General features: G+C 58.6%; 36 protein-coding genes and 2 tRNA genes (1 of these 38 running past the window's edge). 29 read left to right on the top strand and 9 right to left on the bottom strand.

What is annotated here, in order from left to right:
• The 9 genes in view from RCI20_RS00250 to RCI20_RS00210 are tightly spaced (at most 36 nt apart) and all read left to right on the top strand, a layout consistent with a single transcriptional unit that may run on beyond the window.
• Positions 1-3976: the 3' portion of an SDR family NAD(P)-dependent oxidoreductase gene (locus RCI20_RS00250; RefSeq protein WP_306602434.1), read on the top strand. 17276 nt of this gene lie to the left of the window's left edge; the window shows 3976 of its 21252 coding nt (coding positions 17277-21252); the start codon falls outside the window, past its left edge; the stop codon is at positions 3974-3976.
• 5 nt (positions 3977-3981) lie between these two features.
• Positions 3982-5295, top strand: coding sequence for an NAD(P)/FAD-dependent oxidoreductase (locus RCI20_RS00245; RefSeq protein ID WP_306602432.1), 1314 nt, complete (start codon positions 3982-3984; stop codon positions 5293-5295).
• 27 nt (positions 5296-5322) lie between these two features.
• Positions 5323-25353: a non-ribosomal peptide synthetase gene (locus tag RCI20_RS00240; RefSeq protein ID WP_306602431.1), complete on the top strand. Its 20031-nt coding sequence runs from the start codon at positions 5323-5325 to the stop codon at positions 25351-25353.
• A 36-nt stretch (positions 25354-25389) separates the two neighbouring features.
• Positions 25390-26199 carry an FkbM family methyltransferase gene (locus RCI20_RS00235; RefSeq protein ID WP_306602430.1) on the top strand — a complete coding sequence of 270 codons (810 nt, stop codon included), beginning with the start codon at positions 25390-25392 and terminating at the stop codon, positions 26197-26199.
• Between the two features lie 10 nt (positions 26200-26209).
• Positions 26210-27451 carry a cytochrome P450 gene (locus RCI20_RS00230; protein ID WP_306602429.1) on the top strand — a complete coding sequence of 414 codons (1242 nt, stop codon included), beginning with the start codon at positions 26210-26212 and terminating at the stop codon, positions 27449-27451.
• Positions 27448-28704, top strand: coding sequence for a hydroxymethylglutaryl-CoA synthase family protein (locus RCI20_RS00225; protein ID WP_306602428.1), 1257 nt, complete (start codon positions 27448-27450; stop codon positions 28702-28704). The genes RCI20_RS00230 and RCI20_RS00225 overlap by 4 nt, the downstream gene beginning before the upstream one ends.
• A 22-nt stretch (positions 28705-28726) precedes the next feature.
• Complete coding sequence (locus tag RCI20_RS00220; protein WP_306602427.1) at positions 28727-28972, top strand: phosphopantetheine-binding protein; 246 nt, start codon at positions 28727-28729, stop codon at positions 28970-28972.
• A complete protein-coding gene (locus tag RCI20_RS00215; RefSeq protein WP_306602426.1) occupies positions 28953-30164 on the top strand; it encodes a beta-ketoacyl synthase N-terminal-like domain-containing protein in 1212 nt (403 codons plus the stop codon). Before RCI20_RS00220 ends, RCI20_RS00215 begins: the two co-directional genes overlap by 20 nt.
• A gap of 4 nt (positions 30165-30168) precedes the next feature.
• Positions 30169-30933: an enoyl-CoA hydratase/isomerase gene (locus RCI20_RS00210; RefSeq protein ID WP_306602425.1), complete on the top strand. Its 765-nt coding sequence runs from the start codon at positions 30169-30171 to the stop codon at positions 30931-30933.
• Here RCI20_RS00210 and asnB read toward each other — a convergent pair whose 3' ends face one another.
• From asnB to RCI20_RS00195, 3 genes are all read right to left on the bottom strand, one after another.
• The gene (gene asnB / locus RCI20_RS00205; RefSeq protein WP_306602424.1) at positions 30934-32895 is read right to left on the bottom strand and encodes an asparagine synthase (glutamine-hydrolyzing); all 1962 of its coding nucleotides are present in this window, start codon (positions 32893-32895) and stop codon (positions 30934-30936) included.
• 14 nt (positions 32896-32909) lie between these two features.
• Positions 32910-33176, bottom strand: coding sequence for a hypothetical protein (locus RCI20_RS00200; protein ID WP_306602423.1), 267 nt, complete (start codon positions 33174-33176; stop codon positions 32910-32912).
• Positions 33177-33260: 84 nt separating this feature from the next.
• Positions 33261-33800 (bottom strand): YcjF family protein, encoded by a 540-nt coding sequence (locus RCI20_RS00195; RefSeq protein ID WP_306602422.1) that lies wholly within the window; start codon positions 33798-33800, stop codon positions 33261-33263.
• A gap of 118 nt (positions 33801-33918) precedes the next feature.
• Between RCI20_RS00195 and RCI20_RS00190 the strand changes: the two genes are divergently transcribed.
• The 3 genes from RCI20_RS00190 to RCI20_RS00180 are packed head-to-tail and all read left to right on the top strand — an operon-like array spanning position 33919 to position 37944.
• Entirely contained in the window at positions 33919-36336 is a 2418-nt protein-coding gene (locus tag RCI20_RS00190; protein ID WP_306602421.1) for an MFS transporter, read from the top strand.
• The gene (locus RCI20_RS00185) at positions 36333-37340 is read left to right on the top strand and encodes an ABC transporter substrate-binding protein (protein ID WP_306602420.1); all 1008 of its coding nucleotides are present in this window, start codon (positions 36333-36335) and stop codon (positions 37338-37340) included. The genes RCI20_RS00190 and RCI20_RS00185 overlap by 4 nt, the downstream gene beginning before the upstream one ends.
• Before the next feature lie 4 nt (positions 37341-37344).
• The gene (locus RCI20_RS00180; RefSeq protein ID WP_306602419.1) at positions 37345-37944 is read left to right on the top strand and encodes a histidine phosphatase family protein; all 600 of its coding nucleotides are present in this window, start codon (positions 37345-37347) and stop codon (positions 37942-37944) included.
• 11 nt (positions 37945-37955) lie between these two features.
• Here the strand turns inward: RCI20_RS00180 and RCI20_RS00175 are convergent, their stop codons facing one another.
• Entirely contained in the window at positions 37956-38960 is a 1005-nt protein-coding gene (locus tag RCI20_RS00175; protein ID WP_306602418.1) for an alpha/beta fold hydrolase, read from the bottom strand.
• Positions 38961-39141: 181 nt separating this feature from the next.
• Positions 39142-39342: a SlyX family protein gene (locus RCI20_RS00170; protein WP_306602417.1), complete on the bottom strand. Its 201-nt coding sequence runs from the start codon at positions 39340-39342 to the stop codon at positions 39142-39144.
• A 240-nt stretch (positions 39343-39582) separates the two neighbouring features.
• Between RCI20_RS00170 and RCI20_RS00165 the strand changes: the two genes are divergently transcribed.
• From RCI20_RS00165 to rpoS, 15 genes are all read left to right on the top strand, one after another.
• Positions 39583-39659 (top strand) — tRNA-Val (locus RCI20_RS00165).
• Between the two features lie 132 nt (positions 39660-39791).
• Entirely contained in the window at positions 39792-41708 is a 1917-nt protein-coding gene (gene thrS / locus RCI20_RS00160) for a threonine--tRNA ligase (RefSeq protein WP_306602416.1), read from the top strand.
• A 25-nt stretch (positions 41709-41733) separates the two neighbouring features.
• Positions 41734-42261, top strand: coding sequence for a translation initiation factor IF-3 (gene infC, locus RCI20_RS00155; RefSeq protein ID WP_306602686.1), 528 nt, complete (start codon positions 41734-41736; stop codon positions 42259-42261).
• A gap of 99 nt (positions 42262-42360) precedes the next feature.
• On the top strand, positions 42361-42558 hold the full coding sequence (gene rpmI, locus RCI20_RS00150) for a 50S ribosomal protein L35 (protein WP_306602415.1): 198 nt from the start codon (positions 42361-42363) through the stop codon (positions 42556-42558).
• A gap of 11 nt (positions 42559-42569) precedes the next feature.
• Positions 42570-42929, top strand: coding sequence for a 50S ribosomal protein L20 (rplT, locus tag RCI20_RS00145; protein WP_306602414.1), 360 nt, complete (start codon positions 42570-42572; stop codon positions 42927-42929).
• A 94-nt stretch (positions 42930-43023) separates the two neighbouring features.
• Complete coding sequence (gene pheS, locus RCI20_RS00140) at positions 43024-44070, top strand: phenylalanine--tRNA ligase subunit alpha (RefSeq protein ID WP_306602413.1); 1047 nt, start codon at positions 43024-43026, stop codon at positions 44068-44070.
• On the top strand, positions 44067-46451 hold the full coding sequence (gene pheT / locus RCI20_RS00135) for a phenylalanine--tRNA ligase subunit beta (RefSeq protein WP_306602412.1): 2385 nt from the start codon (positions 44067-44069) through the stop codon (positions 46449-46451). Before pheS ends, pheT begins: the two co-directional genes overlap by 4 nt.
• A gap of 16 nt (positions 46452-46467) precedes the next feature.
• Positions 46468-46770 (top strand): integration host factor subunit alpha, encoded by a 303-nt coding sequence (locus RCI20_RS00130; protein ID WP_306602411.1) that lies wholly within the window; start codon positions 46468-46470, stop codon positions 46768-46770.
• Entirely contained in the window at positions 46754-47131 is a 378-nt protein-coding gene (locus RCI20_RS00125; protein WP_306602685.1) for a MerR family transcriptional regulator, read from the top strand. Before RCI20_RS00130 ends, RCI20_RS00125 begins: the two co-directional genes overlap by 17 nt.
• A 35-nt stretch (positions 47132-47166) precedes the next feature.
• Positions 47167-47243 (top strand) — tRNA-Pro (locus RCI20_RS00120).
• Positions 47244-47348: 105 nt separating this feature from the next.
• A complete protein-coding gene (locus RCI20_RS00115) occupies positions 47349-47666 on the top strand; it encodes an H-NS histone family protein (protein WP_306602410.1) in 318 nt (105 codons plus the stop codon).
• A 3-nt stretch (positions 47667-47669) separates the two neighbouring features.
• Positions 47670-48410, top strand: a complete 741-nt coding sequence (surE, locus tag RCI20_RS00110) for a 5'/3'-nucleotidase SurE (RefSeq protein WP_306602409.1) — start codon at positions 47670-47672, stop codon at positions 48408-48410.
• On the top strand, positions 48407-49069 hold the full coding sequence (locus tag RCI20_RS00105) for a protein-L-isoaspartate(D-aspartate) O-methyltransferase (RefSeq protein WP_306602408.1): 663 nt from the start codon (positions 48407-48409) through the stop codon (positions 49067-49069). Before surE ends, RCI20_RS00105 begins: the two co-directional genes overlap by 4 nt.
• Positions 49066-49983 (top strand): peptidoglycan DD-metalloendopeptidase family protein, encoded by a 918-nt coding sequence (locus RCI20_RS00100; RefSeq protein WP_306602407.1) that lies wholly within the window; start codon positions 49066-49068, stop codon positions 49981-49983. Before RCI20_RS00105 ends, RCI20_RS00100 begins: the two co-directional genes overlap by 4 nt.
• A gap of 30 nt (positions 49984-50013) precedes the next feature.
• On the top strand, positions 50014-50940 hold the full coding sequence (gene rpoS, locus RCI20_RS00095; RefSeq protein ID WP_373691447.1) for an RNA polymerase sigma factor RpoS: 927 nt from the start codon (positions 50014-50016) through the stop codon (positions 50938-50940).
• Between the two features lie 9 nt (positions 50941-50949).
• Here rpoS and mltB read toward each other — a convergent pair whose 3' ends face one another.
• Genes mltB through RCI20_RS00075 form a run of 4 tightly spaced genes read right to left on the bottom strand, consistent with a single transcriptional unit; the run spans position 50950 to position 55773 of the window.
• Positions 50950-51972 (bottom strand): lytic murein transglycosylase B, encoded by a 1023-nt coding sequence (mltB, locus tag RCI20_RS00090; protein WP_306602405.1) that lies wholly within the window; start codon positions 51970-51972, stop codon positions 50950-50952.
• Positions 51969-53915: a DUF3488 and transglutaminase-like domain-containing protein gene (locus tag RCI20_RS00085; RefSeq protein WP_306602404.1), complete on the bottom strand. Its 1947-nt coding sequence runs from the start codon at positions 53913-53915 to the stop codon at positions 51969-51971. The genes mltB and RCI20_RS00085 overlap by 4 nt, the downstream gene beginning before the upstream one ends.
• Positions 53912-54865, bottom strand: a complete 954-nt coding sequence (locus tag RCI20_RS00080) for a DUF58 domain-containing protein (RefSeq protein ID WP_306602403.1) — start codon at positions 54863-54865, stop codon at positions 53912-53914. The genes RCI20_RS00085 and RCI20_RS00080 overlap by 4 nt, the downstream gene beginning before the upstream one ends.
• Positions 54866-54873: 8 nt before the next feature.
• Positions 54874-55773, bottom strand: coding sequence for a MoxR family ATPase (locus RCI20_RS00075; protein ID WP_306602402.1), 900 nt, complete (start codon positions 55771-55773; stop codon positions 54874-54876).
• Between the two features lie 173 nt (positions 55774-55946).
• Here RCI20_RS00075 and RCI20_RS00070 point away from each other — a divergent pair, with 173 nt between their 5' ends.
• Both RCI20_RS00070 and RCI20_RS00065 read left to right on the top strand, forming a co-directional pair.
• Complete coding sequence (locus tag RCI20_RS00070) at positions 55947-56873, top strand: histone deacetylase family protein (RefSeq protein WP_306602401.1); 927 nt, start codon at positions 55947-55949, stop codon at positions 56871-56873.
• Positions 56874-56958: 85 nt separating this feature from the next.
• Positions 56959-57671: aspartate kinase (locus RCI20_RS00065; RefSeq protein ID WP_306602400.1), on the top strand; the 713-nt coding region annotated here is incomplete at its 3' end.

Raw genomic sequence — 57671 nt, 5'->3', positions numbered from 1 at the left:
GGTGCTGGTGCTGACCGGCCACGATGCCTACTTTGCCTGTGGTGGGACGCGCGAAGGGCTGGAAAGCCTGCAGCGCGGCGACACGCGCTTCACCGATCAGCGGATTTACAGCCTGCCGCTGGATTTCCCGCTACCGGTCATTGCCGCCATGCAGGGGCATGCCATCGGGGCCGGTTGGTCGCTCGGCATGTTCTGCGATCTGGCCTTGTTTGCCGCCGACAGTGTTTATCACAGCAATTACCTGCGTTTCGGTTTCACGCCCGGTGCCGGTGCGACCCTGGTTTTTCCACATCGCCTGGGTGATGACCTGGGGCGTGAGGTTCTGTTCTCGGCCCGCGAATTCAAGGGCAGGGAACTCGCCCGGCGTGGCATGCCCTTGCCGGTTTTCCCGGCGGGTGAAGTCCTGCCACGCGCGCTGGCCGTGGCCCATCGTCTGGCCAGCCAGACACCGCAACAATTACAGGCGGCCAAGGCGGCGGCAAGCGCCGTCCTGCATGGCGAGATCGAGGCCGTGCTGGTCAAGGAAGTGGCGATGCACGAAAAAACCTTCATCGGCAATCCGTTGGTCATGGAGCGCATCGCCAGCAGTTTTGCCGCCACCCAGCCAGCATCTGGCAAATTGCCGGACCTCTCGGGGGGGCAGCAGGCAGGGCAGCGGGCAGCGTTGCGGCAGCAACTGGTCGAGACGCTGGCCGAGGAATTGTTGCTGGCGCCGACGGAGATTGCCGACAGCGACGGTTTCCTGGCACTTGGTCTGGATTCCATCCTGGCGGTAACCTGGGTTCGCAAGCTGAATGCCCGGCTGGGCATCGCCTTGCCCGCCACCTGTGTCTATGCCCAGCCAACGGTTGGCGCACTGCTCGGTGAAGTGGCTCGCCTGCTTGGTTCAGCCCACCCGGTGGTCAGTGTTGAAGCTGCAGCCCCCGTGTTAATCGCCAATCCACCCGCGACGTCGAACGGCCCGGACCGGCAGGCACTACGCCGTGCCGTGGTCGATACGCTGGCCGAAGAGTTGCTGATGGCGGCAGAAGATATCGACGATAGTGCCGGTTTCCTCGAACTCGGCCTGGATTCCATCCTGGCGGTGACCTGGATTCGCAAGCTGAACGCCCGTTTGGACATCACCTTGCCGGCGACCTGCGTTTATGCCCAGCCCACGGTAGGGGCCTTGTTGCAGGAAGTGCTGCGTTTGCTACCCACTGCTCCGGCAGCGCTCACCGGGCCAACTGCTGCGCCGGAGGTTCGGCCACCGGTGACGCACGAGCCTGTGTTGCCGGTCTTGCCTCGCTCATCTCCGCCATCGCTCTGCGCTGTTCGGAGCATGGCTGAATCCAGGGGTGAATCCGGGGCCGAATTCAGCACTAAATCCGGCACCAGGTCCGCGGCAATCGAGCCGATTGCCATCATCGGTGCCGCTGGCCGTTTTCCCAAGGCCGCCGATCTTGCTGCCTTCTGGAGCAATATTCGTGATGGCCGCGACTGTATCGACGAGGTTCCTCTCAGTCGTTGGGATGTTGCGGCCTATTACGACCCCGATCCCCAAGTGCCGGGCAAGTCGTACAGCAAGTGGATGGGGGTCATTGACGATATCGATCTGTTTGACGCGCCATTCTTCAATATCACCGCCCGCGAGGCGGAATTGATGGATCCCCAGCAACGCCTCTTTCTGCAACACGCATGGCAGGCCATCGAAGATGCGGCGATTGATCCGGCCGACCTTGCTGGCAGTCGCTGCGGGGTTTTCGTCGGTAGCGGCAATAGCGGTTATGGCGAGTTGATCCATGAGACCAACGCTTACAGCCTGATCGGTAGTGCGGGCTCCATTCTCGCCGCACGCATTGCTTATCTGCTTGATCTGCGCGGCCCCTGCGTGGCGCTCGATACGGCCTGCTCGACTTCCCTGGTCGCTATCGCTCAGGCCTGCGACAGTTTGCTCCTCGGCAATACCGATCTGGCGCTGGCTGGTGGGGCGTGTGTCCTGCTCGGGCCGCGCATGCACATCGATACCAGCAAGGTTGGCATGCTCTCGCCGGATGGCCGTTGCTACAGTTTCGATCAGCGCGCCAACGGCTTTGTGCCGGGCGAAGGGGTCGGGGTCGTGCTGCTCAAACGCCTGGCCGATGCCGAGCGCGATGGCGACCCGATCCGGGCCGTTATCCGGGGTTGGGGCAGCAATCAGGATGGTCACACCAACGGCATTACTGCGCCCAATCCACTGGCCCAGGGGGCACTGCTCAGCCAGGTCTATCGCCGTTTCGCGATTGCGCCGGCCAGCATTGGCCTGATCGAAACCCACGGTACCGGCACCCCATTGGGTGATCCGATCGAAATCGAGGGGCTGCGTGCCGGTTTCGGCCCGTTCGACGCGGGAATGTCGGTGGCCATCGGCTCGGTGAAGAGCAATGTCGGCCACTTGCTGGCGGCGGCCGGCGTGGCCGGGGCGATCAAGGCCATGCTGGCACTTGAACATGGCGAATTGCCGCCGAGCATTCATTTCGAACGCCAGAACGAACATCTGGCCTTGGCCGGGTCACCGTTCCACGTTCAGACCGTGCGCGCGCCCTGGCCAGCAATGGCTGGCGTGCCACGGCGGGCGGCGGTCAGTGCGTTTGGCTTCAGCGGCACCAATGCCCACCTCGTTCTGGAGGAGTACCGGCCGGTAGCGCCAGCGACGAGCGGGGCGGCAGCGCCCGGACCGTTGCTTTGTCTTCTTTCTGCCCGCAGCCGCGCCCAACTGGCCGCTTTGGCTGCTGGGTTGCTCGGTGCTCTCGAAGCGCAACCCGAATTGAATCTGGCCGACCTGTGCTGGACCTTGCAACGTGGCCGTCGGGCGTTCGAGTGCCGGGCCGCCAGCCTGTTCTCCAGCCGTGCTGAGCTACTCGGCCAGTTGCGCGCACTGGCTGCCGGTCAGTCAGTTGCAGGCCTGTTGACGAGTGGCAACAGCCAAGGCGCACGCCTGCTTTTCGACGACGATGGCGATGTCCAGGCGTTGCTTGGGAAATGGCTGGCTGCCGGTCGTCTTGAACGCCTGGCCGAGGTTTGGTTACAGGGGGCTGTCATTGACTGGCGACAACTGGCCGGTACAGTCGGGCGTCGTCGTTTACGCCTGCCGGGCTATCCGTTTGCCGCGGAACGACACTGGCTTAAACCGCTTGATGCGGCACCCGACAGTAGTCGGGCAACGAAGCCTTCTCTTGTCGTGCGCGGCGCAGCCGGCGATGTCTATTTCCGGTGCACCCTGCGTGGCGACGAAGCCTGCTTGAGCCTGCAGCGCGTTGGCGGTGACAAGCTGCTGTCGGGCTTGTTCTATCCCGAACTGGCGCGGGCTGCTGGCGAACTGGCAGATAAGCGGACGGTGCGCGGTTTGCGTCATCTGGTTTGGGGGCGGCCGCTGTCGATCGCGGCCAGGCCATACGAATTGGCGGTGACCGTTCAACTGACGGAGGCGGTGGCGAATTACCGCATTGCTGTTGAGGGCGATGAAAACCTGGCCTGTCAGGTTGGTGAGTTGCTCTGGGCTGACGATATGGCTGATACCTGGCCGACGCTGCCGGCTGACGCGCCGTTATTGGATGCGTTGGCCGATTTCCGCCTGGCACGGCCGGCGGCGCGCGGTATTCTCGCCGTGGCTCGGTCAGGCGAGGGGTTGCAGGCAGAGTGGAGCCGGCCGCCTGGCGATGCCACGATGGCATTTGATCCCTTGGCGCTCGATGCGGTGTGGCAGCTCATTGCCTTCTTCGAGCAACAAGCCGGTCTGCCGGGGCCGCGTTTCCCGCTGGCCGTGGCGTCCCTGCGCTTTGATGGCGGTGTGCCGGATGAGGGAACGATCCGGGTCTGGCAACCGGTGGCACATAGCCCGGCACTGACCGTGCTGTTGATCGATCAGGCAGGCAAACCTTGCCTGTGCCTGGAAGGGGTGGTGAGCGAGCAACTTGACGCGCTGGCCGAATTGCATTTCGAAGGGGAGGCAGGATAATGACAATGGATTCAAATGCAGGTTTCAAGGTCGCCATCATCGGCGGCGGCCCAACGGGTATTGGCATCGCCCGGGAACTGGCCGATGGCGGCATCGATTTTGATCTCTACGAAGCCGCCGACGATTTTGGCGGTGTCTGGCACGGGACGGCCGCCTGTGGCCGAACCTATCCTTCGTTGCACCTGATATCGCCCAAGTTCAATACACAGGTCCAGGACTTCCCGATGCCCGAGGACTTCCCGGTCTATCCCAATCATCGGCAAATGCTGGATTACATCCGCAACTATGCCCGGACCTTCGGCGTCTACGAGCATGCCCGTTTCAATACCCGGATTGATCGCCTGGTGCCTGATGGCGACGGCTGGCGCTTGCATTGGCGCAGTGAAGGAGGCAACAGCAGCGCCCACTACCCCCTGGTGGTAGTTTGCAATGGCCTGCAGAACAAACCGCATTATCCGGAGCAGCCCTACGGCGGGCAGTTTGCCGGGGAAGTCCTGCACGCGGTCGATTACAAGTCGCCGGATCAATTGCGCGGCAAGCGGGTGCTGGTGATCGGGGGGGGCAATACGGGTTGCGACCTGGCCGTCGATGCGGTGCATCACGCCAGCGCGGTTTGTCACAGTACCCGGCGGGGCTACTACTATCAGCCAAAATTCATCGCCGGCAAGGCGACGCCCCAGTGGATGATGGAACTGGGTAGTCGTTTCGGCAGCAAGGAAGATACGCTGGCTTACATCGAGCAGGTCTTCAAGCTGGCCGGCTACGACGGTACCGACTACGGCTTGCCGCAGCCTGACTATCCGCTGGATGGGGCGCATCCGGTGATGAATTCCCAATTGCTGTATTACATCGGCCACGGCGATATCGTACCCAAGGGGGATGTCAGTCGTTTTGCCGGTCAGCAGGTGATCTTCCAGGATGGCAGTTCAGCCGAGTTCGATCTGGTGCTCTACGCGACCGGTTACGAGCGTGATTTGTCCTTCCTCGACCCGGCGTTGCTCGATTGGCGTTCGGGCATTCCGGATCTGTTTCTGCACGCGGTGCCGCGCAATCACGATAACTTGCTGTTCATGGGCTTCATCAATGCAGCTGGCGGGCTGGGCGATGGTCTGAAGACCCAGGGCGCTTTCGTGCGCAGTTATGCGCGCGCATTGGCCGGACGCACCGTTGGGTTACAGGCATTTCTCGAAGCCAAGTGCCACGATCAGCCGGATCTTGGCCAGGCGTATTTCGTTAAATCCTATCGCCACCAGTGGGAAGCAGATCTCTGGAAGTTGCTGGCCGAGATGCGCAAATATCGAAACATGTTGGAACAGTAGTCGTTTGTATAAAGGCGGGGTACGGTGATGGGTGCTGATAACAAGGCGGGAGAGGCTTCAGGCTTGCGCGATGGCATGCGCAATCTGCTTGAGCAGGAGTTGCTCGGTTTGGCCCGGGTTCAGCGGTCGACCGCCAAAAATGCGGCAAATCCACCGCCAACCGAGGCGCCCGGCGCCGCGTCGCTGGATCGTCGTCTGGAAGATGACGTCACGCGCCTTGCCTTGCGTGCCTTGGGCGTGCCAGCCGAGCGTTTTGATACCGGGGAAAATCTGGCCAACTACGGTGCCGACTCGATTGCCATCACAGAGCTGATGGCCCAGATCTCGCGCTTTCTTGGCGTTTCCATTGCCCCCACGACGTTTTTCGAAGCCAAGCATCTGGATGAGCTGTGCACCATCCTGCGCACTCGGCATGGTGCCGCCATCGCCCGGCATTACGCCGGGTCGGCGGAGCCCGTTAAGCCCGTCGCCGCCCCACGTACCGCGGCGCAGGCCAGCCTTGCTGTGGCGAAGGCAGCTAGCCAGGCGCCGGCGATTGACGGCTGGCTGGCCGGATACGGTGTCCGCCGGGTCAAGCCGGCGGCTGCGGCCTTGAGCCCAACGGCCCCGGTGGCTTCAGCGCCACCCCTGCCGGGGCCGGCCGAGCCGGTAGCCATCATCGGCATGGCCGGGAAATTTCCCGGTAGTCCTGACCTCGAAGCCTTTCGCCGCCATCTGCAACAGGGCGATGACTGCATCGTTGAAATTCCGCCGGAACGCTGGGACTGGCGGTCCATTTGGGGCGATCCGAACAAGGGGGCTTTCTGCAATGTGAAATACGGCGGCTTTGTCGACGGTCATGACCAGTTTGATGCAGGCTTCTTCAATATTTCGCCGAAGGAAGCCGAGTTGATGGACCCTCAGCATCGGCTGTTCATCGAGTGCGTCTGGCAGCTTGTCGAAAGTGCCGGTTATGCACCGACTGCGCTGGCAGGTCGAAAGCTTGGCATCTTCCTGGGAATCAACCTGCTCGACTACGTCGGACTGGCCAATGCCCAAGGGCTGATGGAAGCCATGCAGATGACCGGGCTGGGCCATGTTTTCTGCCCCAATCGACTGTCCTTCCTGCTTGATGTTCAGGGACCAAGCGAGGTCATCGATACGGCCTGTTCCAGTTCGCTGGTTGCCGTACACCGGGCGATCATGAGTATCCGCCACGAAGGCTGCGAGATGGCCATCGCCGGTGGTGCCAACCTGATGCTTTCGCCGACCCAGCATTTGATGTTCGCCAAGGTCGGCATGCTCAGTCCGGATGGCCGTTGCAAGACCTTTTCTGCCGCTGCCAATGGTTATGCTCGGAGTGAGGGCGTGGGGGCTGTCCTGCTCAAACGTCTGGATCTGGCCGAACGCGATGGCGATCAGATCCTGGCAGTGATCCGGGGATCGGCCGAAAATCACGGCGGCGCAGCCAGTTCGCTGACCGCACCGAATCCCGCCGCGCAGGCCCGACTGATCGTCGAAGCGCATCGTCAGGCCGCAATCGATCCGCGCAGCGTGACCCAGATCGAATGTCATGGCACCGGCACCCGGCTCGGCGACCCGATCGAACTGGCGGGGCTGAAAACCGCTTTTGCCGAACTCTATCGGGAGCGTGGCTTGCCGCCCCCCGGTGCGCCGCATTGCGTGCTCGGTTCGGTGAAATCCAACATCGGCCATACCGAAACGGCCGCCGGGGTGGCCGGGTTGATCAAGCTCGTCCTGGCCATGCAAGATGGCCTTTGCTACCGCAGCCTGCATTGTGCCGATCCCAATCCCTTGCTCGAACTGGCGGGTAGTCCGTTTCAACTGGCCAGTACCGGACAAGCCTGGCAGCGTCCGGTGATTGATGGCTGCGAACAGCCTCGGCGGGCGGCCATCAGTTCCTTCGGTGCGGGTGGGGCCAACGCCCATCTGGTGCTTGAGGAATACCAGACTCCGGCGCGTCCGGCACCACGGCTTGCCGGTGCCGTCGTGCTGCCGCTGTCGGCCCGGAGCGAGACTGCGCTGCGTGCGGCTGCCGAGGCGTTGCACGCCTGGCTGACCGCCCGGCCACCCTTGTCGGCTGAACTGTTTGCCGGTCTGGCGTATACCCTGCAGATCGGGCGCGATGCCATGCGCTACCGCCTGGCCTGCACAGCCGGTGACGGTGCCGGGTTGGCTGATGGCCTGGCCGCGTTTTTGCGCGGGGAGGCGGGGGCCTGGTGTGTTGGCCAGGTGCCCCGGGACAATGTCGCCGGTCGCGAACTGATCGTCCCAGCCAAGCTGCCAGTCAATGAACTGGCGGCACGCTGGGTGAGTGGTGCCCAAGTCGATTGGGCGGCGGCCTGGGGAAGTGAGACACCACGCCGTCTTGCCCTGCCAACCTATCCCTTCCAGCGTCAGCGCTACTGGTTGCCGGCTGCTGAACCGCTCATCCGGCAGAGCGGCTTGACGCCGCGCGCGCGGGACGACGGCGGTTTCAGCCTGGATTTGACAGGGCAGGAGTTTTTCCTGGCTGATCATCGTGTGCATGGCGTGCCGGTCCTGCCTGGTGTGGCCTACCTTGAAATCGTCCAGCGTGTGGCCGAGGCCCGTGGATTGAAAAATTTCTGCATTCGCCAGTTGATCTGGCAACAGCCTCTACGGGTGACGGCGCCGTTGACCCTGGATATCGGACTGAGCGTCGATGCCAGCGGTTGGCCACGGGTCGAAATTGCCAGTCGCGATGCCGCCGGGCAGCGGCAAGTCCATGCCCAGGCCCGCTTGGCCGCCCGCGAGTCTGTTTCGGCGTCGACGGCCGAATCAGAAGCGATGGACAAGGCGCCAGCGCTCAGCTTGGCGGATTTGCGCGCCGCTCATCCGCAAGTGCTGGGGCAGGATGAGGTTTATCGTGCCTTCGCCGCCATCGGTATCGATTACGGCCCGGCCCACCGGGCGCTACATTCACTGGCCTTGGGCCGTGATGCTCAAGGGCGGCCGCAGGTGCTGGGTGAGTTGTCGTTGCCGGATGGCTTGCTGGCCGACTTGCCGGCATTCGTCCTGCACCCAAGTCTGCTTGATGCGGCCTTCCAGGCCACCATCGGCATGGCGCTGGGAGACAAGGAAAAGGCAGGGGATAGCCAGAAAACAGCCCTGCCGTTTGCCCTTGACCGGGTTGAAATCCATGCTCCCTGTACTTCCCGGATGTGGGTTCGCGTTCGCGCTGGTGAGGCAGCGGAAAGCAGCACTGTGCGCACGCTTGATCTTGACCTGCTCGATGCGTCGGGGAATCTGCGGGTCAGCCTGAGTGGTTTTTGTACCCGCCTGCTGGCGCCGTCTGATGCTGCGCCGGCCGCCGCTAATCTGCTGTTTGCCGCGACCTGGACGCCAATTGCCCAGCCGAGTGTCAGGCCTGGTGTCGCAGAAAACCTCACCGTGCCGTCCTTTGCTCGTCGTCTGGTACTTCTGGCCGGTGCTTCGGCACAGCGGCTGAATGCCCTGGTGGCAGCTTTGCCGGGCCATGAGTGCGTGATTCTCGATGGCGTGACGAGTGGTTCGGCCGATGATTTTTCCCTGGCTGCCGGACTAATGTTGCACCACGTGCAGGCTTTGCTTGGCGAGGCTGTGCGACCAGCGCTTCCGGTCTTTTTGCAACTTGTTCTGGACGGGCCTGCCGCGGCGTCTTTAGTCGGCTTGTCCGGACTCCTGAAAACCGCCCGGCTCGAATATCCCCGGTTGTGCGGCCAGGTCGTTGTGGTTGACGATGGCGAGTTGCTGCCGGCGCTGCATGCCGCCAGTGCGATTCCCGAGCAAGCGCTCGTGCGTCAGACATCGGCCGGCCTGCAGCCAGTTCAGTGGCAGACTCACTGGAAAACTCTGCGCAATCTGAGCGAGAGCGAGACGGTTCCCCGTTCATGGCGCGCTGATGGCGTTTATCTGATTACCGGCGGCGCTGGCGCCATCGGGCGTTTGCTGGTGTGCGACATCCTCGCCCAGGCACCCGCTGCCAACATTGTTCTGACGGGACGTTCGCCTCAGCCGGGTGGTGACTGGCTGGCCGACCTGCAGGCGAACGGGGCGGCGGTCAGCTATCGTGCGGTGGATATGGCTGATGCGCTGGCGGTGCAAGGCTTGATCGAGGCGATTCATCAGACTTGCGGGCGTCTGCATGGCGTTTTTCACTGTGCCGGTCTCTGCGCCGATCAGGCACTGGCCGAGAAAGATCTGGCGAGCATGGCCCGGGTTCTGGCGCCCAAGGTGAGCGGGACCATCCATCTGGATCGTGCGTTGGGCGACCGTGAACTGGATTTTCTTGTCTTGTTCAGTTCTCTGGCTGGTGTTTTCGGCAATCCGGGTCAGGCCGATTATGCCGCAGCCAATGCTTTCCTCGACGATTTCGCCGAGCGCCGCGAACAGCGCAGGATTCAGGGGGTGTGCCAGGGACGTACGCTAGCCATCGCCTGGCCGTTGTGGCAGGACGGCGGGATGAACATGGCGCCGGAAATGCTGCGTTTGATGCGGCAAACCACGGGGCTGACGCCTTTGTCCTCCGCTGCCGCCCTGAATGCCCTGGCCGCCGTGCTCTCCGTCACAACGACTGATCAGCCGGTTCGCCTGCTGGTGATGGCCGGTGACGAGACCCGTTTACAGCGCCGGATTGCCTTGTTAAATCAGCCGGAGGGGCTGCCTGCTTCTGATACTGCCGCTGCTTCCGCCAGTATTCCGGTATCGGCAATTGGCCGACTGGCATCCGTCTCCACCGAAGCATTGCGCGCGCCCTTGCTGGCCGCCCTTACGCACTGTGCCAGTCGTTTGCTCAAGGTCGCCCAGGTCGATCTCGACGCCGATGTCGAACTGGCTGAGTACGGTTTCGATTCGATTGGCTTCACCCAGTTCGCTAATGCGGTCAACGACCAATTTGGCCTGGAAATCACCCCGACACTGTTTTTCGAGTATCCGACCCTCGGTCAACTCGCCGACGGCCTGGCTCAAGGGCATGGCGATGCGCTAGCCAGCCGTCTGGGTATTCTCCCCGCTGCACCGTCACCGCAGGCTGAGACCTCGCAGGGACAAGCACTGGTTGCGCCGATCATGCCATGGCAAGTTGAGCCCGCTGTGGCCCGAGTGGCAACGAGTCTGCACGTGGGGGAACAGTATCGAGCCACAGGGGAGCGTAAGGAGGGGGCCAAAGGTGCGGAACAGCGACGAGGGCAGGAGCCCATCGCCATCGTCAGCCTGACGACGCGTTTTCCCAAGGCCGATGATCCGGAAGCTTTCTGGGCGAATCTTGAAGCCGGGCGCGATTGCATCAGCGAGATTCCCGCCGAGCGCTGGGATTGGCAGGCATGGTGGGGCGATCCGGCCACACAGCCGAACCGGACCCAGATCAAGTGGGGCGGTTTCATCGATGGCATGGCGGCGTTCGATCCCGCTTTCTTCGGACTGTCCGGGCCGGAAGCACGGGCCATGGACCCGCAGCAGCGGTTATTGCTGAGCGAAGCCTGGCATCTGCTTGAGCGCGCCGGGCATGCGCCGCGCAGCCTGTACGGCTCGCGTACCGGCGTTTTCATCGGTATTGCCGACACCGGCTATGGCCGTCTGTCTGCTGCAGCCGGGCAGGGGGTCGAGGGCTATTCGATGACCGGCCTGGCGCCTTCGCTTGGCCCCAACCGGATCAGCTTTCATTTCAATTTCCATGGTCCAAGCCTGGCCGTGGAAACGGCTTGCTCAAGTGCGCTGGTTGCCATCCATCGGGCGGTCGAGGCGATTCACAGTGGTCATTGCGATGCTGCCATTGCGGGGGGCGTCAATGCCCTGCTTTTGCCGGAAGCCTTTGTTGGCTTCAACAAGGCCGGGATGCTGGCGCCGGATGGTCGTTGCAAGCCTTTTGCCGCGACGGCCAACGGCTATGCGCGCGGCGAGGGGGTCGGACTGGTTTTCCTGAAGCGCCTGGCCGATGCCGAGCGCGATGGTGACAACATCCTCGGCGTGATCCGCGCCAGCATGGAAAACCACGGTGGTCGCGCCAGTTCGCTGACCGCACCCAATCCACGGGCGCAGGCTGACTTGTTGCGCCAGGCTTGGCGGAAGGCTGGGGTCGACCCGCGAACCGCCGGTTATATCGAAGCGCATGGTACCGGCACGCCGCTGGGCGACCCGATTGAAGTCGAAGCCCTTGTCGCGGCTTTTGCCGATCTTGAATGCGAGGCTGAGGCGCAATATGGCCCCTTGCCGGTTCAACCCTGCGGCATTGGCTCGGTCAAAGGCAATATTGGCCATCTCGAACTGGCGGCCGGCATCGCCGGCTTGAGCAAGGTGTTGTTGCAGATGGCCCATGGCCGCCTGGTGCCGACCTTGCATTGCGCCACACTGAATCCCTACCTCAAGCTGGCTGGCAGTCGTTTCCAGGTCGTTCGCGAGAGTCAGCCCTGGCCGCGTCCCAGGGATGCTGCCGGGCGTGAATTGCCGCGTCGGGCCGGGGTGAGCAGCTTCGGTTTCGGGGGGAGCAATGCGCATCTGGTGCTTGAAGAGTATCTGCCGCCGTCCTCCTTGGCTCCCGTCTTGCCGAGCGGCCCGGCAATGATTCTGCTTTCGGCGAAGACCCCCGAGCGTCTGTCTATTTCGGCGCGCCAGTTGGCTGCCGCGCTCACTGAGGACATGGCCTTGCCGGAAATCGCCTGGACCCTGCAGGTCGGGCGCGATGCCATGGAACATCGTCTGGCTTTCCTGGCCAATGATCACCGGCAATTGCGCGAGCGCCTGCTGGCCTTTGCCGATGGCCGTGCCGAGGCTGCAGAGGGTTTTCATTTGGGGCAGGTCAAGCCGCACCGGGATACCCTGGCCATTCTTGATGGCGATGAAGAAATGCGGCGAGCTGTTGCCAGCCTGCCGCAGCGTGGCAAACATGACAGCCTGCTGCAACTGTGGGTACGTGGGCTGCTGGTCGATTGGCGGGCACTTTACCCGGAGCATTCGGGCCTGCGGCGTTGCATCTTGCCGGTTTATCCTTTTGCCACGCAACGCTATTGGGTAGACGGCGTTGCGTCACCCGCCCCCATCCTCGTTGCCGATTCGCTGGCGGAGTCGTTGGTTGAGTCGTTGGCTGATTCGCCCCGGAAAGCGCCGCTGTCGGTAGTGGCCGATGTGCCGTCAGCAGCGATGCCTGAATTTGCCGAGGAAACCCCGGTTGACCGCAGAAAACAGGCACTTGCTGCCGTGGTGCAGATCGCTGCGGGTGTTCTTGAAGTCGAGCCCGAGGTGCTGGATGCCGACACCGAATTGGGTGAGTACGGCTTCGACTCGATCACCATGACCGGGTTTGCCACGAAGACCAACGCGATATTGGGCTTGTCCCTGACCCCGGCCGATTTCTTCGAATTCGCCACGCTGGCTCGCTTGGCCGGCCATATCGCGGCACTCCCGGCTTTTGGCTCGGTGCAAGACAAGAAACCGTCTTTGGCCCCGTCAGCCATACCATCGCCTGCGCCGCGCACCCAGCCGGCCAGTCGGGCGTCGGCAGCAGCGCAGCGGCGGATTTTGCTGCCCAGCTCGCCGGATGATGACGATCCAATCGCCATTGTCGGGGTCAGTTGCCGTTTGCCGATGGCCAATGACCTCGATGCCTTCTGGCAAAACCTGCTCGAAGGACGGGATTGCATCAGCGAAATTCCCGCCGAACGCTGGGATTGGCGTGAGTTTTATGGCGATCCGAAACAGGAGCCAAGCAAAACCAATATCCGCTGGGCCGGCTTCATCGACGGGGTGTTTGAATTCGACCCGCTGTTTTTTGGTATTTCCCCCCGCGAAGCCAAATTGATGGACCCGCAGCAGCGCCTGATGATGATGTACATCTGGAAGGCCATCGAGGATGCCGGCCACGCCCCGCGGGAATGGGCCGGTCGGTCGGTCGGCTTGTTTGTCGCCACTTCTTCCAGCGGCTATCGCGAGATGATCGGTGAAGATACGGGGGGCGAGGGCTATGTCGCCACCGGGGCTGTCCCCTCCGTCGGCCCTAACCGGATGAGTTATTTCCTCGATTGGCATGGCCCCAGCGAACCGGTGGAAACGGCTTGCTCCAGTTCGCTGGTTGCACTGCATCGGGCCATTCAGTCGATGCGTAGTGGCGATTGCGAAATGGCGGTGGTCGGTGGCGTCAATACGATTGTCACGCCGGAAGCCCACATCAATTTTGCCAAGGCCGGCATGTTGTCGCCGGATGGTCGTTGCCAGACTTTTTCGGCCAAGGCGAATGGTTATGTTCGGGGCGAAGGCGTCGGCATGATTGTCTTGCGTCGGCTATCCGATGCCCGCCGTGATGGCGACCCGATTTATGCCGTGGTTCGCGGTTCTGCGGTCAACCATGGTGGACGGGCCAATTCCTTGACTGCGCCCAATACGGCCGCCCAGTCGGCTGTCTTGCAGGCGGCCTATGGTCGGGCCGGGGTGGATGTGGCCAGCGTTGGCTACATCGAAGCCCACGGCACCGGTACGCCGCTTGGCGACCCGGTTGAAATCAATGCGCTGAAATCGGCCTTCCACGCGTTGGGGGCTTCTGACGCGGTGCCTGCCACTTGCGCCATCGGTTCGGTAAAAAGCAATATCGGCCACCTTGAACTGGCCGCGGGCATGGCCAGCATCATCAAGGTGCTGCTGCAAATGCGCCACCGCACGCTGGTGGCCAGCTTGCATAGTGCCGAAATCAACCCTTACATCGATCTGGGCGGCAGCCCGTTCTTCATCGTCCGTGACAAGCAGCATTGGCCGGCCGTGTTGGCCGCTGATGGCAGCCCGCTGCCACGTCGGGCCGGGATCAGCAGTTTTGGCTTCGGTGGCGTGAATGCCCATGTCGTGCTGGAAGAGTTCGTGCAGGACGAGTCTCTGGCAAACGCTGCCAGTCAGGCGGCAAGCGGGGGGGAGGTGCTGGTTCCGCTTTCCGCCAGGGATGACGAACGCTTGCGCGAGCAGGTTGGCTTGCTGCTTGCAGCCCTCGCGACAGGTCGTTATACCGAGGCCGATTTGCCCGATCTGGCGTGGACCCTGCAGATTGGCCGTGAGGCGATGAAGTGCCGGCTGGCAGTCGTCGTCGATTCGCTATCCAGCCTGCGTTCTGCCTTGCAGGGCTGGCTCGATGGTTGTAGCGATGCGGTCTGCAGTAGTCGGGTCGAAGCGGCTCGGGGCGTTGCCGCCGCACCGGCCAGCGGCAGTTGGCATGAGATTGGCCGACAGTGGGTGCGTGGGGCGGAGGTGATTTGGCCGGCCCGGCCGGATGGTCGTCGTCTGTCGCTACCGAGCTATCCCTTTGCCCGCGAGACATACCGGATCGGGATGCCGGGCCGCCAGGTGATGCGGACAGTCGGTCTCGCTCAAACTCCCGCGCGAACTCCGGCACAAGCTGTCATGCAACTGGCCAGTGATGGCGCGGCGCTGTGGCGGCTGGAGGCCACGGCATTTTATCTGCGCGATCACCGCGTCGGCGGTGTGCCGATGTTGCCCGGAGCGATGAGCGTGGAACTGGCACGCATGGCTTATACGCTGAAGCAGGGTAAGTCTGCCTTGAGCATGCGCCAGGTGGTCTGGCTGAAGCCCGTCACGCTGGATGATGCTTGTGCCTTCCTGCGACTGAGCTTGACACCCGCGGCTGGCGGGCAAAACTTCCGTTTGTGCACCGGGGAGTTTTCTGATGGCGCGGTTCATGTTCAGGGGCAGGTGGGGCCGCTCGGTGTTGCGGCGCCAGCGCCCTTGCTGCGCCAGCAGGTGGCCGAAGCCTGCCCGCGCATTCTGACGCCGGCCTGGCTTTATTCGCGCTATGCCGCCCTTGGCCTGGATTACGGCCCGGCTTTCCGGGTGGTGAGTGAACTGCAGGCCGGGCCGGATCAATTCCTTGCCCGTCTGACCCTGCCTGCAGCCGCCGTTTCCGACACGCCGTTTGTGATTCATCCGGTGATGCTCGACGGAGCCTTCCAGGCCTGTCTGGCATTCTTCGCCGATGCTTCCGGGGAGGCGCAGGCGGCTTTACCCTTCGTCATCGAGACGCTGCATGTGCATCGTCCGACCGTCCCGCAGATGTGGGTTCATGGGCGTTTGGTGGCTGGTGATGGGCACGTGCGCAAGATTGATCTTGATTTGGCTGATGCTGATGGCCAGGTCTGTATCCAGGTGCGGGGTTTTTCCGTGCGCCTGCAAGCGCCGATTGAACGGGATGCACGTCGTGAGCAGGCAATGGCCACTGGTGGCACGCTGGCCGGTGCCCGCCGCTACCTGGCCGGCCTGATTGCCGAGGAGGCCAGTCTGGCGCCGACGGCGATCGACCCAGCGGCGGCGCTTGAGGCCTATGGCATCGATTCAATCATGATCGTTCGCTTGACCGACCGCCTGGAGCAGGATTTCGGGCGTTTGTCGAAAACCTTGTTCTTCGATCACCAGACCCTGGATGCGCTGGCCAGCTATTTCATGACCGAGCACGCGGCGCAGTTGGCCGTGGTTTTGGGCGATGGGCCGGATGAGGTATTGAACATCCCGCCCGCCGGGGAAGTAGCGCTCGGTGCGGCGGCATTGTTCCCGACGGTGGCAAACTCGGCGGCACCCTCGACGTGCGACGGGGGTATCGCCATCGTTGGTTTGGCCGGGCGCTATCCGGGGGCTGGCAACCTCGATGAATTCTGGGCCAATCTGGTGGCTGGGCGGGATTGCGTCAGCGAAGTGCCGGCGGCTCGTTGGGACCATGCGGCCTATTACGACTCCGCTCGTGGCGTAGCGGGCAAGACCAACAGCAAATGGGGCGGTTTCATCGACGACGTCGATTGCTTCGATCCGCAGTTCTTCAACATTGCACCCCGCGAGGCCGGTTACCTTGATCCGCAGGAACGGCTGTTCCTGCAATGTGCCTGGGAAACCCTGGAGGATGCCGGCTACACCCGAGCCGCCTTGGCGCGTGCCGAGACCCCGTTGTCGGGGGGTAGTGTCGGCGTCTTCGTTGGTGTGATGTACGAGGAATACCAGTTGTACGGCGCCGAGAGCACGCAACGCGGCCAGCCGCTGGCGCTCAGTGGCAGCGCGGCCTCGATTGCCAACCGGGTATCGTATTTCTGCAACCTGCATGGACCGAGTCTGGCTGTGGACAGCATGTGTTCATCTTCGCTGACGGCCATTCATCTGGCCTGCGAAAGTCTGCGTGCCGGCGGTTGCGAGATGGCCCTGGCGGGGGGGGTGAATCTCACCCTGCATCCGAATAAATATCTGGCGCTTGCCCAGGGGCGTTTCACCTCGAGCAAGGGACGTTGCGAGAGTTTCGGAGAGGGAGGCGACGGCTACGTGCCGGGCGAAGGCGTCGGGGCTGTGTTGCTCAAGCCTCTGGCCCGGGCCGAGGCCGATGGCGATCGCATTTATGGCGTCATTCGCGGCTCGGCCCTGAATCACGGCGGCAAGACCAACGGCTATGCCGTGCCGAATCCGCATGCCCAGGAGGCTGTGATTCGCCGCGCCATGGCCAAAGCCGGGGTGGCCCCCTGTGCGGTGAGCTACGTCGAGGCCCACGGCACCGGCACCAGTCTCGGCGACCCCATCGAAATTGCGGCATTGGCTCGTGCATTCACGGCCGGGGAGGGCGTTGCAGCGGGGGGCTGCGCCATCGGCTCGGTCAAGTCCAATATCGGTCATGCCGAAAGTGCCGCCGGTATTGCCGGCTTGACCAAAGTGCTGCTGCAGATGCAACACGGCCAACTGGTGCCGTCACTGCACAGCGAGCGACTGAACCCGAATATCGATTTTGCCGCCACGCCCTTCATCGTCCAGCGCCGCCTGCAAGCCTGGCCACGCCAGCAGACAGCGTCCGGGGTGGTGCCGCGTATTGCCGGTCTTTCTTCCTTCGGCGCCGGTGGCAGCAATGCTCATCTGGTGATCGAGGAATACATCACTAGCGTCTCGCGTCGTCTGCCAGGCGTCGCTTGGCCGGGCGTCTTCCCGTTTTCGGCACGCGACACAGCGCGTCTTGGCGAACTGCTGCGGCGCATGCGGCAGGCCTTGCTCGGCCTGGCCGAGACCGATCTCCCAGCGGTAGCGCGTTGCCTGCAAATGGATCGGGAGGCTTTCGAGCAGCGGGTCGTCATACTGGCTGTCGACCGTCGCCAGTTGATCGAACGAATTGATGACCAAATCAAACTGTTGGCTGCACCGGCTATTTCCGCTGCTATTCACGTCGCCACGGCTACCTCCAGCCCGGAAGGCGAGTTGGCTGCACGCTGGATGGCCGGGGAAACGGTCAATTGGTTGGCCTTGTGGCCAGCGGGGCCGCTGCCACCCAAAATAGGCTTGCCGACTTATCCCTTCGCCCGCGAGCGTTATTGGGTGCCGGGTTCGACATCTGTTGCCGCCCAGCGTGAAGACAGTACAAACCACCTGCGCATCAGTCTGCCACCGGCTGCCCGGCCTACCCAGCCGCCTTTGCTGTTTACGCCCGAATGGCGTCCTGTCGCATTGCTGCCGATCGAGCCGCCGGCATCGACCTGGGTGGTACTGTGCGAACCCGGCGAATGGCTTGCTGAATTGTCTGTCGCGCTGGCACCCGCCGAATATCGGATTCTTGATCAGCGCACGCAGAGCATTGCCCAGCGTTATACGGTCTACGCCCAGTTTTTGCTGGAAATGATCCAGGACCTGGTCAAGCAACGGCCAGACCGGGCCTTGCTCCAGGTGGTCGTTCCACTGGCCGGCGAAACGGGATTGTTTGCCGGACTGGCTGGTCTGTTGCGCACGGCCGGACAGGAACATCCGGCCTTGCGTTGCCAGTTGCTGGCGCTGGATGAAAGTGAAACCGACCCGCTTGGCGTGTTGCGGGCCGAGCAGGCCAGCGCCGATCTGCTGGTGCGTTATGTCGGGGCAGAGCGTCAGATTCCGGTTTGGCGCGAGTTGCTCGTTTCCGCCGCTGAGTCTGCTAAAAAGCAGGCGGGGAAAGCGCCTTGGCGGGATGGCGGGGTTTACTTGATCACCGGTGGTGCTGGCGGTCTTGGCCTTTTGCTGGCTGAACACATTGCCAGCCAGACGCAGGGCGCTCTACTTTGTCTGGTCGGCCGTTCAGCACCCAGCGCCGAGCTGCAAGCCCGCTTGGCGGCGCTGCCCGCTCAGGTCATCTATCGGGCGGCCGACATTGCCGATATGGCGTCGGCACAGCAGGTGGTTGACGAATTGCGCCAGATCCGGGGGCCGATCAACGGCATCATTCACGCTGCAGGTATTACCCGCGACAAGCTGTTGCTGCGCAAAAATCCGCAAGAGTTGGCGGCCGTACTGGCGCCCAAAGTGGCCGGGCTGTATGCGCTGGATCAGGCGACGGCAGCTTGCGACCTTGATTGCGTCATCTTGTTCGCCTCGCTATCGGGGGCCTTGGGCAATCCGGGACAGGCCGATTACGCCTGTGCCAATGCCTGGCTCGACGCTTTCGCCGCCTATCGCAACCGCCTGCAGGCAGAGGGGCGCAGGCGGGGCAAGACTTTATCCATCGACTGGCCGTATTGGCGCGATGGCGGGATGCGCCTGGACGACAGGCAAATTCAGGCCATGGTGGCGCATAGTGGCGTGCACCCCTTGACGACAGAAGGTGCGTGGGCAGCGCTTGATCTGGCTTGGGATCATCGTCAGGTGGATCAAGTCCTGGTGCTTGACGGTGACGACCCCGATCGTCTGCGTGCATTGCTTGGGCTTGGTGTGGTGCGATCAGCGGAGGCGCTTGCTGTGCCCCCCGGTTTGCCGCCAGGCGCGCCGGATTTGAAAGCCTGCGTCGTCCATTGGCTGGCAGAAAATCTGGCTGAAGTTACCGGTCTCACCGTGCAGGGAATTGATCCGTTTCATGCAGTCGACCGCTATGGTCTGGATTCTGTACTTGCCATGCAGATGATTGAGCGCCTGGAGCGAAGTCTGGGGATTTTGCCGAAGACGCTATTGTTTGAATACCCGAGCGTCGACCGACTGGCTGATGCGCTTCTGAGCTCGCACGCTGCCAGTCTGGCTGCATTGCTCACGATGCCAGACGGGCAGTCTGCCGAACCAGGCGCTGAACACGCGTTGACAGCGACCGAGGCAGAGCCGCTTCGCCCTGCGCCGGTTTCCGACAAACGCCCCGTCAACCCCGACATTGCAGTCATCGCCGTAGCCGGGCGCTACCCCGGCGCCGAAAACATCGAGGAGTTTTGGGCGGCGTTGCAGGCCGGACGTGATTGTGTGACGGAAATTCCCGCCGAACGCTGGGATCTGCAGGATACCTATTCGCCCAACAAGGGCGAGCCGGGGCGTAGTTATTGCAAATGGGGCGGCTTCCTCGAAAACATTGATTGTTTCGATCCCGGATTCTTTGGCCTGTCGGCGCGCGATGCCATCTTGATGGACCCGCAGGAGCGCCTCTTCCTGCAAACGGTATGGCATCTGCTTGAGCGGGGCGGGCACACCCGGGACTGGCTACGCCAGCATTACGACGCCCGGGTCGGTGTTTTTGTCGGCGCGATGTATCACCCGTATCACGCAGTTGATACGGACGATGAAAGTCGCATGCTGGTGGCCCAGTCATCGCATGCCAGTCTGGCGAACCGGGTTTCGTTCTTTTTTGATCTGCAGGGGCCGAGTATTGCGGTCGACACGATGTGTTCCTCCGGATTGCAGGCGGTTCATCTGGCCGTCCAGAGCCTGCAACGTGGCGAATGTGCGCTGGCGATTGCGGGCGGGGTCAATCTGACCCTGAGTTCGAGCAAGTACATTGCGCTTTCCCGGGCGGGCATGCTGGGGAGCCAGGTCGATAGCCGAAGTTTCGGCGATGGTGATGGCTATTTGCCGGCCGAAGGCGTTGGCGCGGTGCTGCTCAAACCGATGGCTGACGCACTGCGCGATGGCGACCCGGTGATTGCCGTGATCAAAGCCAGTTCGGCCAATCACGCCGGGCATTCCGCGGGTTATGGGGTGCCCAGCGGCGATGCCCAGGCACGGTTGATCGAGGAAAATTTCCGGCGCGCTGCAATCGATCCGCGCAGCGTCGGCTATGTCGAAGCCGCAGCCAATGGCTCTGCGCTCGGCGATGCCATCGAGTTTAGGGCCTTGACCCGGGCTTTCCGGGCATTTACTGCGGACGAAGGTTTTTGCCGCATCGGTTCGGTCAAAGCCAATCTGGGGCATGGTGAGTCTGCCTCCGGCATGGCGCAACTGACCAAGGTTTTGTTGCAACTCGAACATCGGCAACTGGTTCCTGGCGTGCTGCTTGAGTCGCTCAGTCCCCATCTGCAATTCGCCGGCTCGCCGTTCCTGCCGCAGCGTGCCCTGGAACCATGGCAGGCATCGTTGCCGAGTGGTGGGCCGTTGCGGGCGACGGTCAGTTCCTTCGGGGCTGGTGGGGCCAATGTGCATTTGATTCTTGAAGCTGCGCCTGAGCTTGCAAGCACGCTTGGACCTGAGGCGGCGCCGGCGCTGCCAGAATCCCGGCGGGCTCATCGCTTCCCGCTGTTTGCCCGAGATCCGGGACGTCTGGCCGAACTTCTTTCCTTGATGCGCGACTATCTGGAACGTCACCCTGATGTTTCTCTGGCTCGACTGGCCGCAACGCTGCAATATCGGCGCGAGCCGATGGCATGTGCCTGGGAAACAGTGGCGGTCGACCGTGCTGAGTTGATCGCTCGTCTGAGCGCTGACGTCATGCTGGATGCTACGCGAGATGCCGGACTGGCGGATGCGGTGGCAGCAGCCGATCCGACACTGCCGCCGCTGGTTTTGCCGGGCTATCCCTTTGCCCGTGAGCATTACTGGCTACCCCGTCCAGCGCAAGCGGCGATTCGGGACAGTCTGCCGGCTGAGGCGGTGAACCCGGTGCCGGCAAAGCCGCTCGACGCGAATGCGTTGCTGGAGATGATCCTTGACTGCATGGCCAGCGAATTGTGTGCTGCTCGGGCTAGTCTGAATAAGGACTCGACCTTCCGCCAGCAGGGGGCTGATTCAATGCTTGGCCTGCGCCTGATTTATCGCCTGGCTGAGGCGACTAGCGTGCAATTGCGCCATGCTGATCTGGAAAAGTTTCCGACGCCTGCCGCATTGGCCGCCGAAGTCTTGCGCCGTCAGGGCGATGTTGCTGTGTTCGTGCAACCCAATTCAGTTGCCACTCCTGCGGTGGCTTACCCGCTGTCCGAGGGGCAGAAGGGCTTGTGGCGCTGGCAACAGCTTTATCCGGCCTTGACGGCTTATAACCTGCCTTTGGCTTTTTGCGTGGACGGGGTGGTGCTGCCGGTTCTGGAACAGACGTGCCGTGCTGTAGTTGCCGCCTGGCCCTTGCTGGCTAGCCGGATTGTTGCACTGGATGATGGCGAGCCCGAGTGGCAGCCAGCCTTGACGCCGGCGATGGTGAATGTGCTGACTCTGGCGCCGGAAATGTCGCTTGACGCCGCTGTCGCAGCACGTACTCGCCTGGCCCTTGATCTGACGGAATTGCCTGGCCGCTTCGAATTGCTGCGGGGGGGGAGTCAGGATGTCGTCCTGATCCTGATACACCACATCGTCTTCGATGGCTTGTCGGCGGTTCATTTCAGTCGCTATTTCTGGTCCTGTTATGGTCGTTTGCTGGCTGGCCAGCCTGTACTGGCGCCACCGCACGCAGCGAGCTTTGCCGAGTTTGTCGCCTGGGAGCGTGCCTATCTGGCGAGCCAGACCGGGCTGGCCGATCTTGCCTACTGGCAAACCGAGCTGGGTAGTGGGTCGGATGGCGGCTCGGTGGGCGACCTGCCGGTTCTCGATTTGCCCCGGTGTTTTGGTACGGTCCAGACGCAGCCTGGTTGTGGTGCCAGCCTGTCCCGGGAGTTGCCGACTGATCTGGTTCTGGCCTGCCGGGATTGTGCCCAGGCTTTGGCGATCAATCCGTCAGCCTTCTTTCTCGGGGTCTTGCATATCCTGCTTTATCGCTATACGGGGCAGGAAGATATTGTGGTTGGCATGCCGGTCGTCGGGCGGCCGGATCGGCGATTCGAGCAGAGCATCGGGTATTTCGCCAATCTGCTGGCGATCCGTGCTTTCCCGCGCGGCGATATGGCCGCCGGTGAATTTTTGCAGGCCATGCAGTTGCGTTTGATCGAAGGCATGGATCATGGGGCATGGCCTTTTGCGACCTTGCCCGGAAAAATGAAATTTGCCAACGGGCGTACTTCTTCGGATTTGCTCTCCCTGGTTCAGGTCATTTTCGGCTGGCAGAGTTTTATCGAGCCGCAGGACTTCTCGGCCGATGCCGGGGTCGCCGTGCGTCATATCTCTGGGGCGCGTCAATCAGGGGATGTGCCGCTGGCGCTGGAGTTCCATGCCGAAGGTGATCAGCTTCATCTGGTGGTGGCGTTTGATGAAGGATGTTTTGATCGCGACACGATTGAACGCCTGCTCGGCCATTACCAGAATCTTGCTGCGGCGATCTGTCGTGAGAAGCAGTTGCCGATTGGCCAGCTCGACATGCTGGGTGCCGCTGAGCGCTGCTGCTTGCTGGATGACTGGAGTGGCCGGAATCAGCCGCTGCCTTCGACAACGGGATCCGTGGTGGAGTGGATTGTGCAGCAGGCTAGCCTGAGTCCGGAGGCGACGGCGCTAATCGTCGGCGCAGAACGTCTGAGTTACGGCGAATTAACCGAGCGCGCCTGGCGTCTGGCCAGCTATCTGAATACCTGGGGGGTGAAACCCGGACAGGCTGTCGCGGTGTTGCTCGGGCGTTCTGCTGACAGCATCGTCGCACTGCTTGCGACACTTCGGCTAGGACTGATCTGGGTTCCTCTGGAGGCGGATTGTCCCAGGCAGCGGCTGGCACTTATTCTGGCCGATGCGGCGCCGGTGCTGATCATTGCCGAGACGGCAAGTCAGGCGCAACTACCGCTGGAGGATGTGCCGGTTGTCTTGCTTGACCGGATGCATGGTGCGATAGAGCGTAGTCCGCAACTGATCGAGCCGCCTTGCGTCACTCCGGATAGCCCGGCTTACCTGATCTATACCTCGGGTTCGACCGGTAATCCCAAGGGCGTTGCGGTCTCGCATGGTGCGTTGGCGGTGCATTGTGCGGCAGTGATGGCGCATTACGCTTTGTCCCCAGTCGACCGGGTCTTGCAGTTTGCTTCGCACCATGTCGATGCTGCGCTCGAGCAAATAGTGCCTACCTTGACCGTTGGTGCTTGTCTGGTCATGCGCGATCAACAGCTCTGGTCTCCATTCGCACTTGCCGAGGTCTTTTCATCTCAAGGGGTGAGCGTTGCCGATCTGCCGCCGGCCTATCTGCGGGATGTGCTGCAAGCTTGGCGTGAAGAGCCGGTCACTGTTTCGTGTCCCAGATTGTTGATCGCCGGAGGCGAGGCTTTGGCGCCGGAATTGCTTGATCTGTGGCGCCAGAGTCCCTTGGCCAATGCCCGTTTCCTCAATGCCTACGGTCCTACCGAAGCGACCATTACGGCAACGGTATGTGATGTTCGGGCTGAGTGTTCCGGGGATGTCGTGCCAAATAGTGTACCAATCGGCCGTCCGCTGGCCGGTGGCTGGGTTTATATCCTGGATCGGGATGGCAATCCTGTACCGGAAGGGGTCATAGGCGAGCTGGTGATTGGTGGGCCACGTGTGGCGCAGGGCTATCGTGGACAAACTGGCGAACACGCGACGCTCAATGCGACGCGTTTTCGTCCTGATGCATTTGCCGATGACGGGCTCGACCAGCGCGTCTATTACAGTGGTGATCTTGCCCGTTACCTACCTGGCGCGCAGGGCTTGATCGCTTTCCACGGTCGACGTGATCTACAGGTAAAAATCCGCGGTTTCCGCATTGAACCGGGGGAAGTCGAGACACTGCTGCGCCAGGCCGGTGCCGTCGATGCCGTGGTAATGGCACGCACCGGAAGCGGTGCAGATCCCTCGTTGATCGCCTATGTGGTTGCAAATGGCCAGCCTGACGAGGCTGGGTTTCGTCGTTGGCTCGCCGAACGTTTGCCGGCTGCCATGTGTCCTGCCAGTTATGTTTTTCTCGCACGTCTGCCAATGACGCAGGGGGGCAAGATCGACCGTCAGGCCTTGCCACTCCCGCCTTTGCCGGGGGCTGCCCAAGAGCGGGCGGTGCAGGATGAAGTTGAACTCGCGCTGGGCGAATTCTGGTGCCGTTTACTCGGCCTGAGTTCGGTGACTGCAGCGGATGATTTTTTCCTCTGCGGCGGTCATTCCCTGCTTGTGCTTCAATTGCTTGGCCTGATTCGCCGGCACTTTGGCCGCAGCTTGTCGATGTCTGCCTTGCTGGCGGCGCCCACGCTGGGCCAACAGGCGGCTTTGCTGCGTCAAGACGCTGGCGTTGCCGAGTCTTCTCCGCTGGTCTTGCTCCATTCGGGTGGTCGTGCTGCGCCGGTATTTTTCATGCACCCGGTTGGTGGCGGTGTCGGCTGCTACCGCGAGTTGGCCAGTCGGCTGGCCGGTGACCGTCCGGTTTATGGCTTGCAGTCGCCGGCCCTGGACGGTTCACTCGCCACAGGAAGTCTGCCGGAGATGGCGGCGGTGCTGCTCGGTGCATTGCGCAGTGTTCAATCGCGTGGTCCCTATTTTCTTGCCGGCTGGTCGATGGGTGGGATATTGGCTTATGAAATGGCGCAGCAATTGACCCGGGCCGGTGAGAAAGTGGCTTTGCTGGCGCTGATTGATAGTTATCCGCCCGCCTTGTTGCGCCAGCTTGAGGCGGCTGATGGCGTTGGCGAAGGGCTGTCGGATGCTGATCCAGCAAGCCGTTGGCGCCAGGCTTTCGTGCAGGATTTGAGGGCGCAGGCCGGGACTGGTGCGCCAATTCCTGGCGAACAGGAGGCACACCTGTTGCGGATTTTTCAGGCGCATAGCGCAGCGTTCGAGTCTTATCGTCCCGAAAGCTACGATGGTCCCGTGACGCTTTTCGCCTGTGCTCAGCCGGCATTGCGCGAGCAGGTTCAAGCCTGGGGGGCATTGGCGCCGCGTGGTCTGTTGCTCAGGGAGTTGTCTGGAGATCATTACAGCATTCTGCAGGCTCCCCAGGTGGCTCAGTTAGCCGAGTATCTGGTGGACAGCTTTGGCGAGAGCGGGTTCTTTGCCAAATAAATATCAATTTCCGTTGCTTCGTGTGGAGTTTTGCCAATGACTTTATGCCTCACTACCTTGCCTGATGGACGCCAAATCCATTGCGTGAATGCGTACGAAGTGGATTTTTCCGTCCATGAAATTTTCAACGATGATCTGACGGCACACGGCATTGAATTGCCGGCTGACGGGGTTTATCTGGATGTGGGGGCCAATATCGGCTTGTTTTCCCTGCATTTGCTGGACCAATGTCCCGGTGCCAGGGTTTTTGCCTATGAGCCAATGCCTGAGGCGTTTGCCGCGCTGGAACGCAATCTGTCCGGCAAGGCCGAGGTGTTTGCCATGGGCCTGGGCGCTGTGCCGGGAGAGCTCGATTTCGAATATTTTCCAGGTATTACCGCTTTGTCTTCATGCCATGGGGAGGCCAGTACGGCGTTGGTGAACGGTATGCGCGAAATATTGTTCGGTTCTTCGGTCGACCGCAAAATTACCGATATTTTGGATAAAACCGGCGCCAGCCAACAAGTTGCCGTCTCTCCTGAGTTTGCTGATCAATTATTCGCCACGCAAAAGGTTCGTGCCCGCATTGAAACCTTGAGCCAGCAGATTCGTCGGCATCAGCTCAGTCATATCGATCTGTTGAAAATCGATACCGAGGGGGCGGAAAAGGACGTGCTGGCCGGGCTCGATGAGGCGGACTGGCCTTTGATCCGGCAACTGGTGGTCGAGGTGCATTTGGGGCTGGCCGAGACGGAGTTGATGCAAAAGCAGCTCGAAGCCCGGGGGTTTCGTACGATGATCGGTCATCATCCTTTGGCGAATGCCGTGATGCCGGTATTTCATATTTATGCAAAACGTCTTGTCTGAAGGGGGAGCGATGAATACCGTAGCCGAAGAGTCCAGTTGGTGGGATACGATCAAGAAGCAATCTTTCCTGATTGATCCATATCCACAATTGAAGGCATGGCGTGAGTTGGGGCCAGTCCATCATGATCGGGCTTCCGATGTGTATTTTGTATTGGGTCATAACGAATTTGCCAAGTTGGCACGCTCACCGAAGATGGGGCGCGATACCCGTTTGTGGCGTGGTGGCTGGGCGACACCCGAGGCCAAGACCAGGGACCCCGTGTGCTACCAGCTATTTTCGGAAATGCAGCCGCAGATGATCAATGTCAATGGCGCCGATCACCAGCGTATGCGCGGGGTTTTCGAACAGGCATTCCGCCCGGCCGCCGTGGCCGCCATGGCGCCCATGATCGAGGCTGAGGCAGTGAAATTGCTCGACGCCATGGGCAATGGTGGTGACCTGGAGTTCATCGCGGACTATGCCGCCCCTTTGCCTTTGCGCGTGGTCTGTAATCTTTTTGAAATTCCTGCCGAAATGGATCAGCAAGTCCTTGCCTGGAGCGACTCAATGATCCGCGTGCTCGACATCATGACGACGCCCGAGCAGCGCAAGGAGGCGCTTGAGGCGTTGCACGAATTCAAGATCTATGTCCGTGAACTGATTGCCGAGCACCGTAGAAATCCGGGGAATTGCTTGCTCGATACGCTGGTTGCAGCTTTTGAAGCGGGCACCCTGAATGAAGAAGAAGCCGTGATGAACCTTGTTTCAATGCTGATCGCCGGCCACGAAACGACGGTTACCCTGATCGGTAATGGCATGCTTTGCCTGCTGCGCAATCCAGAGCAACTTGCCGCGCTGCGTGCCGACCGTAGTCTGGTGAAGACGGCCGTCGAGGAGTGCATGCGCTACGAGCCGGGCGGCAACATGATCTTGCGTGTTGCAATCGAGGATTTTCCGGTCGGCGATCTGGTCATTCCGGCCGGCTCCCTGGTCCTGGGCTTTATCGGCGCGGTGAATCGGGATCCTGCCGTTTTTGCGGACCCGGAACGTTTTGACATCAGCCGCGCCAAGAATCCGCATCTGACATTTGGTGCCGGTGCTTATACCTGTATCGGTGCCGGCCTGGCCCGTCTGGAAGGAGAGGTTGCCTTCAATGCCCTGCTTGATCGCTTTTCCGAAATCGAACTGGCCGGCGAGGCCCGCTGGCGTCTGGACCGAATGAATGCGCGTAGCCTTGAGTGCCTGCCGGTACGTTTGCGGAGGAATATGTGATTACTGCCGGCATCGAAGCGCTCAACGTTTACGGGGGCAGCGCCTTCATCGATGTGCACGAACTATGCATGTATCGCAATCTGGACATGCCGCGTTTTGCCAATCTGATGATGAAGGAAAAGGCGGTAGCCTTGCCCTACGAGGATCCGGTCAGCTTTGCCGTCAATGCCGCACAGCCTCTGCTCGCCGGCTTGTCGGAGGAGGAGCGGCGGAATATCGAGATGGTCATCACGTGTACCGAGTCAGGTATCGATTTCGGTAAGTCGCTCAGTACATATGTTCATGCCTTGCTTGGGCTGCAGCCCAATTGCCGTTTGTTCGAGATCAAGCAGGCTTGCTACTCGGGTACGGCAGGTCTGCAGATGGCGATCAACTTCATTCTCTCCGGTACGTCGCCCGGCGCCAAGGCCTTGGTCATTGCGACCGATATTTCCCGCTTCGCCCTGGGCGATGCCAATGCCATCCAGGAGTGGGCGTACTCCGAGCCGAGTTCGGGGGCGGGGGCCGTCGCCATCCTGGTCAGCGATGCGCCTCGGCTCTGGCAGGTCGATGCGGGCGCCTACGGCAATCATGCTTTCGAGGTGATGGATACCTGCCGGCCAGGTCCTGATAACGAAGCGGGGGATGCCGATCTGTCGCTGATGGCTTATCTCGATTGCTGCGAGCATGCTTTTCGCGATTACGCGCGACGGGTGGCCGATGTCGACCTGCGCAACAGCTTCGCTTATCTGTGTTTTCACACGCCCTTCGGCGGCATGGTCAAAGGCGCCCATCGGCAGTTGATGCGCAAGTTGCTCAAGGCGACACCGGCAGAAGTCGAGGAAGATTTTGCGCGGCGTGTCGCTCCCAGCTTGAGTTTCGGGCAGCGGGTCGGCAATACAGCCGGTGCGTCGGTGCTGCTTGCCTTGGCCGGGACGCTGGCATATGGGGATTTCAGTGAGCCCCGCCGGATCGGCATGTTTTCCTATGGCTCGGGTTGCTGTTCGGAGTTTTATAGTGGCGTGGCTCAGCGCGATGGCCAGCAGGCGCTGCAGGCAATGGGGATCGACGCCACGCTTGATCAGCGCTATCGCCTATCCATGACGGAATATGAGACCCTGTTGCGGGGTAGCGAAGTCATCCGTTTTGGCACCCGCGACGCGCAACTCGATCATCAATTGTTGCCCGGTGCCTGGCCTGCCTTTGTTGCCGGACACCGCCTGGTGCTGGATCGAGTCGATGGCTACCACCGGGAATACCGCTGGGCCGAATGAAATGCTACACAAGGAGATTAGCTTGGATCGCGACACCGTATTGGCCACCATATTGCAGCAGATCTGCATTGTCGAACCTGCCATGGCCGGGCAAACCATCACGGGTGAGGATTCGATGGTCGATATCGGCATCGATTCCGTTTCTCGCCAGGACGTGCTGATCCTGACCATGGAAGCATTGGGCCTGAATTTGCCGATGGTCCAGTTGTTTGGTCCGCGCAATATCGGCGAACTGGCCGACTTGCTGCATGCCAAGCTGCCGCGCTGAGTCGACATCGCCCGTCGTGACGGGCATCGGTGTGGCGACCGGCTTCGGCTATGGCAAGGCAGCCTTGTTGGCTGGCATGTGGTCGCCCCAGGTTCTATTTGCTGACTTGTGCCGGCCGGGTCGTCAGATAGAAGGGCGGGAGGCGCTTTTTCGCGGCACCGAACTTGCCGAGCCACCCGCGCTGCTGACACCGCGTGTGGCTCGCGTCAGTAGTCTGGGAGGTCGGGTGGCGGTGGCTGTGCTGGACGAGGCTTGGCACGAGGCCGCTCTGGATTCGCTGGCACCGGAACGTATCGGGCTGGTTGTTGGGGGAAGTAACCTCAATGCCCGGGAGCAAATGCTGAATCAGCAGTCCTACGCCGGGCGGATGTCCTATCTGTTGCCTAGCCATGGTTACACCTGTTTTGATACGGATCTGTGCGGCTTGTGTGCCGCTCATTTCCCCATTCGTGGGTTTGCCTATACCGTCGGTGGTGCCTCGGCCAGCGGCGTGCTGGCCGTCTTGCAGGCGACGGAGGCGGTACGTAGCGGGCGGGTTGATGCTTGCATTGCCTTGGGGGCTCTTCAGGATATTTCCTGTTTTGAATTGCAGGCGCTGAGCGCCTTGGGGGTGCTTAGTCCGGGCTTGGTTTGCCGACCATTTGATCATGCCCACGACGGCTTCATGTTCGGTGAGTCCTGCGCTGCCTTGGTCATTTCTCGCCCGGAATCGGGGTTGACCGCATATGGCAGTGTTGCTGGTGGGGCGCATGTTGCAAATGGTCATCGCGGACCCGATCCTTCACTCGAAGGAGAGGTGCGAGCCATTCAGGCAGCGTTGGCGCAGGCCGGCCTGACTGCTGCCGACATCGATTACGTCAATACCCATGGTACGGGTACGCCACGCGGCGATGAAACCGAACTGGCGGCCCTGCAGGCAGCCGGTTTGGGGCAGGCCAGACTGAATGCCAGCAAGTCGTTGATCGGGCACGGTCTGAGTGCCGCCGGGGTGGTCGAGACGGCAATGCTCTTGTTGCAGATGCGGGCTGGTCGCCTGCATCCCACTTTGCACCTGGAAAACCCGCTGCTTCCTGAGCTCGATTGGGTTCGTGATGCAGCGCAGCCCCATGCCTGCCACCACGCCTTGAAACTGGCTTTTGGTTTTGGTGGATTCGACAGTGCGCTGGTCATCAGCGCACTGACGGGAGCGTAAAACAATGGATTATGAAACGCTGCGGGTCAGTTTCGACAGGGGAGTTTGTCGGGTGCGCCTCGACCGGCCAGCTGCCCAGAATGCGATTGATGGCCGTATGATCATTGAACTTGATGATGTTTTGTCCCGTTGCGAGGGGGATGGCATGACCACACCTGTCGCTATCCTGGTGCTTGAAGGAACACCAAGCGTGTTTTGCTCGGGCGGCGATTTTCAGGCGCTGGCTGCCAGCAGCGAGGTAGCCGATCCCGAGCCGCTGTACCGCTTGTGGCAGCGCATGGCGGCTGGGCCATTCGTCAGCATCAGCGTGGTGCGCGGTCGGGTCAATGCAGGTGGGATGGGGTTTGTTGCCGCAGCCGATATTGTGCTGGCCGATCGTTCAGCCGCCTTCAGTCTTTCCGAGCTGCTGTTCGGGATATTTCCGGCCTGTGTCCTGCCTTTCCTGGTGCGCCGGATCGGCCTGCAGAAAGCGCATTACCTGACCCTGATGACGCGCCCGTTTACGGTCGACGAAGCCTTGGCTTGCGGCTTGGTTGATGCCTTGGACGATGATGCCGAGGCACTGCTACGACGTCATCTGTTGCGGTTGCAAAAACTCTCCCAGCCAGCGATTGCCCGGTACAAGTCTTACCTGGGAAATCTGGCCGGACAACTTGAGGTCCTGAAACCTGCTGCACTGGAAGCCAATCGCATGCTGTTTGCTGATCCGGAGGTGCAACTCAATATTCGTCGCTACGTGGAAGAAAGCAAGTTCCCCTGGGAGATCTGATCAGCGGCGGCGCAGGTCTATTGCACGCAACAGGGGGGAGTTGATCGTCTGCATCGTCGGCCGATTGGCCCGCTGGACGAAATAGCGATGCTGGAAGACGAGGCAAAGAAGAAAAATGAAGGCCTGATTTTCCTTGGTGCTGATCTCGGTTGGCGCGCTGCTCATGATCTTCTTCGTCAGTGCCTGGACGAATTTTCCATCGAGGAAGGGGATTTTTGCAATTTCGTCAGTCGAGAGCAGCAATTCGAGATAATCCGGTCGGCAATCGGCAAAGGCCGCACTATCCGGGGCACGGTAAGGAAATTTGCGCTTATGGACAATGGATTGTGGCAACTGCTCGGCAAAGGCCTGGCGTAACAGTCGCTTTTCCTCGAAGCCATCATCAAAGCGTAGATTAACCGAGTTGGCCAGATTGATCACCGCCGGGTCGAGGAACGGACAGCGGTTCTCTACGCCATGGGCCAGACTCATGCGTTCGCCCTGGGTTGAGAGCAGATAGCCGGCGAGGAGGGTTTTGAACTCCAGCCATTGCGCCTGGTGTACCGGCGTCATTTCGGTGTAGCCCGGTGTTGTTGCGACGAGCGCCGAGATGGCCTGAAATGGATCGCCTGCATTTTTGATCAGGCGTGCTGCGAAGCGACCATTCTGGAAGCGTAATTCATGGGAGAACAAGCCAGGCAGGCGCTCTTCGGAAAATTGCTGGTAGAGCCCCGTGAGTGCAGCGATGTCCTGAGGACCATAATGTTCCAGATGGGGATAGAGACGGGCCAGTTGCGTTCGCCGTTCGTCTTCTGCCAAGGCTGCCCACTGCCGGCGTAGCAATACCTCCTTGAACAGGTCGTAGCCCAGAAATGCCTCGTCGGCCCCTTCGCCAGAGAGGATTACCTTGATGCCTGCTGCCCGGGTCTGGGCAGAGAGCAGATACATCGGGACAAAGGCGCTGCGAAAGGCTGGTATTTCGGCATGCCAGGCTGCTGCTGGAAAATGGTCCACGATGTCGCGGTGGGTAATCGTCAGCGCATGGTGCCGGCTACCGAGAAGACTTGCCATTTCTTGCTGCTGAGCTGACTCGTCGTATTGCCGGTCGGCAAATTCGACTGAAAATGTGGATAGTGGATGCTGGCTCAAGTCGCTGGCGAGCAGGGCAATGATCGCTGAATCAATGCCGCCGCTTAAATAAACGCCAACCTCTACATCGCTGCGTAAGCGCAGTGCCACGCTATCGCGCAGGCTCTGGCGGATAAGCGTCTGTGCTTCCGCCACGTCAGCAACTTTGATCTGTGCCTCAAAGTCCAGCTTTGTATAGGGTCTGGTTTCAGTGCGGCCCGCCCGGACACGCAACCAGTGGCCCATAGGCAGGTTGTGAATGCCGCTGAATCCTGTTTGCTCCGGTAGAGGCGTCCAGGTTGCGGCAATGGAAGCAAGTTGTTGTGGGTCGTGTTCAAAGACAAAGCCAGGGACAGCAAGGAAGGCCTTCATCTCCGAGGCAAACAGCAGGCCCTGGCCATGTGGGGTGTAAAAAAGCGGGCGCTTGCCGTAGCGATCACGTGCCAGTACCAGTTCGTCTTCATCCCTGTCGTACAGTGCGAAGGCAAAGCTGCCATTCAGGCGTTGCAGGCAGTCTGGTCCCCAGTGAATCCATGCCTGCAGCAAGACTTCAGTATCGGAGTGGGTGATAAATGGGCGACCCAGAATTTCGAGTTCAGCTTTTAATTCCAGATAATTGTAGATCTCGCCGTTGTAACAGAGCCAATAGCGCTCCGTTTGGTCGGATAGCGGCTGGAGTCCTGCGGCGATGTCGATGATCGACAGGCGGGTGGAGCCTAGGCCGCAGCGTTCATCGACGACATAGCCACTGGCATCCGGTCCTCGGTGCGCAATATATTGCAGCATTTCGAGCAGGGTGCTCGGAAAACCCTCTGCTGTCAGGGCAGGATGGAAGAAACCAGCAATGCCGCACATGGATTAGAGGATGTTCAGGAGGAGGTGTCCGCTCCGGCATTTTCTGAGCGTTTTTTTTGCAGGACGAATTCACGAATTCGAGTCAGGCTGGTCAGAACGTTACCGGTAATTTCTTTTTCCGAGAAACGGATATCGAATTCTTTTTCCAGAAAACGGCACATTTGAACGTAACCGAAGGAATCCATGACACCTTCTTTGAACAAGTCGGTGTCTTCAGGAAAAGATTCATCGAACTCGATCAGGAAGCTCTGTTCGATATAGTCGCGAATTTTGTCGCTCATCAGCTTGCACCGTTAGACTGACAGCCTTCAGCGAAGGCGTCAGAGTATGGGAATAAGTAAACGGTGAGCATCATGGGACGCGTTTCAGGCCGTTGCTTCGCTGGCGGCAGGTTTTGCGCGGCCAATAAATTCAGAAGCTTTACGCTTGCCTTCTTCGTACTTCTCTTTGAACGCAGTCTTGGCTGCTTCTGCATTAAAATTCAAAGTTGTTCCACCAGAAGCAAAGTGAGCAGTGAAAACCTTGCCCAGTGCGTAAGTGGAAGCTGCGCCCAAGGTAGGTACCGCCAAAACGGAAATGGCTGTCCCGATAACCGGTACGCTACGGAACATGTTGGTTGCGATCATGGCAGCCCCTGCAACAGGCAGAACGGTCGCGACCAATGTGCCCATGGCATTTTTGACGGCATTCTCCGAGAAGCGGATATCGTAAATGTCAGAGAGTTGAGCAATCATGCGCAACTGAATCGTGCTGCTGGTCGCCATTTCGATAAACGGAATCGGGATCAGCCCGCCCGCAGCGGCATAGATGCTGTGTTTCTTTATGCATTCATTAGCCAGACGTGACAACTCGTCTTGGCGCAGGTATTCCTCTTCTGTTGCCGAAATCTCGTTTTGTTCACTCATGGCAAACTCCATTCTGTTTAGATAAAAAATCCAAATGACTGTTCCGATCCTAACATATGATGTGCGTGTTCAGAAGCTTGCATCTCTATGAAAGACTGGAAAATTGTGAGTTTTATAGATGCGATATCCCGGATTTTTCCACGACAGGGTGAAAAAGCAGCAACCCAATCAGTATGTACTGAATAAAAACGCTATGGCTGCCCTGAAAACAAGCCTGCTGAATTTGTTTATCGCCTTGTTGCTATCCCTTGTGTTTGCTCTCGGGATGGCTTTGTTGCTCAATTATTATAAATTCAGCAATACCGTTTCCGGCTTGGTGCGCGACAACGTTGCGGTCGCCGCCCAGGATATCCAAGAGAATTTTGGCCTCTCGTTGTCCGTTGGGATGGATTTGTCGGCAATGGAAGGCATGCCCGCCTTGCTTGCGCGGCAGTCCAAGGTCGATCCGTCGATTATTGCCATCCGAATAGGCGATATGCATGGGAGGGGGGTGTATGCATCTGATCCAGCATTGGCCTCTGCTAATTATCCTGAAGCTTGGCAGATTGCTGCGAAAGCATCAAAAAACGGAGAGTGGAATATTCGGGAGCAGGATGGTGTCGAAAGTATTGGTTGGATTCTGCGCAATAACTTTGGCTTGGCTGTCGGATTGCTCGGTATCGAGTACTCAACGAGTCAGGTCGAAGCCAGCCAGAAAAAGCTTTTCCCGGCGCTGATCAAGGCCACACTTTTGAGTTTCTGTGTTTCTCTTCTTATTGGCTCGATTTTCCTGTTGCTTCTTTGCCGTTTTTGCCGGCATGTTGAACGCCTGACTTTTCGGACTAGTATGCTAATCATGCTGGTTACGCTTGGTGGGCTGCTTGCGGTTTCGTTGCAAGCCCTTCCGTTGTTCAAGCAACATTTGCTACCAAAGCTTGAGCAGAACGCCCGGCAAAGTGGCCAGATTAAAGCTGAGCTGATTGTGCGTGCCATGGGGCATGGTTTGGCACTGGAGGAGCTCTATGGTGTCGAGGATGTCCTACGACGGGACTTGATCGAAAATGTGGGGCTGGCCTATTTTTCGGTGCTTGATTCCGCCAATAGCGTACTTTTTCATGTCGCCAAAGATACTTGGAATGGTCACGATGAACCGGATGATGTTGCGCCGCCTATTGCGCTTCCGATTGGTGATGCAGGAAGTATCCTTGTTGGTCTCGACGCAGCCTTTGCTGGAAAGCTGCTCAAAGAGATGAGTCTGGATGTGCTGGTTGTGCTGGTTGTTGCCATGTTCTTTACGCTTGAAGTGTTGGCTTTTCTTCCGGTTTCCGGAGATCGTTCCTGTGACCCTTTGCGTAAAAGTCGGGATATTCGAGCGCCAGTATTTCTGTTTTTCCTCAGCGAAGAGCTGACTCGTCCCTTTTTGCCCGGTTTTGTCGGCAGCTTGTCGAAAGGTATTGATTTGTCGTTGCAGAACATCGTGATTGGATTTCCCATCATGGTTTTCATGCTTGTCGTTGCCTTGGCTCAGCCTTGGCTTGGCGGACTAAGCCAGCAGTTTGGCAACAGACGCTTGCTCTTGGGCGGAACACTGGTTGCCATCGTTGGTTTTCTGGTGTGTGCCATGGCAACAAATATCTACATATTCGTTGCAGCCAGAGTGATCTGCGCTCTGGGTTATGCAGCTATTTTTGTCTCAGCCCAAGGACATATTCTGGAGAATACGGCAGATGCCAGCCGTTCTGCCGGTTTTGCGCTTTTTGTTGGTGCGATTATGGTGGCGACGATTTGTGGTCCGTCGATTGGCGGTATCCTGGCTGACAATATTGGCGCTCGTGCAACCTTCGTTGTGGCGGCTGGTATTGCCGCGCTGGGCATTCCGCTGATGTTTCGCTTGCCCGGCGGTACAGCCGAACAAAAAGGCAGTGCGGCAGGCAAGGTGCGGATATCCGATGCACTCAAGCTCTGTAGAAACAGTCGATTTATGGCGGTATGCGTCAGTGCGGCGATTCCAGCTAAGGTTTTGCTGACAGGGTGCTGTTTTTTCTTGCTACCGCTCTACATTATTTCGATCGGTAGTACTCAGGCTATGGCTGGGCGGATGCTCATGGTGTACGCGGGTTTCATGGTGCTGATCATGCCAATTGCCGCACGTTATGCTGATCGTTTCAATGCGCGGGCTGTTTTCATTCTGTCTGGTTTGCTGATTTCCGCACTGGGCGGCATGCTGGCCCTGGTTGCCGACGGATTTTTGTTGGCCATTGGTTTGGTTGTTGCTCTGGGGGTTGGTCAGTCGCTGAGTATCACGGCCCAGAGCACTCTGGTTTCAAGTGTGGCGGCCAGTGAAATTCAGTTGTTCGGTGACGGCTACGTATATGGTGTATATCGCCTCCTGGAACGCATGGGGAACGCGCTTGGTCCTTTGTTGGCTGGTGTGCTGTTGACCCTGTTTGGGTTTCAGGTCACTTTTGTCTGTATGGGAATACTCGCGCTGCTTGCCGCTGCTATTTTTTATTGGCTAATCATTCATCAGGTAGCCTCTAATGTGGAGGCGGCATGAGTAATCAAAGAAGAAGGGCGTGTCTCGCGATTGCGGGCATTTTTGTACAAAGTTCGGTCCCGGTTTTTGCTAGGACGAATAAGGCTGTACGGATATTTGTTGTCACGTTTCGCGGGAAAACTGAAGTGGAAAAGGGGTTTCGCGACTATCTGGCCCGGCATCAATATCCTGTGGAATATATTGAGCGGGATCTGGGGCGAGACAGTTCGCGCTTTCCCGCACTGATCGCGGAAATTCGTGCCCTGCAGCCTGATTTGATCCTGACTTGGGGAACCACCGTAACGGAAGGCATCGTCGGAAAATACAATGCAGTCGATCCACGTTTGCACATCACCAATATTCCGGTGGTGTTTACGTTGGTTGCTGCGCCGGTCAGTGCCGAGTTGGTACCCAATCTGATTTCTTCCGGGCGGAACGTGACAGGGGTTTACCATGTTGCATCGACCGAGTCGCAGCTCCATGCAATGGCGGCTTATCGACCTTTCAAGCGCCTGGGTATCCTGTATACGCCAACCGAGAACAACTCCTTGGCGGTTCTGGATGAACTAAGGGTGCTTGGCAAAACTCTAGGTTTTGCGGTGATTGATCGGCCATTTCGGCTGGATGCGGCCCGGCGACCAACGATTGATGGTGTGCCGGATATGCTCAGGGAAATGAAAGAGGCTGGTGTGGATTGGCTCTATCTGCCCCCGGATTCTTTTCTTGGTACGCAATGCAAAGATATCGTTATTCCAAACGCGCATGCGCTGGGGTTGCCAACCTTTGCTTCAACAGAGCAGATCATGGATGCCGGTGCGCTGGCTGGGTTGATTAGCCGTTATTACAGTATTGGTCAGTTCACGGCCTACAAGGCCAGCCAGATACTGTTCGATAAACAGGCACCGATGACCGTGCCGATCGAAACGCTGACTCAGTATTCATTTCTGATCCGAATGGCTGTCGCCAAGCAATTGCAACTTATTCCCCCGTTGGCCATGTTCGATAGTGCCGAATTCGTCAAGTAAAACCATGAAATTAAATTCAACCGAGCGCTTCTTGTTTCTGCGACACGGAGAAACTGATTACAACGTACAAGGCATTCGTTGTGGCGGCGAGATTGATATTTCGCTCAATCAGACGGGGGTGGGGCAAGCTGAAAAAGTTGCTGAACTGCTTGGGCAGGGAGGCTTTCCTCTGTTCTGGATCGTCGCCAGTGAATTGTTGCGTGTTCAGCAAACGGCGCATATCGTTGCGGATCGTCTGGGGCTACTGGTCGAGACGAATGCGGAGTTGAACGAACGGCGACTGGGTGAGTGGAATGGCAGGTCGATCAGCGAAACGGAGTCAGCGCTGAGATCAGGCGAGACTCCGCCGGAGGGGGAGTCTGCTACGGAATTTCGCACACGTATCCTTTCATGGTTGGATACATGGCAGCCTCGTCTGATTAAACCCGGACTAATTGTGGCGAGTAAAGGTGTTGGTCGCGTACTGAGCGAAGCTCTGTCCGGCCAATGTGTCAGTGTGGGGAATTGTGAGTTGTTATTGTTCGAGGGGGTACGCGCAGCTGCTTGTTCGATCTCGGTATTTCCCGGGGGGCCAAGTGTGGATGGTCTAGTCCCCAAGTATTGATCGAGTCGGGCTCAGGTATTTTCTTGCTGTGGCAGGGCGGAAAACTCTCTGCCGATAGTGTTGTCGCCGGTAAGCCAGTCGCGGATGAGGCTGATATGGTTAGGGTTGTCGAGTACGGGGGTATGCCCGGTATGCGGTACGTGCATGATGGTGATGTCGGAATAATGCCGCATCTGCCGCAGGCTTGGTGCGAGCAATGCATCTGATTCCAAGCCGTGTGTGACCAGGATTGGTTGTTTTAGTTTTTGCCACTCTGTCCAGACATTGACACTCTCTCTGGCGCTTTCGCGGTAGGCCAGCATGGCGCGTGGGTCATAACGATAGATACGACCGCTGTCTTCGTCTGACCACCGAGTCTGGTGGTGCGTTGTATATAAACGTGTGTTTTCTTTGATTGGGCCGTCGTTGCGTAGCGAGACTCCTACTTTGCGTAGTAAGTCGGTTGGTGTGCGAAAAACATAATGCCTGGCTAGCGTTTCCGCGCGTCTTTGTCGTCTCTTTGCAGGGATGTACGGGCCGGTATCGTTCAGGATGAGTTTAGCCACAAGTTGCGGGTGCCGTGCTGCAAGAATGATCGCTACTGTGCCGCCGAGTGATGAGCCAACGATGGTTGCCTGCTTGGCATTGAGGTGATGCAGGCACTGTTTTAACTGTTCAACATATGTTTCCAGGTGATATTCAGTTAGGTCGGCCAGCCAACCTGAATAGCCACGGCCGACCCAGTCCATGCAGACGATTTGATATCTTTCGCTTAGCCCGTCGGCAAGGAAGTGAAAGCGATGAGCACAGTTTGCGACGCCGCCGATACAGAGTATCAGCGGATGATCCGGATTGCCCCATTGCGTATAGGCAACGGAAACGGGGTAGACCTTGCGGAGGCGTTTGGGAACCTTCTTCTGCAGGCGCATTGGGTGTTGGTAATCAAAGCGACGGGCGTTCAGTTTTCCGGAGAACTGAGTTTCGAGCCAAGCTGCGTATTTTTCGTATGCATCCCAGCTGTTTTGCCAGTCGATCATGCTATCCATATTCGTCTTGTCTCTTTCTGAGGAATGGGGCTGGGTATGGTGAGTGCATCGTTGCGGACATCTTATAGCGATATCTTAATGGTAGGGGCAACTGAAGTATGCTACCGGGTTGCCGAAATTTCGCCAACGTCATTTGAATCGACGGCATGATAATAATTGTGTTGCGCGCATGTCAGTAATGCGGCGGAATCTCGTCGCGCAGGCTGTGTTGCTCCTGTGGTTGGCTGTTGCTGACCTGTTCGCGTAGTGCGCGGAACTGAGTCGTCAAAAAGTCGATTTGCTGTTGTTGGCGATAAACGACCTTGTTCAGTTCCTCGATCTGGTCTTCATTGAAGCTGATCTTTATTTCCAGATTGGTCAGGCGTGATTCCATCTTGGGGGCTCGTTGGTTGAGATGCTTGTTTAGCGGCTTCGGATTTCCTGGTGCTGCGTCGCTCATGCAATAGTGGCAGGGTGGCACCGATCAATGTCAATGCACAAAGTCCAAAAATGATCCAGCCTGTATTCATGATCCGGTTCTCGGTTCGAGAGTGCGCATGTTACTTCGGATTGATTTTTTTTGGGTGCGAGTGGTTGACATATCTGACCGGGCGTCTATAATGCGCGCTTCCTTAGGCGGTTAGCTCAGTTGGTTAGAGCGCCACGTTGACATCGTGGAGGTCGTTGGTTCGATTCCAATACCGCCTACCAAATTCCTGACGGAGCTGTTTTGGTCACTTTCCGAACTTGCACTGAAGTTCAGAAACTCTAATCGAGTCGGCTTTCGTTCATCTAAAAAGTGCGGCTCAGTCCGCACTTTTTTTTCGTCCAGAGAATCCTGTCATGCCCGATATCAAACTTCCCGATGGCTCTATTCGTTCCTTCGAGCAGCCGGTTACCATCGCCGAGGTGGCGGCCAGCATTGGTGCCGGCTTGGCACGTGCGGCGCTGGCTGGCAAGGTTGACGGTCAATTGGTTGATACCTCTTTTTTGATCGAGAAAAATGTCGATTTAGCCATTGTGACCGATAAGGACGCTGATGGTCTGGCGTTGATCCGCCATTCGACGGCCCACTTGCTGGCATTTGCGGTGAAAGAGCTCTTTCCGGATGCACAGGTGACCATCGGTCCTGTCGTTGAAAACGGTTTTTACTACGATTTTGCCTACAAGCGCCCGTTTACCCCGGAAGATCTGGTGGCTATCGAAAAGCGCATGGCTGAGTTGGCGAAGAGGGATATCCCGGTCAGTCGTGAAGTCTGGAATCGCGACGATGCAGTGAATTTCTTCCTTGGTCAGGGCGAAAAATACAAGGCCGAGCTGATTGCCGCAATTCCTGCCGATCAGCAGGTGTCGCTGTACCGCGAAGGCGATTTCATCGACCTCTGTCGTGGCCCGCACGTGCCATCGACCGGCAAGCTCAAGGTGTTCAAGCTGATGAAGGTGGCCGGCGCTTACTGGCGTGGCGATCACCGCAACGAACAGTTGCAGCGTATCTACGGTACCGCCTGGGCGAAGAAGGAAGACCTCGACGCCTACCTGCACATGCTCGAAGAGGCCGAAAAGCGCGACCACCGCCGCCTCGGCAAGCAGTTTGACCTGTTCCACATGCAGGACGAGGCCCCAGGTCTGGTCTTCTGGCATCCCAAGGGCTGGTCGGTGTGGCAGGAAGTCGAGCAGTACATGCGCAAGGTTTACCGCGACAACGGCTATCAGGAAGTCCGTTGCCCGCAGATTCTCGACAAGTCCCTGTGGGAAAAGTCGGGGCACTGGGAGCATTACAAGGACAACATGTTCACGACCTCGTCGGAAAACCGCGACTACGCGGTCAAGCCGATGAATTGTCCGGGGCATGTGCAGGTCTTTAATTCGGATCTGCGTTCCTATCGCGAGCTGCCGCTGCGCTACGGCGAATTCGGTTCCTGCCACCGTAACGAGCCGACCGGCGCCTTGCATGGCCTGATGCGTGTGCGCGGCTTTGTCCAGGATGATGGTCATATCTTCTGCACTGAAGACCAGATTGAAGCTGAAGTGACTGCGTTCAATGCGCTGGTCAAGCAGGTTTATGCCGATTTTGGCTTCAATGACGTCGCTGTTAAGCTGGCTTTGCGTCCGGAAAGTCGTGTTGGTTCCGATGGTGTTTGGGACAAGGCCGAGGATGCGCTGCGCTGCGGTCTGCGCGCTTCCGGTCTGGAATGGACAGAGTTGCCGGGCGAGGGCGCCTTCTATGGTCCGAAGATCGAATTTCATATCAAGGATGCGATCGGTCGTTCCTGGCAGTGTGGCACGATGCAGGTCGATTTCTCGATGCCGGGTCGTCTTGGTGCCGAATACGTTGCCGGCAATGACGAGCGCAAGGTGCCGGTGATGTTGCACCGGGCGATCCTTGGTTCGCTTGAGCGTTTCATCGGCATCTTGATCGAGAACTTTGCCGGGGCCTTGCCGCTGTGGTTGGCGCCAGTGCAGGCCGTGGTGCTGAATATTTCGGAAAAGCAGGCGGATTATGCTGCGGATGTTGCGCAAAAGCTGCACCGGGCGGGCTTCCGGGCCGAGGCGGATTTGCGCAACGAGAAGATTACCTATAAAATTCGAGAACATAGCTTGAACCGGCTGCCTTATCAGCTCGTTGTTGGTGACAAGGAGAAGTCGGACGGACTGGTGGCCGTGCGTACACGCGGCGGTCAGGATCTCGGGCAGATGACTGTCGAGGCACTGGTCGGGCGACTTCAAGGGGAAGTTGCCGCGCGGAGTGGCACGGCTTAATTATTGATATTTCGGGGGTTTTACCATCGCTCAGAACAAGGCCCATCGTTTAAACGATGAGATTACAGTGCCGGAGATCCGTCTCCAGGGTGTGGAAGGTGAACAGTTGGGCATCGTCAGCGTTCGCGCCGCGTTGCAAATGGCTGAGGAGGCTGGTGTTGATCTGGTTGAGATCGCACCAACGGCAAAGCCTCCGGTCTGTCGCATCATGGATTACGGCAAGTTCAAGTATCAGGAACAGAAGCGCGCCCACGAAGCCAAGTTGAAGCAGAAGCAGGTGCAGGTCAAGGAAATCAAGCTGCGCCCAGGTACTGACGAAAACGATTACCAGATCAAGCTCCGGAATATGACGCGTTTCCTTGATGAAGGTGACAAGGTCAAGGTGACCTTGCGCTTCCGGGGGCGCGAAATGGCGCACCAGGAATTTGGTATGCGCCAGTTGGAAAGAATTCGGGCTGATGTCGACGCCATTGGGGCGGTCGAGCAGATGCCAAAAATGGAAGGGCGCCAGATGATCATGATCATCGCGCCAGCCAAGAAGAAAACAGTGTAATTAGAAGTTCTGTTGTACCTAGTAGTTATAAGTGCTTTCGGGTAGTGCAAGCGTTCCCGCCGGGAACCACCTGACAGCATGTCATTAAGGAGCATCAAAATGCCCAAGATGAAGACCAAGAGCGGCGCCAAGAAGCGCTTTTCGGTCCGCGCAGGTGGTTCCATCAAGCGTGGTCAGGCCTTCAAGCGTCACATCCTGACGAAGAAGACCACCAAAGTTAAGCGTCACCTGCGTGGTGCCGTTTCGGTGAACGAACGTGATGTCGCATCCGTTCGCGCCATGTTGCCGTACGCGTAAGGAGATAGCACATGTCCAGAGTTAAACGTGGTGTAACGGCTCGCGCCCGTCACAAAAAAGTCCTGGCCCTGGCCAAGGGTTATCGCGGTCGCCGCAAGAACGTCTATCGCGTCGCCAAACAGGCGGTGATGAAGGCTGGTCAATACCAGTACCGTGACCGTCGTCAGCGGAAGCGTCAGTTCCGTTCCCTGTGGATCGCCCGTATTAATGCTGCAGCTCGTGAGCTGGGCATGAAGTACAGCACCTTCATGAATGGTCTGAAGAAGGCCAACATCGAAGTCGACCGCAAGGTTCTGGCCGATCTGGCTGTCTTCGATCAGCCGGCTTTTGCTGCCCTGGCTGCACAAGCCAAGGCCAAGCTCGACGCCTGAGCGAAAGCTTGAAGAAAAAAAGGAGGCGCAAGCCTCCTTTTTTGTTGGTGGCGTTTTTTCGTTGGTTAGTCGGTAGTTATGTTGGTACAAGTGCATGGACAATCTCGATCAGATCGTTAGCGAAGCGCAAGCCGCCTTTGCTGCCATTTCCGACCCGGATGCGCTGGAACAGGTCAAGGCCCGTTTCCTCGGCAAGAGCGGTCAGATTACCGAACTCCTGAAAGGCTTGGGCAAGCTGCCCCCCGAGGAGAAGAAAACCGCCGGTGCGGCAATTAATGTCGCCAAGACGGCAGTTGAAAATGCGCTCAATAAGCGCCGCGAAGCGATTCGCAAGGCGGCGTTGAATGCACGCCTGGCCGAAGAGGCCCTGGATGTCACGCTGCCCGGACGCGCTGAAGCGCGCGGTGGCCTGCATCCGGTAACGCGGACGCTGGAGCGTATCGAATCCCTGTTTGCTTCCATTGGCTTCGAAGTCGCCGATGGCCCGGAAATCGAAGAGGATTTCCACAATTTCACCGCGCTGAATACGCCCGAGGATCACCCGGCGCGTTCGATGCACGACACCTTCTACTTGCAGAACCCGGACGGCTCGCTGGCCGACAAGGTGCTGCTGCGTACGCACACCAGTCCGATCCAGGCGCGTTACATGCAGGCGCATGTGGCGAAGTACGGTCAGCTGGAAAAGATGCCGGAAATCCGCATCATCGCGCCGGGCCGCGTCTATCGGGTCGATTCCGACGCGACCCACTCGCCGATGTTCCACCAGGTCGAAGGCCTGTGGGTCGGCGAGAACGTCTCCTTCGCCGACCTGAAGGGCGTCATTGCCGATTTCCTCAAGAGCTTCTTCGAAACCGACGACCTGACCGTGCGTTTCCGCCCGTCCTTCTTCCCGTTCACCGAACCGTCGGCCGAGATCGACGTCGCCTTCATGAGCGGCGCGCTGAAGGGCCGCTGGCTGGAAATTGCCGGTTGCGGCATGGTCCATCCGAACGTGCTGAAGATCGCCGGCATTGATCCGGAGAAGTACACCGGCTTCGCCTTCGGCTTCGGCCCCGACCGTCTGACCATGTTGCGCTACGGCGTCAATGATCTTCGCCTGTTCTTTGAAGGCGACCTGCGTTTCCTGAGGCAATTCGCATGAAATTCTCCGAATCCTGGCTGCGTACCCTCGTCGATCCCAAGCTGACGAGCGAGGAGCTTTCCCATTTGCTGACCATGGCCGGCCTTGAAGTCGAGGAACTGGACCCGGTTGCCCCGGCTTTCGACAGCGTGGTCGTTGCCCATGTGCTGGAAGTCGTCAAGCATCCCGATGCTGATCGCCTGAACGTCTGCAAGGTTGATACTGGCAGCGGCACGCCAACCACCATCGTTTGTGGTGCGCCGAATGTCGCCGTCGGCCTCAAGGTGCCGTGCGCGCTGCCCGGCGCTCAACTGCCTGGCGATTTCACCATCAAGATTGCCAAGGTACGGGGCATCGAGTCCTCGGGCATGCTGTGTTCGGCCAAGGAACTGGGCATCGCCGAAGAGGCTGCCGGTTTGCTGATCCTGCCGGCCGACGCACCGGTTGGTCAGTCCATTCGCCAGTATCTCGATCTCGACGACAACCAGTTCGAGCTGAAGCTGACGCCGAACCGTGCCGACTGCCTGTCGCTGCTCGGTATCGCCCGTGAAGTTGGCGCCATCACTGGCGCGACGACCAGTTTGCCGGTCGTGCCGGAAGTACCGGCGACCATCGCCGATCTGCGTGCCGTCGTGCTCGACGCACCGGAAGCCTGTCCGCTGTATTGCGGTCGTGTGGTGAAGTCTGTTGACGCCAAGGCGCTGACGCCGGAATGGATGAAACGCCGGCTGGAACGCAGTGGCATCCGCGCGATCTCGGCGCTGGTCGATATTACCAATTATGTGATGCTCGAACTTGGCCAGCCGCTGCACGCCTTCGACAACACGAAGCTGGAAGGCAGCGTGCATGCCCGTTTGGCGAAGCCGGAAGAAAAGCTGCTGCTGTTGAACGAGCAGACGATTGCGGTCGACGCCGATATTTTGATGATTTCCGACGACGTCAAGCCGCTGGCTATGGCAGGCATCATGGGCGGCGAGGAGAGCGGTATCACGCTGGAAACGAGCGAATTGTTCCTCGAATCCGCCTTCTTTGCGCCGAAGGCCATTGCTGGCCGAGCCCGTCGCTACGGTTTCGGTTCGGATGCCTCGCACCGCTTCGAGCGAGGCGTCGATTTCGGCGGTACACGCCGCGCCATCGAGCGTGCGACACAACTGATCCTGGAAATCTGCGGTGGTCAGGCTGGCCCGGTGGTCGAGGCCAAAGCGGCATTGCCGGCGCGTCCGCCGGTACGCTTGCGCACCGCCCGCGCTGAAAAGGTACTCGGTTTGCCACTTGGCGCCGAACGCATTGCTGGCCTGTTCAAGGGTCTGGCTTTGTCCTTCGAGCAGCAGGGTGACGATTTCCTGGTGACGCCGCCGTCGTGGCGCTTCGACATGGAGATCGAAGAAGACCTGATCGAGGAAATCGCCCGCCTGTACGGTTACGACAACATCCCGTCGCCGGCCCCGCGTGGCCGCCTGAAGATGCAGTTGCAGCGCGAAGCGCAGCGCCCAGCATTCCGGGTGCGCCAGATGCTGGCCGACCGTGGCTACCAGGAAGTGGTCAATTTCGCCTTCGTCGAGGAAGGCTGGGAAGCCGATTTTGCGGCGAAGACCGAAGAAGCCGACCTGATCCGCCTGGCCAACCCGATTGCCAGCCAGATGGCGGTGATGCGGTCGACGCTGTTCGGCGGCCTGATTGCCAATCTGGTGACCAACCTCAAGCGCAAGCAGAACCGCGTCCGCCTGTTCGAAGTCGGTCGTACCTTCCACCGCGATGCGGCAGCGCAGCCGGTACAGGGCTTTCACCAGCCGTGGAAGCTATCCGGCCTGGCTTTTGGCGGTGCCTTGCCAGATGGTTGGGCGAGCGATGGTCGCAAGATCGATTTCTTCGACGTCAAGGGTGATATCGAGGCTTTGCTGGCGCCGGCCGCGCTGCGTTTCGAGAAACTCGTCCATCCGGCGCTGCATCCGGGACGGGCAGCGCGTGTCTTGCTTGATGGTCGTGACATCGGCTGTGTCGGTGAGTTGCATCCGGAATGGGTGCAAAAATACGAGTTGACCGCTGCACCGGTACTGTTTGAGCTTGAATTCGAGGCGCTCAAGGGAGTTGTTGTTCCTGCTTACACTGAGGTTTCGAAATTTCCGGCAGTGGTGCGCGACTTGGCTGTTGTGGTCGACCGTGATCTTGCGCTTCAAGCCCTTTTTGATGGCTTGAAAAATGATTTGCCGGCCTTGGTTAAAGACCTTCAATTGTTCGATGTTTATGCAGGAAAAGGAGTTCCGGAAAACAAGAAAAGTCTTGCGTTACGGATAGTTATGCAAGATACTCAACGTACTTTGCAAGATCCGGAAGTTGATGCTGCGGTGCAGCAACTGATAGCCTGTCTGGAGAAGACGTTTGGCGCCCAACTGCGAGCCTGACGAAAGATTGAATAAGATGACGCTGACCAAAGCCGAACTCGCCGACCTGCTGTTCGAGAAAGTAGGACTCAACAAACGCGAGGCCAAAGATATGGTCGAGGCCTTCTTTGAGGAAATTCGTAACTCTCTGGAAACGGGGGATGGCGTCAAGCTGTCCGGGTTTGGGAATTTTCAGCTGCGTGATAAACCCCAGCGCCCAGGACGTAACCCCAAGACCGGGGAGGAAATTCCTATCACGGCGCGTCGTGTGGTGACTTTCCATGCGAGTCAAAAATTGAAGTCTGATGTTGAGCTTGCTTTCGATGGAATTGCGGCCTAAAAGTCCGGGCAGCGAAGATCTGCCCCCCATTCCTGCCAAGCGTTACTTCACCATCGGTGAGGTCAGCGAGTTGTGTGGTGTCAAACCGCACGTGCTGCGTTATTGGGAGCAGGAGTTCAATCAGTTGAAGCCGGTCAAGCGCCGTGGAAATCGACGTTATTATCAGCACCACGAAGTGCTGCTTGTCCGTCGGATTCGCGAGCTTCTTTATAATCAAGGGTTTACGATTAGTGGTGCGCGTAATCGCCTTGATGAGGGAGGGGCTGTTGAGCGGTCAGCGGTAGAGATTGGTGATGAAGTACAAATGTCTGCCAGCCTGCGTAGCGAATTGAAGTCAATAATCGAGATGTTATCGGTTTGAATTTGCTGGGTTTGGCAGTATAATGATCGGCTTGTCGGGGCGTAGCGCAGCCTGGTAGCGCACTTGCATGGGGTGCAAGGGGTCGCGAGTTCGAATCCCGCCGCCCCGACCAAAAACATAGAAAACCGGCTTAGGCCGGTTTTTTTATTTATATATTGAAAAACATATACAGACAAATTAGATTACGCCACTGATATTTGTTTTTCTTGGGGGTATTATGGATTTGTCTTCGCTTTCGTTGATTGAGTTGCGTGATTTGCAGCAGCAGATTCCTGCAGAACTAAAACGCCGTGAAATTGTTGAAAAAGCAAATGTGCTCAGTGAAATGCGAGCTTTAGCCAAGGCGCGCGGATTCTCTATCGAAGATTTTCTGGGCAAGGAAGTAAAAGACAAGGTTTCCACTGGCGTGAAGGTCAGGGTTAAGTACCGTCATCCGCAGAATGCGGAACTTGAGTGGACTGGCCGCGGGCGCAAACCGAAGTGGGTTGAGGCTTGGCTGGCCGCTGGTTCTTCTCTGGATGCTCTGTTGGTTTGATCTATGAGAATCTTGCTCAGTAACGACGATGGTTATTTTGCTCCCGGTCTTGCTGCTTTAGCCGAAGCATTGTCCGGCTTGGGTGAAATCATAGTTGTCGCGCCTGAGCAGAATCGTAGCGGGGCCAGCAACTCCTTGACTTTGGATCGGCCGTTGATGCTGAAACAGGCGGCCAGCGGGTTTTTTTTCGTGAATGGTACGCCGACGGATTGTGTTCATCTGGCGGTGACCGGAATGCTGGATTCCTTGCCTGATATTATTGTTTCCGGGATTAATTCCGGGGCCAATATGGGTGACGACACCATTTATTCCGGAACGGTGGCTGCTGCCACTGAAGGTTATTTGCTCGGTATTCCTTCGATTGCCGTTTCCATGACCAGCTTCGCCGGGCTTAATTACACTACAGCCGGTCGTGTTGCGCGTGAATTGGTCGAGCGGTATGTCAATAATCCGATTCCGGGTCCGGTATTGTTGAATGTGAATGTTCCCGATATTCCCTACGAGCAATTGACCGGTATGGAGGTGACCCGCTTGGGGCGCCGCCATAAGGCAGAACCGGTGGTTCGCATGACTTCCCCGCGTCAGGAAACAATGTATTGGATTGGTGCAGCTGGTGCTGCGGCCGATGCTGGGCCGGGAACGGATTTCTACGCGGTTGAACAGAAGCGCGTTTCGGTGACTCCCCTGCAGATTGATCTGACGCATATGAATCAGTTATCTGCCATTCGTCAGTGGATTCAATGACAGCTCACGGTCTGCAAGGGATAGGCATGACTTCGCAGCGGACGCGGGCGCGGATGATTGAGCGTTTGCGTGAAAAGGGTATCCGCAATGAAACTGTGCTCATGGCCATGGCAGCAGTGCCTCGACATGTTTTCGTCGAGGAGGCTCTCGCTTCCCGCGCCTATGAAGATACGGCGCTTCCGCTTGGCATGGGTCAGACCATTTCACAGCCTTTTATCGTTGCCCGGATGATCGAACTGCTACTTAATGGACGTCCGGCATTGGGCAAGACATTGGAGATCGGGGCTGGTTGTGGTTATCAGGCCGCTGTTCTGGCTCAGTTGAGCAAGGATGTCTATGCGGTCGAGCGTTTGGCGCCCTTGCTGGAAAAAGCCAAGGCCAACATGCGTGTTCTCCAGCAGTTCAATGTCCGTCTCAAACATGCTGACGGTCATTTTGGATTGCCTGAGGCTGGTCCATTCGACAGTATTATCGTTGCTGCTGCTGGCGCTGGTATTCCACCTGATTTACTCCGGCAACTCGCTCTTGGTGGGCGCATGGTCTTGCCTGTCGGCGGGCAGGAGCAGTATCTTTGTCTCGTTGAACACACCCCCAACGGCTTTACGGAGATGCGACTTGACCCGGTTCGGTTTGTCCCTTTGCTCCCTGGAACACAATGATCAAAGTATTTTTCCTGCTTTCTCTGCTGTTTTCACTCGCCGCCTGTACGCAAGCGCCAGCGCCGACTGTTGATCGTTCGCCGACGGCTCTGGCGCGTGCGGCTGGGCCGGGGGAGTATCTGGTCAAGCGGGGCGATACACTTTACCGAATAGCCCGCGAAAATGGGTTGGATCATCGGGAGTTGGCCGCGCTCAATAATATCGATAACCCATCAGCCTTGCGCGAAGGTCAAATCCTCCGCCTGCGCACAGTCGTTCAAGGGGCAAGCGCGCCAGCCAGCGCGCCGATGGCTATACCGGTCGGTAGCGCTAGCGCTATTGAGTCCAGGCCGCTTGATGCCTCTCCCTCGCTTACCGCTGATAGCCGACCGAACGGAACGATACAGGACCCCAAAGGGGGGAAGCAGCCTTATTCCGATGAGGCGTATGCTCGTTTGAGTAATCTGGCGCCGGCTACCTTGCCTGCCGTTCCAGTGGTTGCGCAAACGCCGGTCACCGCTACGCCACCTGCACCTGTATCCGAGTCCGCCGGGCCGGCTCAGGTAGAAGGCGTTGTTTGGGCCTGGCCGAGTTCGGCAAAAATCAAGACGGGTTATAACGAGGCAGGTAACAAGGGGATCGATTTCGCCGGCAAGCTGGGTGATCCGGTGCTTTCAGCCGGGGAGGGCAAAGTGCTTTACGTTGGCGATGCACTGGCCGGTTACGGAAAATTGGTGATTGTCAGGCACAGTACAGAGCATCTTTCTGTCTACGCCCACAACAGCAAGATTCTTGTCAAAGAGGGGCAGGCGATCAAGATCGGACAGAAAATTGCCGAGAAGGGCAGTACTGGAACCGACAGCGTCAAATTGCATTTTGAGATCCGCAAACAGGGTAAGCCGGTTGATCCGATGCCCTTCCTGCCCAAGCGGTGAGTTTTGGTAATGGGTGTCAGCGAAGAGGAAATCGAAGAAACTGCCGGACAGCCTGAGCTTGATGGTTGCGAGGCGTCATTTGACGCTAGCAGCAAACTTGAAGTCTCGGCGGGTGAGCATGGTTTGCTGGAGGATGTTACTCAGCTTTACCTGAATGAAATCGGTGCGAAACCCCTGTTGACCCCGGAAGAAGAGCTGGCTACTGCCCGCTTGGTATGTGCTGGTGTTTTTTCTGCCAGACAGAAGATGATTGAGCACAATTTGCGGCTCGTCGTAAACATCGCCAAACACTATCTGAATCGCGGTATTCCCTTGCTTGATCTGATCGAGGAGGGCAATCTGGGTCTGATTCATGCGTTGGAAAAATTCGATCCCGAGCGGGGGTTTCGTTTTTCCACTTATGCGACCTGGTGGATTCGCCAAAGTATAGAGCGCAGCATAATGAATCACTCACGGACGATTCGTTTGCCTGTGCATGTGGTCAAGGAAATCAACGTGGTGCTGCGGGCGATGCGACACCTGGAGTCGGCCGATAGCCGCGAAGCGACGATCGAACGCGTGGCTTTGTTGATTGATCGTTCGGCAGACGATGTGCGGCGCATCCTGTCGTTGAACGAACATATTGCGTCTCTTGATGCGCCTCTGGATATCGATCCCAATCACACGATGGCGGAACTGATTGCCGACGATTCGGGTGGCGGTGATCCTGAGTCCTTGCTGCAGTCCAGCGAAATCGGCTCATTGCTTGACGACTGGCTGGCACAACTGACGGAGCGTCAGCAGCAAGTTATTGAACGCCGTTATGGTTTGAATGGCGCTGATGTTGCGACGCTTGATGCCATCGCGCTCGATTTATGTCTGACCCGGGAACGAGTTAGACAGATTCAGATGGAGGCGCTTGATCATTTGCGCCGGATCATCAAGCGCGGCAATATTTCCCGCGACTCCGTGTTGTAAATTCTGCGGTCAACGCTGGTTCATGGCTGTTTTTTCGTCACCCGTTAAAGGCATGCGACGGCGGATTTCTTCGGACAGTTGGAATACCGACATGGCGTAGAAGCTGGAGCGGTTGTAGCGGGTGATCACGTAAAAATTCTCGAAGCCCAGCCAGTATTCGGTATCCCTTCCAGGTGAGACAAGATCGACCAGTGTTACGGTAGATTCCGGCGCGGCGTTTGCTTTGATGCCACGCAGGAACAGATCGCCAGCTTTCAGGCTGGGACGAATGCCGGCTTCGATCAGCGAGGCATCCGGTGTGCCGGGCAATTTGGCCGGGATGGCGACAGGTTGCCCGGCCTGCCAGCCATGTTGTTCGAGAAAGCGTGCCACACTGCCGATGGCATCTTCCAGGCTGTTGCTCAGATCGATGCGTTCGTCGCCATCGAAATCGACGGCATAGCGTCGCTGGCTGCCCGGCATGAATTGAGGAATCCCGATGGCACCGGCAAATGATCCTTTGACGGATAGCGGGTCCAGTCTGTTTTCACGGCTTAGCAGCAGGAATTGTTCAAGTTCGCTGCGGAAAAAGTCGGCCCGTCGGGGATATTGAAAGGCCAGCGTGGCAAGTGCTTCCAGAACGCCAAAATTTCCGGTGTTTTTGCCGTAGACGGTTTCGATGCCAATGATGGCAACGATGACCTCTTCTGGAACCCCATAGAGCGCGCGCGCCCGGGCCAGGGTAAGGGCATTCTCCTGCCAGAAACGAACGCCGCCATTGATGCGTTGTTCGTTGATGAAACGTGGTCGATAACGTTCCCATGACCGTTGGGTCGGCGAAGCCGGTGGTGCAATCAGTTGCAGCACTCGGCTGTTTGTCTGGGCAGCCGAGAATTGGTTGATCAGCGCCGTGGCATCGAAGCCATGTCGTTTTTCCAGGTCTTGGGCAAATGCAACGGCCTCGGGCAAATCGGCAATGCTGCTGGCGGTTGGGCCGGCAATGGCCATCCGGGCGCCAATGGCGAGGGCGAGAGCGGCAAGAATCTTGGTCAATCGGGTCTCCGTCGGGGTAGGCTGGCTACGGCTGCACGCAACGCAGCAAGGTGTTCGGTATTATCGGGTGCATAGCGGGCCAGCAAAAAATGTCGTACTACGGGTTCCATCTGCGGTATCAACGCCGGTTGCTTTGCCTGCAGGCGTTCAACAAGTGCCATTGGCGTTTCCCAAGGCGCGCAGTCTACCCCGGTTTTGCGTAATGCACGACGCCACAGGCGTATTTCCGGGGCCTCCGGTTTTGCGTTGTGCAGTGCCCACAACATGATCAGTATCAGGAGTGCACCGCATGCGATACCCAACGCAATGACCAGGTTGCGCCAGTCGGCTTCGGGTAGGCCGAGCCGGGATAGTAGTTCCAGCTGACGTTTGGCGTCGTAACCCAGTACTTGCTGATTCCAGGTGTTGTTGATGGCTTCCCAACGATGGCGCATGTCGCGTAACCATCCACCATGCATCTGCATGAAAATCGGTAGAGGCTCACCTGAGGGCAGTGCTTCGACAATGCCGTTGGTGATTCGGTCAGGGGCAACGACGGATGTCGGGTCGACCCTTATCCAGCCTCTTTTTTCCAGCCAGACCTCGGCCCAGGCATGAGCCTCCGATTGTCGTACAACGAGAAAACCATCGCGTGGATTCATCTCGCCCCCTTGGTATCCACCGATTACCCGGGCCGGAATACCCGCGCTGCGCATGAGTACGACAAAGGCCGTCGCATAGTGCTCGCAGAAGCCGCGTTTGCTTTGGAACAGGAAGTCATCGATGCTGTTGGGGCCGAGCAGGGGGGGCTGCAAGGTATAGACGAACGCCGGATCGGAAAACCACCGCAAAGCTTGGTTGACGATAGCTTGCGGATTACCGAGTGTGGCGCGCCACTCCTCGGCCATGGCGCGTGTTTTTGGATTGTTGCCCGGTGGAAGCTTGAGGTTGTGGCTCAATACGCCAGGTGACTCATCTGTATTCAACTGATAATTGAGCGCTGAGGAAATCCGGAAGTTCTGGCGCGTGTTTACCATTTTTTGTGCCAAAGCACTTAGCCGGCCATCAAGTGCCGCATCTGCCGGCAGGCTAACCGGTGCATCAAGGGCTAGCAGCCAGCGTTGGTTGTGTGCTTCCAGCGTGGTTTCGTAGGCAGTCACATCGCCTGTGTGCTGGATTGTTTCCGCACGACGTCTGCCCATTGACTGACGCCAGGTCGTTCCATCAAAGCTCTCCAGTACCGGACCACGCCAGTACAGTTGATGGCGCTGCGGGACGGGGCCAGCGAAGCGCACCCGGAAAGCAATTTCACCGCTTTGCACCAGGTTGGCGATGCTGCCGGGTGACATGCTGTCGGACAGGCCGGTTTTTCCGCTGTAAGCATCCTGGGGCATGCCCCAGAGTGGTCCGGATATCCGCGGGAAGAGCAGGTACAGCACGAGCATGAAAGGCAGCGACTGGAGCAGCAGTTGACCGGCGTAGTGCATATTCTCCTTGGCGCTCATTGCTGTCGCATGCAAGCGGATCAGGGTTGCCGTGACCAGCCACAATGCAACAAGCAGCCAGGCTCCGGTGAAGATGCTTTGCGAATAAAAATAATGCGTCAGCAGCAGGAAGTAGCCGAGCATGAGGAGCACGATAGCGTCGCGTCTGCTGCGCATTTCAAGCAACTTCATGGCCATGAAAATGACCAGCATGGCAACGCCTGGATCACGCCCGAACGGGCTACGGAACTCGCTCAGGATACCGACGCAACAACCGACGACAAGCAGCAGCAACAGCCAACGTTTTGGTTGGCGCCGGTCTTGTCGCCAGAGCCAGGTGGCCCAAAGGAAAAATGTGCCGCTTAATACCGACAGCCAAAGGGGAAGATGCGTGACATGCGGTAGCGTTGTGACCAGTGCGCTGACAAATAGCCAGGGGGGCACATCACGGGCCAGGTTTTCCTGATGCGCTGTGCTCATGGGGAAAAAAGCGCCAGTGCTTCGAGGCAGCGCTCCGAGTGGGATTGGCCGTTGGCGGCGGGAATCTCCCGGCCCGGCAAGCGCAGACCGTAAGTCAGATTCAGGCCGTTGGCTTCGAGTACCCAGCCGGCGAGGATGGAGAGACGGGTTTCGACGGACTGTCCCGGATCGGTTGCAGACCAGTCAAGGCTGAGTTCGGCATCGCTTCCACCTGCGAACAGCTTGATCAGCAAAGGACGCTGACCGTTATTGCGGGCGCTGGCTTTCCAGGCGACGTGGCGCAAGGCGTCGGCCGGTTGGCGTTCGCGGAAACCGGCAAAATCCTCCTGCCCACCAAGCCCGTGGCTGGCGTTGCCTTTGGTTGGTAGCGTGCTTTCCGGCAGTGTCGTGGTGATCGGTTGGGGATAGGCCAGGCAGCGCATGGCTGGCTGTAAATAACTCCACGCAGTAAATAAACCGAGTGGATAACGGGTGGACAGATGGATACGTGGCAATGTCAGCCAGCCGCGTTGCCGGGCTGGTAGTGGTACCAGGATTTTTGCCTGATCGTGGCCGTTGACCGCAATAACGCTGCTCAGTCCTTTTTCTGCGGCGAAATTGAGGTCGCGTCGCGGTGTAGGGCGATTGTTGTCGATGATCAACTCAAATTGGGCTGTTTCACCGACAAAAACCGGCGTACAGCGACCTGCTGTGATGCCCAGGCCGTGCAGGTTGCGAAAAGTGTGCACCATGCCAGTCAGGCCGAGCCCGGCCAAAAGGAAGACCAACGCATGACCGAGTGCCAGATTGTAGTTTATGGCGCCAAGCAGCATGACCACCAAGGCCAGGGAATACAACAAGCCGCCCTGTGAAGGGAGGATGAAGATACGCCGCTGATCAAGGCGAATGGGGGCTGTGCCGTCGGTTTTCCAACGGAACAAGCGTTGCTGCAGATTATCGATCAGGCGCACGGTAAGACTCAGGGAATGGCAACGCGTTTCAGCAGGCTGTCGATATCCGTGCTGCTGGCCTGGTTGCCGCCTTGGGCCGAAGAGAGTCGGTGACGGGCGACTGACGGAAACACTGCCTGTACGTCATCGGGTAGCACCATGTCACGTCCGGCCAGCCAAGCCCAGGCGCGAGCTGCTGCCAGCAAGGCCAAGCCGGCTCGCGGCGACAGGCCATGACGGAATACCGATGTGTGACGGCTGGCTTCGACCAAGGCTTGAACATAGTCGATCAGTGGCGGCGCGGCGTATAGATCGGCAACTTCTCGTTGCAACTGCGGTAGTTGTTCCGGTGTCAACAGGCTATCCAATTGCTCAGCCCGGGTGCGCCGACCGCCGGAAGTCAGTAGTGCGCGCTCCGCATCGCGGCCGGGGTAACCCAATTCAATGCGCATCAGGAAACGATCAAGCTGCGATTCGGGTAAGGGGAAAGTACCGATTTGATGCGAGGGATTCTGTGTGGCAATGACAAAGAAAGGGCTGGGCAGGGCGCGGGTTTCACCTTCGATGCTGACTTGCCCTTCCTCCATCGCTTCGAGCAGGGCACTCTGCGTTTTTGGTGTGGCGCGGTTGATCTCGTCGGCCAGCACGAGTTGAGAAAATACAGGTCCTTGAATGAAGCGGAAATCGCTGCGTTCACGATCAAAAATGGAAACGCCGGTAATGTCAGCGGGTAACAGGTCGGCGGTGAATTGGATACGGGAAAAATGCAGGCCGAGCAGTCGGGCCAGGGTGTGCGCCAACGTGGTTTTGCCGAGTCCCGGCAGGTCTTCGATCAGTAGGTGGCCACCGGCTAGCAGGCAGGTCGCCGCCAGTCTGACTTCGGTTTCCTTGCCCAGGATGATCTGGTTAGCAGCATTGAGGACAGGCATGAAAGCATGCGGTCGACTGCCCAAAGAGGGAGAGTTTGTTATTGCCATGAGGGGGGCCAATTTGTGGAAAGCGCTCCCAGCATATTCTAATGCTTGAAGCAGCCGGCGAAATAAGACGATAATGACAATTCGACGAGCGCCACCCAGGACGCCGCATCGCAGAGAGAGAACAAGTGACGACCACTGCCTTCATCACCCATCGCGACTGCCAGTTGCATGATATGGGCACGCATCACCCGGAATGCCCGCAACGTTTGACCGCGATCAATGATCATCTGATCGCGCAGGGGATAGATGCCTATTTTGTTTATTACGACGCGCCGCTGGCGACCTTCGAGCAGTTGCTGCGGGTCCATCCCGCTTCTCACCTCGAGCGGATCAAGCGGGCTTCCCCTGAACTCGGTGTCGTGCATCTCGACCCGGATACCGCCATGAATCCCCATACCTGGCAGGCAGCCTTGCGCGCCGCGGGCGCAGGATGCATGGGCGTTGATCTGGTGATGAGTGGTGAGTGCGAAAACGCTTTCTGTGCTGTTCGCCCGCCCGGTCACCATGCCGAAAAAGCCAATCCGATGGGCTTCTGCTTTTTCAACAATATCGGCGTGGCAGCGCGTCATGCCCTGAAAACGCATGGACTGGAGCGCGTGGCGATCATCGATTTCGACGTTCATCACGGGAATGGCACCGAAGATTGTTTTGCCGGTGATGAGCAGGTGTTGATGTGCAGTATTTTCCAGCATCCGTTCTACCCCTACAGCGGCGCTGACAAGCCCGCAGCCAACATGTGCAACGTGCCGTTGGCTGCCGGGAGCGGCGGAGAGGAATTCCGCGATGCCGTCATGCAGGTGTGGACGCCCCGCCTCAAGGAATTCAAGCCGCAGATGATCTTCATCTCTGCCGGCTTCGACGGCCATTACGAAGATGATATGGGCGGGCTGAAACTGGTCGAGAAGGATTTCGCCTGGTGTACCGATCATCTGAAAAAGCTTGCTGCGGAATTGTGCGACAAGCGCATCGTCTCGATGCTTGAAGGCGGTTACGTGATGACCTCGCTGGCGCGCAGCGTTGGTGCGCATTTGCGTGTGCTGGCAGATTTGTAATTACTGCTTTCTTTGGAAAAAAGCCGGGCTGGGTTAAAATCCGGCCCTCTTTTTTCATGTTTCCAACGTTTTTACGGATAAATCCATGGCGTTGATTGTTCAGAAGTACGGCGGCACTTCAGTCGCCAATCCCGAGCGCATCAAGAATGTTGCCAAGCGGGTTGCCAAGTTCCAGGCACAGGGTCATCAGGTGGTTGTGGTTGTTTCTGCGATGAGCGGCGAAACCAACAAACTGATTGCACTGGCCAAGGAAATGCAGGCAACACCCGATCCGCGCGAACTTGATGCGGTTGTCTGTACCGGTGAGCAGGTCACCACGGGCCTGTTGGCCATGGGCCTGAAAGCGATTGGCGTAGATGCCAAGAGTTATACTGGCGCACAGGTCAAGGTATTGACGGACAGCACCTTTACCAAAGCCCGCATTTTGTCGATTGACGAAGCCAATATTCGTCGCGACCTCGATGCCGGCAAGGTGGTCATCGTCGCCGGCTTCCAGGGCGTAGACGAACACGGCAACATCACGACGCTCGGTCGCGGTGGCTCGGATACCTCAGGCGTTGCGTTGGCGGCTGCGCTGAAGGCCGACGAGTGTCAGATCTACACCGACGTCGATGGCGTCTACACGACCGATCCGCGTGTCGTGCCGGAAGCCAAGAAGCTCGATACCATCACCTTCGAAGAGATGCTGGAAATGGCCAGCCTCGGCTCCAAGGTGCTGCAGATCCGCTCGGTCGAATTCGCCGGCAAGTACAAGGTCAAACTGCGCGTTCTTTCCAGCTTCCAGGACGAAGGGGAAGG

It is taken from the genome of Azonexus sp. (assembly GCF_030824335.1).
GTDB lineage: Bacteria > Pseudomonadota > Gammaproteobacteria > Burkholderiales > Rhodocyclaceae > Azonexus.
Note: the sequence above shows the minus strand (reverse complement) of the source record. Positions and strands in the feature narration are given on the sequence as shown.

Excerpts from the sequence above, each read along its gene's own strand:
- RCI20_RS00245 (WP_306602432.1), top strand. The coding sequence starts at position 3,982 with ATGGATTCAAATGCAGGTTTCAAGGTCGCCATCATCGGCGGCGGCCCA.
- RCI20_RS00240 (WP_306602431.1), top strand. The coding sequence starts at position 5,323 with ATGGGTGCTGATAACAAGGCGGGAGAGGCTTCAGGCTTGCGCGATGGC.
- RCI20_RS00235 (WP_306602430.1), top strand. The coding sequence starts at position 25,390 with ATGACTTTATGCCTCACTACCTTGCCTGATGGACGCCAAATCCATTGC.
- RCI20_RS00230 (WP_306602429.1), top strand. The coding sequence starts at position 26,210 with ATGAATACCGTAGCCGAAGAGTCCAGTTGGTGGGATACGATCAAGAAG.
- RCI20_RS00215 (WP_306602426.1), top strand. The coding sequence starts at position 28,953 with ATGCCAAGCTGCCGCGCTGAGTCGACATCGCCCGTCGTGACGGGCATC.
- RCI20_RS00210 (WP_306602425.1), top strand. The coding sequence starts at position 30,169 with ATGGATTATGAAACGCTGCGGGTCAGTTTCGACAGGGGAGTTTGTCGG.
- asnB (WP_306602424.1), bottom strand. The coding sequence starts at position 32,895 with ATGTGCGGCATTGCTGGTTTCTTCCATCCTGCCCTGACAGCAGAGGGT.
- RCI20_RS00200 (WP_306602423.1), bottom strand. The coding sequence starts at position 33,176 with ATGAGCGACAAAATTCGCGACTATATCGAACAGAGCTTCCTGATCGAG.
- RCI20_RS00195 (WP_306602422.1), bottom strand. The coding sequence starts at position 33,800 with ATGAGTGAACAAAACGAGATTTCGGCAACAGAAGAGGAATACCTGCGC.
- RCI20_RS00190 (WP_306602421.1), top strand. The coding sequence starts at position 33,919 with ATGCGATATCCCGGATTTTTCCACGACAGGGTGAAAAAGCAGCAACCC.
- RCI20_RS00185 (WP_306602420.1), top strand. The coding sequence starts at position 36,333 with ATGAGTAATCAAAGAAGAAGGGCGTGTCTCGCGATTGCGGGCATTTTT.
- RCI20_RS00180 (WP_306602419.1), top strand. The coding sequence starts at position 37,345 with ATGAAATTAAATTCAACCGAGCGCTTCTTGTTTCTGCGACACGGAGAA.
- RCI20_RS00175 (WP_306602418.1), bottom strand. The coding sequence starts at position 38,960 with ATGATCGACTGGCAAAACAGCTGGGATGCATACGAAAAATACGCAGCT.
- RCI20_RS00170 (WP_306602417.1), bottom strand. The coding sequence starts at position 39,342 with ATGGAATCACGCCTGACCAATCTGGAAATAAAGATCAGCTTCAATGAA.
- thrS (WP_306602416.1), top strand. The coding sequence starts at position 39,792 with ATGCCCGATATCAAACTTCCCGATGGCTCTATTCGTTCCTTCGAGCAG.
- rpmI (WP_306602415.1), top strand. The coding sequence starts at position 42,361 with ATGCCCAAGATGAAGACCAAGAGCGGCGCCAAGAAGCGCTTTTCGGTC.
- rplT (WP_306602414.1), top strand. The coding sequence starts at position 42,570 with ATGTCCAGAGTTAAACGTGGTGTAACGGCTCGCGCCCGTCACAAAAAA.
- pheS (WP_306602413.1), top strand. The coding sequence starts at position 43,024 with ATGGACAATCTCGATCAGATCGTTAGCGAAGCGCAAGCCGCCTTTGCT.
- pheT (WP_306602412.1), top strand. The coding sequence starts at position 44,067 with ATGAAATTCTCCGAATCCTGGCTGCGTACCCTCGTCGATCCCAAGCTG.
- RCI20_RS00130 (WP_306602411.1), top strand. The coding sequence starts at position 46,468 with ATGACGCTGACCAAAGCCGAACTCGCCGACCTGCTGTTCGAGAAAGTA.
- RCI20_RS00125 (WP_306602685.1), top strand. The coding sequence starts at position 46,754 with ATGGAATTGCGGCCTAAAAGTCCGGGCAGCGAAGATCTGCCCCCCATT.
- RCI20_RS00115 (WP_306602410.1), top strand. The coding sequence starts at position 47,349 with ATGGATTTGTCTTCGCTTTCGTTGATTGAGTTGCGTGATTTGCAGCAG.
- surE (WP_306602409.1), top strand. The coding sequence starts at position 47,670 with ATGAGAATCTTGCTCAGTAACGACGATGGTTATTTTGCTCCCGGTCTT.
- RCI20_RS00105 (WP_306602408.1), top strand. The coding sequence starts at position 48,407 with ATGACAGCTCACGGTCTGCAAGGGATAGGCATGACTTCGCAGCGGACG.
- RCI20_RS00100 (WP_306602407.1), top strand. The coding sequence starts at position 49,066 with ATGATCAAAGTATTTTTCCTGCTTTCTCTGCTGTTTTCACTCGCCGCC.
- RCI20_RS00085 (WP_306602404.1), bottom strand. The coding sequence starts at position 53,915 with ATGAGCACAGCGCATCAGGAAAACCTGGCCCGTGATGTGCCCCCCTGG.
- RCI20_RS00075 (WP_306602402.1), bottom strand. The coding sequence starts at position 55,773 with ATGCCTGTCCTCAATGCTGCTAACCAGATCATCCTGGGCAAGGAAACC.